Raw genomic sequence first — 55,384 nt, 5'->3', positions numbered from 1 at the left:
AGCAATTTCCTTTAGCGCTTTCACAAAGACCGCGTTTCCATTGCCAATCATCAGCGCCTTGTTTCCGTATTTGCACTGCACGTACCAGCCACCGTCTTGTTCAAAAAACCACGGACGCACTTTGCGCAGCTTGTCCACCAGCACTTTTTCACCCTGCTCATTCTTGACCCATGTCTTGCGCGTCACCTCATGGGTTTCGCCGTTTACCGCAGCATCAGCCGCATTCAACTGTTCTTCAATTGCAGCGACAAGTTTGCGGCGGCGTAGTTGAACTGGATCTTGCCTGCTGGCACGAGTAGCAGTTTTAACTTCAAGTTTTGTCAGATAAGGCATTTGGCATCTCCAGCTTTTTCACGCCATATGGTGCTGCCAAGATGGCATTTAGTCGATCAAATACAGACACTTAAGCTCGAAAACACGAAGTCGAAAGCTTTCACTCTGCGGATGTTCCAACTTTCGCTCGCACACTGCGTTGAACCCCCGTATTGAGTCATATAGGACAAGACATGCACCCTAGTTGTAGTATAGTGAGAACATGCCGCTACGAGTTATTGATCTTTTCTGTGGACCCGGTGGTTTTTCCGCTGGCTTTGAAGCAGCAGGTTTCGAGGTCGTTGCGGCGCTGGACTACGACAAAGATGCTGTAACGACATACAGTGCAAATCACAAAGTAACTGCGCGTCAACAGGACCTTAAAGAATTCAACTACAACACGCTACCTGACGCAGACATTGTAATTGGCGGTCCACCATGCACTCAATTTAGCACCGCAAAGTCTAACAAGACACGCAATGTTCTGGACGGCATATTACTGGTTCAGTCTTTTTTGCGATGCGTCTACGCCAAGAAACCTAAGTATTGGATCATGGAAAATGTGCCAGCGATCCAAAAGTATCTACCGTCTCAAATACCGTTGCGATCGATTGGAATCGATGAAGATGGCGACTTTCCGATACCAACAAGGACCGAACTAATTGCTGCCGACTACGGGGTGCCACAAAAGCGCCGTCGATACCTCATAGGCAACTTTCCGATCCCGCCTGCTACTCACTACGACCCTAACGACAAAAGCCTCTTTTTACCGAATGATGCAATGGAATGGCGGACGATGGGGCAAGTGCTAGAATACCTGCCGGACCCTCTGAACAAACCAAAGGCGGGTGTCGTCATCTGCATCCCCGAGAGCGCGAGCGAATGTCGTGCGAACGTTCGGAGGCGTCAGGCCTGTTTCTAATCGCATGTTCAGGACACCTTCTCATCAAAATAGGCGCATACATGTGCGATTTCCCGTTTCTTGAGATGGACTTAGTTAGCTGGCATTACAGCCGCCAGAACGCTGGATTAAGGGTTGTTAGGCTTGAGGGGATCTTGGCGTCGAGCCGTTTGAATCCACCCTGTTCCTCCGATAGTGCGCCAAGGCCCGCTTGATTTCAGCCCAGCGTGCGCGGTTCGCCTCTATCTGCCGCGCCCGACCTTCGGGTGTCTTTGACCCTGTAGACAAACCGACATGTAGGCAGCAGCCGGCTTTTCCAGTCACCGGCTCATTCATGCACATACCGCCCTTGACCTTGGCTCCGCAAATCTCTGTCTTGGTGTTCATGCCTGATCCCCTCTGGACCTGAGTCCGGTCGATACCTAGGCAGTATGCTATGGGCGGTCTGTTCGGTTTGGCTGGCAACGCGATTATTGCGTCCGACATCCGGGTCAAGGAGAACGTTAGCCTTCTAAGTATTCGGCCAGACGGGCTGGGCGTGTACGCCTTTGACTACAAGGGCGGTCCTTCCGGGCAGGTTGGCTTGATGGCTCAAGAGGTTGAGCAAGTCTATCCTGTGGCCGCGCTCACAATCGGCGACGTGAAACACATCAACTGTTTGACCTCTGAGAATGGTCTCGGCCCGGCCGAAGTAGACATCGGCGGGCGTCAGGTTGGTGCCGATGCCGATATGCGTGCGGCACCAACGCGCCGGTAATCAGTTTGTCGCGGAGGTACCCTTTGGCCTGACCTCATATCCCGACTCCTCGGGCTCATCATCGGACATCTCGGCGGGAAAGCCTGCGGCGCGGATGTCGAGGCCGGTGGCCTCTTCCAGCCGGCGGATGATGTTGGGCGACAGTTCGCGCGACCCGAACCGCTTGATACCATCATTGATGATATCGATCAGCAGCGGGTTGACCTCCAGCGGCACGCCGGCACGGTCGGCCACGTCCTGAAACAGCCCGATATCCTTTTTCACCAGATCCATGGTGAACGAGATGTCGCGCGACCCGTTCAGGATCACCTGACTTTCGGTTTCATGCACGAAGGATGTACCTGACGAGATCGCAATCGCCTCATAGGTCGTGTTCAGGTCCATACCCGCTGCCTTTGCGGTCACCAGCGCCTCGCAGCAGGTCACCAGATTGGCCGTGGCAAGGTAGTTCGTGATCACCTTCAGGACTGAGGCAGAGCCCAACTCGCCAGTATGCAGGATGCGGCGCCCCATCGTCTTGAGAAATGGCGCGATACGCTCGAATGTGGCGCGGTCACAACCCGCAAAGATCGAGATATTGCCGGTGGCCGCGCGGTGACAGCCGCCCGAGACCGGGCAATCCACCGCCGCCCCGCCCCGCTCGCTCACCATCGCGCCAAGGCGTTTGACCTCGGCCTCGTCCGTGGTCGACATCTCCATCCAGATCTTGCCGGGCCGAATCTCGGGCAGCATCTCTTGCATCACCGCATCTGAGGCGGCAGGCGATGGCAGGCAGGTGATGACGGCGTCGCAGTCTCGCATCAACTCTGCCGGGCCTTGGGCGCGTTTGGCCCCGCGTGACACGAACGCACCGACCAGATCGTCGTCCAGATCGTGCACCATCAGATCGACGCCGTTGCGTAACAGCGACCCGGACAGCTTGCCCCCCACATTCCCCAAACCGATGAAACCAACCTTCATGCCGCCTACTCCTCCGCGCGTTTCACTCATGCATGCATGGTGCAACCTGTCGGTCATGCCGCTGCGCGACCTAGGGCGGTCGCTTTTTCACCTTGGGTGCCCGACGCCGCTGGGTAGCGCTTGACAAAACCGCTCTGACTGCCGCATGTCGCTGGCGTTGGTGTCCTCGAAAGAGGATGAAAAGGGAATGTGCCAGTGGGGCGGGAAAGACGCCCGAACCGCCAAGCACAGCCGCCCCCGCGACCGTGACCGGAGAGGCTGCCCAACGCCACTGGCCCAAAAGGCCGGGAAGGCGGGACAGCCACCGGGGCCGACAGGCCTCGACATCCGCAAGCCGGGAGACCTGCCAACACCCGAACTGAAACCGGACGGGGTGTGCCGGTGACGGGTCCATGTCTTGCAGCGTGGCCCGCATGTACCCCGTCCCCCACCACCCGAGGGGGGATGAGACGTGATTGACCAAACACCAGTGGAATTGCTGGTCTGTACCACTTGCCGCCGTGGCCTCGCCGTCGAGGATGACGCCCAGCGCCCCGGCAGGCTGCTCCATGACGCGCTGACCCAGGCTGACCTGCCCGAGGGTGTGCACCTGAAACCGGTGGAATGCCTGTCGAATTGCGATCAGGGCTGTTCCATCGTTTTGCGCGGCGGGCCGTCGCGCTGGACCTTTGTCTATGAGAATCTCAACGAGGCCGACGATGTCGAGGTGATCGTCGACGGCGTCAGCAAATATGCCGCGACCGCTGACGGGCTGGTGCCCTGGCGCGAGCGTCCCGTCCATTTCCGCAAAAACTGCGCAGCCCGCATTCCCCCGATTGGAGCCTGAGAATGAGCACCCTTGAAAAACTCCCCGTCACCGTGATCACCGGCTTTCTGGGCTCGGGCAAGACCACGCTGGTGCGACACCTGATGCAGAACCCGCAGGGCAAGCGTCTGGCTGTGGTTGTCAATGAATTCGGCGATGTCGGCGTCGATGGCGATATTCTGAAATCCTGCGCCATCCCCGATTGCCCGGCGGAGAACATCATGGAACTGGCCAATGGCTGCATCTGCTGCACCGTCGCTGATGATTTCATTCCCACCATCGAGGCGCTGATGGCGCTGGAGCCGCGCCCCGATCACATCCTGATCGAAACCAGCGGTCTGGCCCTGCCGAAACCGCTGCTGAAAGCGTTCGACTGGCCCGATATCCGCTCGAAAATCACCGTCGACGGTGTGATCGCGCTGGCCGATGCCGAGGCCGTGGCCGCTGGCCGCTTTGCCCCGAATGTCGCGGCGGTGGATGCCCAGCGCCTGGCGGACGAGTCGATTGATCACGAAACCCCTCTGTCTGAGGTATTCGAGGATCAGATTTCCTGCGCCGATATCATCCTGCTGACCAAACCCGATCTGGCTGGTCCCGAAGGTGTGGCCAAAGCCAAAGAGATCATCGCGGCTGAGGCCCCGCGCCCTCTGCCCGTGGTCGAAGTGGCCGAGGGCGTTGTGGACGTGCGCGTGGTCCTGGGCCTTGAGGCCGCCGCCGAGGATGACATGGACGCGCGTCCCAGCCATCACGATGGCCATGACGATCACGAGCATGATGACTTCGAAAGCATCATCGTTGAACTGCCCGAACAAACCGATCCGGCAGAGCTGGTCGCCAATATCGAACGACTGGCCGATGAGTTGAATATCTTGCGGGTCAAGGGCTATGCCGCCGTCACGGGCAAGCCGATGCGCCTGCTGGTCCAAGCCGTTGGCGCGCGTGTGCGGCACCAATATGATCGTCCCTGGAAGCCGGAAGAAGCGCGCCGCTCGCGTCTGGTGGTCATCGCCGAGCACGACGACATCAATGAGGGTGCGATCCGCGATATCCTCGCGGGCGTATCCGAGCCTGCCGAGTAAGGACCCCCGATGCACGTCGTCTTCCGCGAAAGCCACGGGTTAGAGGAAACGGAAACCCCGACCGATCTGGGCCAGAGCCCGGCGGATCTGGTGGTTTTGTCTTTCTCCGACAGCGACCTCGGCGCTTTCGCGGCAGGCTGGCATCGCGGTGGCGGACCAGACGGGCGGATGCCGAGCCTGAGGCTTGCCAACCTGACCGCGCTGAAGCATCCCCTTTCGGTCGACACCTATGTGGAACAGACGCTGGAGGGGGCCAAAGGCATCCTGATCCGCCTGATCGGCGGGGTGCCCTACTGGTCCTACGGGCTGCAACAGGTGTTGAGCCTCGCGCAGCGCAAGGGCCTCGCGCTGGCGGTTCTGCCCGCCGATGGGCGCGAGGATACGCGGCTCGATGCCTACTCCACCCTGCCCGTCTCGACCCTGCGGCGGCTGGCGCATCTGTGTGACACTGGCGGCGAGGTGGCCGCGCAGGCGGCACTGGCACAGATGGCGCTGGCAACCGGGCTCTATGCCGGGCCGGTCATGGGCGCCAAGACGATCCCCGAATGTGGCGCATGGTGCCCCGATCGCGGAGTGATCGACCCCGAGACGGGTTTGGGGGCTGACAAACCGCGCATTCTGGTCAGCTTCTACCGCGCGTATCTGACCTCCGCCGACACCGCCCCCATCGCCGCGCTGATCCGAGCCCTCCGCGCGCGCGGGTTCGATGCATTGGGGCTTTTTGCACCTTCGCTAAAAGCGCCCCGCGCGGCGGATTGGCTGTCAGAAAAGGTGGTCGCGCTTGCACCCGCCGCCATCGTCAACGCCACCTCGTTTTCGGGCAAAGGGGCATCCGGCACGTCACCGCTGGATGCTGCCGGGGTTCCCGTGTTTCAGGTCGCGCTATCCACATCCCGCCGCAAGGCGTGGGAGGAGGCCGAACGAGGTCTCTCGCCCGCCGATCTGGCCATGCATGTGGTCTTGCCGGAAGTGGACGGGCGCATCTCGGCGGGCATCGCGTCCTTCAAGGAACCGGGCAAGCGCGACCCGCATTTGGAGTATTCCCGCTTCGCCCACCGGGCCGAGCCGGAGCGGATCGAGGCCATTGTCGACCGCGTTTCGGGCTGGCTGAAGCTCAACAACAAACCGAAATCCGAACAGGCGCCCGCGCTTGTCCTGTCGACCTATCCCGGCAAAGACTGGCAGATGGCCCATGCGGTGGGTCTGGACGCGTTGGCTTCGGCCGAGGCGATGCTGTCCGATCTACAGGGCGAGGGCTATGACACCGCCCCCGCCGCCCCAATTGCTGATACGTTGCTTGACGCGCGGATTTCGTGGTCGTTGGAGGATTACTTGGCAGCTCTCGCCGAATTGCCGGAGCAGCTTCGCGGCGACCTCGACACCGTCTGGGGCAGGCCCGAGGACGATCCCAGCTTTGCCGGTGATGCGTTCCGCTTCACCGCCCTTCGGCGTGGCAAGGCACTGGTTGCCCTGCAACCCGAACGCGGCACGGTTGAAGCGCGAGAGGACGAGTATCACGACCTGTCGCGCACCCCGCGCCATGGCTATGTGGCGTTTTACCTGTGGCTGCGAAAGGCCCTCGGAGCCGATACGCTGATCCATATCGGCGCCCATGGCACGCTGGAATGGCTGCCGGGCAAGTCTGTCGCGCTGTCGGCGCAGTGCTGGCCCGAGGCGCTGATCCGCGATCTGCCGGTGATCTACCCGTTCATCGTCAACGATCCCGGTGAGGCCGCCCAGGCCAAACGCAGGATCGGGGCGATTACACTTGGCCATATTCCGCCCGCACTGAAAGAAAGCGGCACGCCGGACCGGATGGTGCGGCTGGAATCGCTGCTGGACGAATTCTCGAACGCCGACGGGCTGGATCCGAAACGCCGCGACCGGCTGCAGGCAGATATCCGCGACGAGGCGCAGGCGATCGGTCTGGAGAACGATCTTGGCCTGAATCAGGCCACCTGCAGTGCCGAGGCCATCACCCGCATCGACCGCTTCGTCTGCGACATCAAGGAAAGCCAGTTCGGCGACGGGCTGCACATCTTTGGCCGCGCGCCCGAGGTGGCCGGGCCCTTCGACGCCTCCGCATCTGCAATCGCCGAACGCCAGGGGCTGCTGGACGCGCTTGCAGGCAAGCGGATCGATGCTGGCCCCTCCGGCTCGCCTTATCGCGGGCGCGACGATGTGCTGCCCACCGGGCGAAACCTCTACACCACCGACCCGCGTTCGGTGCCGACTCGGGCGGCCTACGCGCAGGGCGTGAAGCTCGCCGAGGAACTGGTGCGGCGGCATTTGCAGGAGGAAGGCGACTATCCCAAGGGGCTGATCGTCGATCTGTGGGGTTCGGCCACCATGCGCACGGCGGGTGAGGAATTTGCCATGGCGCTGCATCTGCTGGGGGTGAAGCCGGTCTGGGACAAGGGCTCGGAGCGGGTCTCAGGTATCGAGGTGCTGCCGATCACCGATTTGGACCGCCCGCGCCTGGACGTGACGCTCAGGGTGTCGGGCCTGTTCCGCGATGTGTTCCCGACGCTGTCGGCGCTTTACGGGCAGGCGATCCGGGCTCTCGGCGCGCGCGATGAAGCCGCCGACTGGAACCCCTATGCCGGGCAGAGCCCCACCGCGCGGGTCTATGGGCCAGCGCCGGGCAGCTATGGGCTGGGCATGGGTCATCTGAGCGAGACCTACACCGATGACGCCCGCAAAGCCGCCGGTGACGCCTGGCTGGACGCCAGCGCCTTTGCATTGGAGGGCGAGCATATTGTCCGCGACGCCGCTGGCATCCGCGACCGCGTGACCCAGGCCGATAGTTTCGTGCACCCGCAGGACCTGGCCGAATCCGATTTGCTGCTGGCCAACGACTATGCCACGCATGAGGGCGGGTTTGCGGCGGCCAAGGCTGTCACCGGCGGCAGCGCCAAGCTCTACCATCTGGACAACACCAACCCGGCCACGCCGCGTGCCCGCACCCTGCCCGAGGAAATCGCGCGCGTGGTGCGTGCCCGCGCCGCCAATCCCGGCTGGATCGCGGGCATGCAGCGTCACGGTTTCCGCGGTGCCGCCGAAATCGCCGCGACGCTGGATCACATGGCCTCTTTTGCGCATCTGTCCGGCAGTGTGGCGCCGCATCTCTTTGACCTCTATCACGATGCCACCTTGGGCGATCCCGACGTGGATGCCTTTCTGCAAGAGGCCAATCCCCAGGCACATCAGGCCATGGCAGACAAGTTCCGAGCGCTTTATGAGGCCGGGCTCTGGGACACCCGCCGCAACTCGATCCGCGCCGGGCTGGAGGCAGGCTCATGACCGCCCCCGTGGTGCAGGGATGGTGCCCCGGTGCCCATCGCCCGATGATGTCCGGCGACGGTCTGGTGGTGCGGGTGCGGCCCCGCCTGGCGCGGTTGAACACCGATCAGGCCCTTGGCCTTTGCGCCGCAGCCGAGCGGTTTGGCAATGGCACCATCGACCTGACCAACCGCGCCAATCTGCAACTGCGCGGCGTGACCGAAACCGATCATCAACCCCTGCTGGAGGAGTTGTCGGCGCTTGGTCTGCTGGATGCCGAACCGGGCATCGAGGTAAAGCGCAACATCCTGGTCTCGCCGCTTTATCAGCAGGACGACCTGACGGCGCGGCTGACGCAGGAACTGATCGACCGTTTGGACCAGTTGCCCGCCCTGCCAGCGAAATTTGGATTTGCCATCGATACCGGTCCCGCGCGTCTGCTGGCACAGGACTCTGCCGATATCCGGGTCGAGCGTGGTCAGGATGGGCTGATCCTGCGGGCTGACGGGGCCGAAACCGGGCGGGCCGTGACCGAGCGCGACGCGATCACCCGGCTGATCGAGCTTGCCTGCTGGTTCTCGCAAAGCGCCACGCAGGAGACGCGACGCATGGCGCGGCTGATCGGCTCAACAGCCTTGCCCATCGACTGGCAAGGCAGTACACCGGGCCCGCTCGGCAAACGCATCGAACCGGGCCAGACCGCTCTGGGTCCGCTCTATGGCGCGCCCTTCGGCCAGCTTCCCGCGCGCGCATTGTCAGACCTGATCAGCACGTCCGGGGCATCGGCGTTGCGCGTCACGCCCTGGCGGCTGTTCCTGCTGGAAGGCGGGGCGGCGCTCGCTCCTGCGGAGTTCGTGACCAGCGGCACCGATCCGCTCATGACAACCGACGCCTGCCCCGGCGCCCCACTCTGCCCGCAAGCGCAAGTGGAAACGCGGGCGCTGGCAAGGGCATTGGCCCCACATACAGGCGGCGCTCTGCATGTCTCGGGATGTGCAAAAGGCTGTGCCCGGATGACCCCGAGCGACCTGACACTGGTAGGCCGCGACGGACGATTTGATCTTGTCAAACAGGGCCGCGCGGGGGATGAGCCCTGCCAGCGCGGTCTAACCGCCCAAGACCTCATGAGTATGGACCTGACCTGATGCCTTATGAATACGAAACCGATGGCGCGGCGATCTACAAACAGAGCTTTGCCACGATCCGGTCCGAGGCCGATCTGGCGCGTTTCGACGCCGATGAGGAGCAGGTGGCCGTCCGTATGATCCACGCCGCCGGGATGGTCGGGCTGGAAGAGTTCGTGCGCTTTTCTCCCGGTTTCGTCACCGCCGCCCGCACCGCGCTGGAAGCGGGCGCGCCGATCCTGTGTGATGCGCGGATGGTCAGCGAAGGCGTGACCCGCTTCCGCCTGCCCGCAGATAACGAGGTGATCTGTACCCTGCATGACGCGCGCGTGCGACCGCTTGCCGCCGAGATGGGCAATACCCGCTCGGCAGCGGCGCTGGAACTGTGGCGACCGCATCTGGCTGGCGCGCTGGTGGCCATCGGCAACGCGCCCACGGCCCTGTTTCACCTGCTGAACATGCTCGAAGACCCCGACTGCCCACGCCCCGCCGCCATCATCGGCTGCCCTGTGGGCTTTGTCGGTGCCGTCGAGAGCAAGGATGCCCTGTGGGAGGCACAGCCGGTCCCCTCCTGTATCGTCAAGGGCCGTCTGGGCGGCTCCGCCATCACCGTGGCCGCCATCAACGCCGTCGCGAGCCGCGCCGAATGAGCGTTGGCACCATATATGGCGTCGGCCTTGGACCCGGTGATCCGGACCTGATGAGCGTCCGGGCCGACCGGCTGCTGCGCGGCGCACAACATGTGGCCTATTTCCGTAAAGCGGGCCGCACCGGGCAGGCGCGCAAAATCGTCAATGGCATGATTCCTGAAACGGCCACTGAATTCCCGATGGAATACCCGGTGACCACGGAAATCGCGGTGACCGATCCGCGTTACAACGCGCTGCTGGCGGATTTCTACGAAGACTGCACTGCGCGGCTAAAGGACCTGTCGGATCAGGGCCAGAACGTGGTTGTCCTCTGCGAGGGTGATCCGTTTTTCTACGGCTCTTTCATGCATCTTTACAGCCGCTTGCGCGGCGAAGCTCCGGTCGAGGTGGTGCCTGCCATCACCGGCATGTCCGGGGCATGGACGGCGACGGGCGATCCCATCACCTGGGGTGATGATGTGCTGACCGTGCTGGTCGGCACCCTTCCCGAGGCGATGCTGGCGGAACGCATGGCGCGGACCGACGCGCTGGTGGTGATGAAGATCGGGCGCAATATCGACAAGGTGAAACGGGCGCTGAAATCCGCCGGGCTTTATGACCGGGCCTGGATTGTCGAATATGCCCAGATGCCCAATCAGACGGTCACCAAGCTCAGCGAGGCCTGTGACGGGATCACCCCCTATTTCTCGATCATCATCGTGCATGGGCAAGGACGGCGGCCATGAGCGGATGGGTCAAGATCGCGGGGCTTGGCCCCGGCGATGCCGCCCTGGTCACGCCCGAGGTCAGCGGTGCCTTGGCCGAGGCCACCGATGTAGTGGGCTACATTCCTTACGTCGCGCGGGTGGCCAAGCGCGCGGGGCTGACTCTGCATGCCTCGGATAACAGGGTTGAGATCGACCGCTCGCAACACGCCTTGCAGATGGCCGCCGAAGGCAAGCGCGTTGTCGTGGTGTCCTCCGGCGATCCCGGTGTGTTTGCGATGGCCTCTGCCGTGTTCGAGGCGGTGGAAAACGGCCCCGCCGCCTGGCGCGATCTGGAGGTCTCGGTGCTGCCTGGCATCACCGCCATGCTGGCCGCCTCGGCCCGTGCGGGCGCGCCGCTGGGGCATGATTTCTGCACCATCAATCTCAGCGACAATCTCAAGCCCTGGGGCCTGATCGAAAAGCGTCTGCGCCTCGCCGCGCAGGCGGATTTTGCAATGGCCTTCTACAACCCGCGCTCGAAATCCCGCCCGGAAGGGTTTGTAAAGACGCTGGAAATCCTGCGCGAGGAGTGTGAACCCGAGCGGCTGATCCTCTTTGCGCGCGCGGTTTCGACCCCGGATGAAGCGCTGAACATCGCAACCCTGGCCGAGGCGACACCCGAGATGGCCGATATGCGCACTATGGTTATTGTCGGTTCCTCGCGCACCAAGATCATCGAAAGGCAAGGCCCGCCAATCCTTTACACGCCAAGGTTCACCCCGGAATGAGCGAGCCAGTCCAGAACCTGATCCGGCGTGGCGCATTCCTCGCGCGCAGGCAGAACGGGTCGGTCGATCATCAGGGCCGGCAGGCCAAGCTCTCGCGCCGCATCGATCTTGGCGCGCGCGCCGCTGCCGCCAGCGTTTTTGGACACCACCAGCTGGATCTCGTGCTGGGTCATCAGCGCGATGTCATCCTCCAGCGAGAAGGGACCGCGCGCGACCACCACATCCGCATCGGGCAGCGGGATATGTTGCGGCTCATCCACCAGCCGCAGCAGATAGCGGTGCTGGGGTTGGGCGGCGAACTCATCGAGATGCAGGCGTCCAACCGCAAGGAAGACCCGTTTGGCGGGTCCCGCGAGTGCGCCGACCGCGCCAGCGATATCCGCGACGTGCTGCCATCTGTCACCGGCGCGCGCCTGCCAGGGCGGGCGCACCAGCGCCGCCAGAGCGGTACCGGTCTGCGCGCAGGCAGCAACCGCGTTGCGGCTCATCTGGGCGGCAAAGGGATGGGTGGCGTCGATCACATGGGTCACGGCCTTGTCGCGGATATAAGCGCTCAGGCCCTCGACACCTCCAAAGCCGCCGATCCGGGTTGGCAGGGGCTGCGGGCGCGGCGTCTCCACTCGACCCGCATAAGAATAGGTCGCGTTCAAGCCCCGCGCGACAAGCGCGCGGGCCAGCGCATTGGCCTCGGTTGTGCCGCCCAGGATCAGAATGTTGGGGTTCGCGGGGTGCGGCATGGCTGAGCATCCGTGGCTGACCGTCATCGGTTTGGGCGAAGATGGACCGGATGGCCTGCCCCCCGCAAGCCGCCAAATTCTCGACAGCGCCGAGGTGGTGATGGGCCCGCCCCGCCACCTGTCCCTGGTCCCCGAAAGCGCGGCGGAACGGGTGGAATGGCCGGTGCCGTTTTCGGACGGTTTGCCACTGCTCGAAAATCTGCGGGGCAAGCGCGTTGTGGTGCTGGCCTCGGGCGATCCGTTCTGGTTCGGCGCGGGAAGCGTGATCGCGCGGCACTTCGAGCCGAGCGAATGGACCGCCCTGCCCGGACAATCGAGCCTCTCGCTGGCAGCCGCCCGCCTCGCCTGGCCGCTGGAACAGGTGCTGACGCTGGGTCTGCATGCCGCCCCGCTCACCCGCTTGCGCCCGCACCTGTCGCCGGGTGTGCGGATGCTGGTCCTGATGCGGGATGGCGCAGCGGTTCAGACCCTTGCAGATTGGCTAAGCGAGATGGGGTTCGGCGACAGTCACCTCCATGTGCTGGAGGCGCTTGGTGGGCCGCGAGAACGCCATCGCTCGACAACGGCTGAAGCCCTGTCTTTTGACGACGTCCAGCACCCGGTTTGCGTTGGCCTTGAGATACGCGGTGATGGCGGCACTCTCCCCAAAGCGAGCGGGCTGCCGGATGAGGTCTTTGAAAGCGACGGGCAGATCACCAAACGCCCGATCCGGGCACTTACCCTGTCGGCGCTGGCTCCGAAACCGGGGGAACATCTGTGGGATATCGGCGGCGGCAGTGGGTCGATCGGGATCGAATGGCTGCTGAGCCATGACAGCCTGACCGCAACCACGATCGAGCCCCGCGCGGAGAGAGCAGAGCGCATCCGCCGCAACGCTGACGCTCTGGGGGTCGACCGGTTGAATGTGGTGCAGGGCGAAGCGCCAGGGGCGCTGGCCGGATTACCCATGCCCGATATCGTCTTTATCGGCGGTGGGCTGAGCAAGGCCTTGCTGGAATGGCTCAAAGCCTATCTGCCAAGCGGCACACGGCTGGTCGCCAATGCGGTGACGCTGGAAAGCGAGGCGCTGCTGGCCCTTTGGCACGAAAAGCTGGGCGGCGACCTGCTGCGGATCGAATTGGCGCAGGCAGGTCCCCTCGGGCCGCGCCGGGGCTGGAAAGCAGCCTATCCGGTGGTGCAATGGAGTGTGACACTATGATCGTGGCCGGGTTCGGATTTGCCTCTGTCGCGACAGCGGAAAGCCTGCATGATGTCTATCGACGCGCAGCGCGAGATCACTTTGTCACCGCGCTGGCCACGGCCGACGACAAGGCGGCGCACCCTGCCCTGAGAACTTTGGCCGCGGAATTGCATGTACCCGTTCTGCGCGTTGAGGCCGCCGTCTTGAGCGCGGCCAGAACACTCACCCAGTCCCAACGCAGCGCGACCGAACGCGGCACCGGCAGCGTGGCCGAGGCCGCAGCACTTGCCGCTGCCGGGCCGGATGCGCGCCTGATCGCCCCCAGATATATCTCGACCGACCGCCTCGCCACCTGCGCGGTCGCCATCGGAGGACAGACATGACCGTTCATTTCATCGGCGCCGGACCGGGCGCCGCAGACCTGCTGACCCTGCGCGGGCGCGATATCATCGCCGCCTGCCCGGTCTGCCTTTATGCCGGTTCACTGGTGCCGGAAGAGATTCTGGGCCATTGCCCCGAGGGCGCAAAGATCATCAACACCGCGCCGATGGATCTGGATCAGATCATGGGCGAGATCGCCACCGCCCATGCCGAGGGCAAGGATGTGGCGCGATTGCATTCCGGGGACTTGTCGGTCTGGTCTGCCATGGGTGAACAGATCAGGCGGCTGAAAGAGATGGGCATTCCCGTCAGCGTCACTCCCGGTGTACCATCCTTTGCTGCCGCCGCCGCTGCTTTGGGAACCGAGCTGACGCTGCCCGGCCTGGCGCAATCGGTGGTGCTGACCCGCACGCCGGGGCGCGCCTCGTCCATGCCCGAGGGCGAGACGCTGGAAAACTTCGCCCGCACCGGGGCGACGCTGGCCATTCACCTGTCGATCGGCAATCTCGACACGGTGATAGCGGATCTGACCCCCGCTTATGGCGCGGATTGCCCGGTGGCGGTGGTCTACCGCGCTAGCTGGCCCGATGAGCGGATCATCCGCGCCACGCTGGGTACCCTCAAGGCGGCGCTGGACGACAGTATCTCACGCACCGCGCTCATTCTGGTCGGCCCGGCTTTGGCAGGCGAAGGCTTTGACGAAAGCTGCCTTTACTCCAAGACCTATGACCGCCGCTACCGACCGCAAAGCGCCGAAAGCCCGTGGTCCAGCTGGAGCCACGGGGATGACTGAGGCGATGACAAACCCTCCCGGCCTGCTGATCTCGGCGCCCTCATCGGGGACCGGCAAGACCACGGTGATGCTGGGACTGCTCAGGGCGCTGGCCGAAGACGGTCTGGCAGTGCAGCCGTTCAAGAGCGGGCCGGATTATATCGACCCGGCCTTTCATCTGGCGGCGGCGAAACGCGCGTCTTTAAACCTCGATACATGGGCAATGGACGAGACGCTGCTGGGCGGCATCGCGGCGCAGGTGGCGGGGGCCGACATAGTGGTGGCCGAAGGCTCCATGGGGTTGTTCGACGGGGTGGCAAAGCCCGGAGAGACCGGCCACGGCACCAGCGCCGAGACCGCGTTGCGTATGGGCTGGCCGGTTGTGCTGGTGCTGGATGTGGGCGGTCAGGCGCAATCGGCGGCGGCCACGGCGCTGGGATTTCGGATGTATAACCCGGACCTGCCCTTTGCCGGTGTGATCCTGAACCGCTGCGCCAGCCCGCGCCACGAACGTCTGACGCGGCTGGGCATGGAGCGCGCGGGCCTGCCGGTTCTGGGCGTGCTGCCGCGCCGGGGCGACCTGACGCTGCCCGAACGGCATCTGGGTCTGATCCAGGCAGTGGAGCATCCCGACCTGGAAAGCGCCATCGCGGGCTATGCGGCGTTTTTGCGCGAACATGTCGATCTGGAGGCGATCAAGGGGGCCGCGTCTTCCTCAAGCCCCAAGGGGCCATCGTCAGCCGCGCTGCCGCGTCCTCCGGCGCAACGGATCGCCTTGGCCCGCGATGCTGCGTTTTCCTTCACCTACCCGCATCTGCTGGAAGGATGGCGTGCGGCAGGGGCGGAGATTCTGCCATTCTCGCCGTTGGGTGACGAGGCCCCGGCAACAGATGCCGATCTGGTCTGGTTGCCCGGCGGCTACCCGGAACTGCATGCGGGCAGGCTTGCGGGGGCGCAGATCTATCTGACCGGCCTGCGCAGACATGCCGAAACCAAACCGGTACACGGCGAGTGCGGGGGCTACATGGCATTGGGTGAGGCGCTGATCGACAAGGAGGGCAACCGACACGAGATGGCGGGGTTGCTCGGGCTGGTGACCTCTTATGAGAAGCGCAAGTTCAATCTTGGCTACCGCAAGGCCACTCTGACCGCGCCAATGCCCGGTTTTGAAGCCGGAGCCGTCTTACGCGGGCATGAGTTCCACTATTCCTCGATTGTCGAACAGCCCGATGCGCCGCTGGCCCGCGTGGTCGATGCCGAAGGTGTGGAAGGCCCGCAAACCGGGTCGCTGCGCGGCAATGTGACGGGCACATTCTTTCACCTGATCGCCGAGGCGCGCTCATGAGCGGGTTTGTGTCTTTTGTCGGTTCCGGCCCCGGTGACCCCGAGCTGCTGACCCTCAAGGCGGTGGACCGGCTGCAACAGGCCGACGCGGTTCTGTTCGACGACCTAAGCAGCGGCCCGATCCTGAGCCATGCGCGCGAGGAGGCCGATCTGGTGGGGGTGGGCAAGCGGGCCGGTCGCCCCTCGCCCAAACAGGACCATGTGAGCCGCCTGCTGGTGGAGTATGCGCAGACCGGCGCCCGCGTCGTGCGACTGAAATCCGGCGATGGCGGCATGTTCGGACGCTTGGAGGAAGAGCTGGTGGCCCTGCGCGAGGCCGGGATCGGATACGAAATCATCCCCGGCATTCCATCCGCCTGCGCGGCAGCGGCAGCGGCGGGCATCCCGTTGACCCGGCGTTTGACCGCCCGGCGGGTCCAATTCGTCACCGGCCATGATGTGAGCGGCAAGCTGCCCGAAGATCTGAATCTATCCGCACTGGCCGACCCGATGGCCACCACGGTGATTTTCATGGGCAAGCGTACCTTTCCGCTACTGGTCGAAGCGCTGCACGCGAACGGCCTGCCACTGGACACGCCTGCATTGCTGGCTGAATCCGTCTCGACCCCGGATCAGGCGCTGCATCGGACGACGATGGGGGCGTTATCGGAAAAACTCGCCGCTGAAATCGGCACCGCGCCAGCGTTAATCCTTTATGGGCCGCTCGCCGACGAATGAATGCCGCTTTTGGGGTTGACGCAATTGGGGCTGGCAAGACAAGAGTGCGGTTACGGTGCTCGGGCCGCAAGGCCCGGGGAAAAGGGAATGGGGTGCAAATCCCCGACTGCCCCCGCAACTGTAATCGGGAAGCAAGCGTGGCAATCGCCACTGGCATATCGCCGGGAAGGCCCTCGCTTGTGACGATCCGTGAGTCAGGAAACCTGCCGTGATTGGAAACAGCCGGACAACCGGCACGCGTATCCGCCGGGGATGGCGGGAAGGAGACAGTAAATGCATATCGAACCGGGCGTCGTGCATGGCGCAAAAATGATTTTCGCCTACGGTACAGCAGCCGCTGCCGCTGGGTATTCTCTGAAACTGATCGCAGACGATCTGAAAGAACGCGCCGCGACCTCGTTCATTGCGCGCTCCATCGCCGCCACGCTGAGCGTCTTTATCTTCTTCGAGGTGCTGCCGCATTTCCCGGTCGGTATCTCTGAGGTCCACTTCATTCTGGGCACCACATTGCTGCTGATTCTGGGCGTCGCGCCCGCTGCGGTTGGTCTGGCCGCTGGCCTGGCCATTCAGGGCCTGCTCTTCGCGCCTAGCGACGTGCCGATGTATTTCGTGAACATTACCACATTGCTGGTGCCGCTCTTTGGTATCCATGCGCTGGCCAAGCGCGCGCTGCCGAAGAACGTCGCCTATGTCGATCTGGGCTACACGGATGTTCTGAAGCTCTCGGCAGCCTATCAGGGCGGCGTGATCGCCTGGGTCGCCTTCTGGGCCTTCTACGGTCAGGGATTCGGCGCCGAGAACATGGCCGCCGTTGGCAGCTTTGGTCTGGCCTATATGCTGGTCGTGCTGATCGAGCCGGTCTTTGACCTTGCGGTTCTGGCCGGTGCCAAGTCGCTGAAGGGTATGAAGGGTTCCGGCCTGGTGACCCCGCGCCTCTATCACGCGGCCTGATCCAATCTAATCTGCAAAGGATGGCTCCGGCTCGACACAGGCCGGAGCCATTGTCTGTTATGCAAGAGCTTTTCCTGATCGGCATCGGCACTGGCAACCCGGATCACGTGACCCGCGAGGGCGCGCGCGCGATCTGTGACGCGGATCTGATCCTGATCCCGCGCAAAGGAAGCGGCAAAGAGGATCTGGCTGGGCTGCGCGAGCAGATCATCAATGATCTAAGCGCCACACCGCCGCCGCTGGCCCATTTCGACATCCCCAAACGTCGGGCGGATGACGGTTATCTGCAAGGGGTCGAGGAATGGCATGACGCCATCGCGCGGCGCTGGCAGGAGGCCATCGCGCGCCACAAGGACGCAAAGCGCGTCGCTCTGCTGATCTGGGGGGATCCCTCGCTCTATGACAGTTCGCTGCGCATCGCGGATCGGCTGGACCCGAAACCGGCAATCCGGGTCATTCCCGGCATCACCGCCATTCAGGCGCTGACCGCCGCCCACGCAATCCCGATCAACGAGTTGGGCGCGCCCTATATCGTCACAACCGGACGCCGCATCCGCGACGAGGGTTGGCCCGATCCGGTCACCTCTGTCGCCGTCATGCTGGACGGTGAATGCTCGTTTCAATCACTCGATCCCGACCGCTATGACATCTGGTGGGGCGCGTTTGTCGGGATGCAGGAACAGATTCTGATCCATGGCCCGCTGCATGAGGTGTCCCGGCAGATCATCGACACCCGCGCCGCAGCCCGCGCCGAGCATAGCTGGATCATGGATATCTATCTGCTGCGCAAGCGCACGGGCTGAGCCGGAGGTCCGATCCACGGAATTGTGATTCCGCCCGCCCCCGTAACATGGCATCAAGGCGAGACAGATCGGGAGAATGCCATGCTCAGAATCGCTTGTCTTGTTGTCGCGCTGGGGGCAGCCACCATAGCTCATGCAAAAGATATGGCTGCGCGCGAGGGATGGGCGGTGCTGCCGACCGGCAAATCCTACGACCAGCTTGTCGATGATGTAAAAGCTGCGGTGAAAGAGAACGGGCTGATCGTCGTGACCCAGGCCGGGCCAACCAAGGCGGCAGCGTCGCGCGGCATCACCATACCCGGAAATCGCGTCATTGGGGTCTTCAATAACGATTTTGCGGTGCGCGTCCTGAACACCTCGACCGCGGCGATGATCGAAGCGCCGATCCGGCTCTATGTGACCGAAAATGCGGACGGGACGGCCACGCTGTCCTACAAAACACCGTCCTTTGTCTTTGCTCCCTATGCAGAGGGTGGCAGCGAATTGCAGGCCATCGGACAAGAGCTGGATGGCCGCTTTGACACCATCGCCAAGTCTGCTGCGACGTCACAGTGACGTGATTCCACTTGCCTCCGGGCGCGCAACGCGCAATCTCCGCTCAAAGTTTGTTCGGAGACCCCTCGATGCAGAACCAGACCATTCGCGCCGCTGACCTTCTGGCCCGCAGGCTTTACGAGGCGGGATGCCGCCACGCGTTTGGGATGCCGGGGGGCGAAGTGCTGACGCTGGTCGATGCGCTGGAAAAGGCCGGGATCACCTTCCATCTGGCCAAGCACGAGAATGCGGCGGGCTTCATGGGCGAGGCGGTACATCACCGAGACGGCGCGCCTGCCATCCTGCTTGCCACACTGGGGCCAGGCGCGATGAATGGGATCAACGTGGTCGCCAACGCGCAGCAGGACCGGGTGCCGATGATCGTGCTGACCGGCTGCGTCGATGCCGATGAGGCGCTGACCTACACTCATCAGGTGATGGACCACCAGGAGGTGTTCCGCCCGATCACCAAGGGCACGTTCCGGATGACCGCCAAAGGCGCCGATACCGTGGCCGACAAGGCGGTGTCGCTGGCAATGCAACAGCGCTGCGGCCCGGTCCATATCGACGTGCCGATCTCGGTCGCTGATGCGCAGGTCACCCCCTCGCGCCTGCGCCGCCTTGCGCCCGCAGCCCCGGTTGCTCCCTGCGGCACCGAGGTGGAACAGGCGCGCAAATGGCTGACGAGCAGCGAGCGGCCCATCGCGATCATCGGGCTGGATGTGCTTTATGACGGGTCTGCCTGCGTGACCCGTGCCTTTCTGGAACATTTCGGCATTCCCTTCGTGACCAGCTACAAGGCCAAGGGCGTGATCCCCGAAGACCATCCGCTTTGCCTGGGCGGCGCGGGCCTGTCGCCGCTGGCCGACAGCCATCTTGTGCCCTTGGTGCAAGGTGCGGATCTGGTGCTTTGCATCGGCTATGACCCGATCGAGATGCGCCCCGGCTGGCGCGAGATCTGGGACCCGGCCACGCAGAATGTCATTGATATCGCGGCGGTGCCCAACGATCACTATATGCATCAGGCCGGGGTGAACCTCGTAGCCGACACCGCCGCCACGCTGGAGGTCCTTGCCAAGGGCATCCCGGCACGCCCGACATGGCCCGGGAATGAACCCGATGCGGCCCGACACGCGCTGGCTGCGGCCTTCCCCGCCGATGACGAATGGGGACCGGCAGCTGTGATTGCCGAGACCTGCGCCACCTTGCCGGACACGACGCTGGCCACCGCCGATAGCGGGGCGCATCGCATCCTGCTCAGCCAGATGTGGGGCTGCTGCGAACCGCGCGGGCTGATCCAGTCCTCGGCGCTGTGCACGATGGGTTGCGCGGTGCCCATGGCGATCGGGTTGAAACTCGCCGAACCGGACCGACACGTGATCAGCTTTTCCGGCGATGCTGGCTTTCTGATGGTGGCCGGAGAGCTTTCGACCGCCGCAGAACTCGGCGGCAACCCGATTTTTCTGGTCTTCGTGGATGCCAGCCTCGCTTTGATCGAGTTGAAACAGCGGGGGCGGCAGATGACAAACCGGGGCGTGGATTTCGGACACCATGATTTCGCAGCCATCGGGCGCGCCTTTGGCGGCAACGGCCATACCGTGCGCAACCGCGCGGAACTGCGCGCCGCGCTTGAGGCGGCGCAAAACGCCGACCGCTTCACCGTGATCGCAGCCGAGATTGAGCGCGAGGGTTATGATGGCCGTATCTGAAGGCGCATTGAGCGGGGTCAAGGTTCTGGACCTCAGCCGCATTCTGGCCGGGCCAACCTGCACGCAGCTGCTGGGTGATCTGGGGGCCAGCGTGCTCAAGATCGAAAACCCCGCAACGGGCGGAGATGATACGCGGCAATGGGGCCCGCCCTATGCCAAGGATGCCGATGGCAATCCCAGCGATCTCAGCGCTTATTTCATGGCCGCCAACCGCAACAAGAAATCTGTGGCCGTTGATATCACCACCTCCGAAGGGCAGACCACCATCAGGCGGCTGGCGGCTGAGGCCGATATCCTGATCGAGAATTTCAAACCCGGCGGGCTGGCAAAATACGGACTGGATTATGCCACGCTCTCGCCTGAACTGCCGGGGCTTGTCTATTGTTCCATATCGGGTTTCGGACAGACCGGCCCCAACGCCTCGAAGCCGGGTTATGACCTGATGGCACAGGGCTATGGCGGCATCATGTCGCTGACCGGCGATCCCGAGGGCCGCCCGATGAAAGTGGGCGTCGGCATCGCGGATGTGATGTGCGGTATGTACGCCACCGTGGGTATTCTGGCCGCCCTGCGCCACAAGGAGCGCACCGGCGAGGGCCAGCAGATCGACATCGCGCTGGTGGATTCGCAGATCGCCTGGCTGATCAACGAAGGCGTGAACTATCTGACCACGGGTGAAGCGCCCCAAAGGCGCGGCAACGGGCACCCCAATATCGTGCCCTACGAGGTGTATGAAACCGCTGACGGCCACGTGATTCTGGCGGTCGGCAACGATTCCCAGTTCCGACGCTTCTGCGCCTTCATCGACCATCCCGAGCTGCCCGAAGATCCGCGATTCGCTACCAACCCCCAACGTCTGGAGCATCGCGACTCACTGAACGCCGTTCTCCGGCCTGCGCTGCGCCAGCACAGCAGCGCCGAGGTGATCGCGGGGCTGGAGGCGGTCAAGGTTCCGGTCGGTCCGGTGCAGACGCTTGATCAGGTCTTTGCCACCGATCAGGTGGCGGCCCGCGACATGCGTCTGACATTGCCAGCCGGGCCTGGCCCCGTTGATCTGATTGGCAATCCGCTGAAACTGTCCCGCACCCCGGTCACTTATCGCCGCGCGCCGCCGGTCTTCGATGCCGATACCAATCAAGTGTTACGCAGCGACACACCCTTCGACGATTGAAACACATTGCCTGTTTTGGCGGCGTTCGGCTGAAACATGCCGCCTTATCGGCGGATTTTTTCGCGTTTTTGGCACACGTCGTTTCACCAATTCGCGAGCAAGGTCGATACTGTTACAGGCGATGAATAGAGTTTGCTAAGGCAATGGTAGCCTTACGAAAAATTACACAGTGGACCCCGGCATGAAACAAGACGTTTTTGGACAGATGAACAGCCTGACACGCGCGGACAGCGCCGAGGCATGGGATGGCGTTCTTCTGGGCTTCCTGGCGCATGCGGCGGTCACCCCCGAGCATCTGGGCAAGGTCTTGACGCTGGAGCCCGATTTTGCGCTCGGTCATGCGGTCAAGGGGATGTTCCTGTCGCTGCTGGGACGCCGCGAACTGATGGCAACCGCCGCCGAGGCGCTGACCCTTGCCGAAGATGCCGCGCGGCATGGCTCAATCACTTTGCGCGAGCAGAAATATGTCGAGGCGCTGCGGCTGTGGCTGAACCGCAACCAGATCGAAGCCGTGCAGACCTTCGAGGCAGTGCTGCGCGATCATCCTGACGATACGCTCGCGATGAAACTCAGCCATGCGTGCCGCTTTGTGCTAGGCGATTCCGAAGGCATGCGCCGCTCGATCGAACGGGTGATGCCCGCCTATGCCCCCGACCATGCCGGGCGTGGGTACCTGCTGGGCTGCCACGCGTTTTCGCTGGAAGAAACCGGCGCTTATGAAAAGGCCGAGATCGCAGGTCGCCAGGCGCTGTGGATGGTATCCGACGATGCCTGGGGTCTACACGCTGTGGCGCATGTGCATGACATGACGGGCAATGCCAAGACCGGGCTGGAATGGCTGTCGGGCCGCGAGTCCGCCTGGGCGCATTGCAACAATTTCCGCTATCATGTGTGGTGGCACAAGGCGCTGATGCATCTCGACCTGGGGCAAGTGGATCGGGTGATGGAGTTGTATGATGCCGAGATCCGCAAGGACCGTACCGACGATTACCGCGATATCTCGAATGCGACTTCGCTCTTGATGCGACTGGAGTTGGAGGGCGTCAATGTCGGCAATCGCTGGGATGAACTGGCCGATCTGAGCGCCACACGGACCGAGGATGGCTGCCTGATCTTTGCCGATCTGCACTATTTGCTTGCCCTGACCGGCACCGAGCGCGGCGACGCCAGCGCGCGCATGCTGGCACGCATTCACGCCGACGCGCAGCGCAGCGACTGCGATGTTTCGCGCCGCATGGCCGATCCGGGTGTTGCGGCGGCCAACGGGCTTTGTGCCTTTGGCGAGGGCCGCTATGGCGAAGCCTTCGATAACCTGTTGACAGCCCGCGACAAAATGCACCTCGCAGGTGGTTCACATGCCCAGCGGGATGTGTTTGAACGCCTCACCATCGATTCCGGTCTGCGCGCCGGGCGACTGGACGCTGTTGAACATATCCTCGACGACCGGCAGGCCAAGCGCGCGGGTGGCGAAGACAATTATGCCCTGGCGCGTCGCGCATTGATCGCGGCTGGTCGGGGTGGCGCGGACGCGCAAAGCGTGCCCGCCGAATAACGACCTGGAAGGATCCAAAGAGTATGGCGACGATTTCGCCCGCTTCCGATTTTGCGATGGTTCAGGACCGTGCGGAAACACCCGCGCGTACCCGCGACCCGAGGCTGGACTTCTATCGCGGGATCGCGATGTTCATCATCCTCATCGCCCATATTCCCGGCGACCCTTGGGCCAGATGGATTCCGGCTCGATTCGGATTCTCCGACGCCACCGAGATCTTTGTCTTCTGCTCGGGCATGGCCTCGGCCATCGCCTTTGGCGGGGCCTTCCTGCGCAAGGGCTGGTGGATGGGCACCGCGCGGGTGGCATTTCGCATCTGGCAAGTCTACTGGGCGCATATCGCTCTGTTCTTCTTCGTGGCGATGTCGATGGCCGCGCTGGATAATTCCGGAGCGTTTGAAAAGAGTTACATCAATTCCCTGAACCTGCAGCACTTCTTCAGGGACCCGACCTCGCAGCTGGTGGGGCTATTCACCCTTACCTATGTCCCGAACTATTTCGACATCCTGCCCATGTATCTGGTGGTGCTGGCGATGATGCCGCTCTTCATGGCACTGCACCGGATCAGCTTCTGGGCCGCCGCGCTGACCTCGGTCAGCATCTGGGCCGTCGCACAGACCGGTGTGCTGGCCCTGCCCGCCGAGCCCTGGTCGGACCGGCAATGGTTCTTCAACCCGTTCGGCTGGCAACTCTTGTTCTTCACAGGCTTTGCCTTCATGCGCGGCTGGATTCCGGCCCCGCCCGTCTCGAAGGTGCTGATCTGGATCAGCGCGCTGTTTCTGGTTCTGTCCGCACCGTTCGGGTCCTGGAAAGTGTTCCTGTGGGTTGATGCCTGGAACGGCCAGGTCGGGGATGCAATCCGTGAGGTCTGGCCGCTGACAAAGGAATTCCGCGACAAGACCGATTTCGGCCTGTTCCGCTACATGCATTTCCTTGCGCTGGCCTATCTGGGCTGGGTCGTCGCAGGCGACAAGGGCCACCGACTGGTCGCAACCGGAACCGGAGCGCTGGCACAGGTCTGGCGGGTGATGCTGACCTGGATCACCAAGGTCGGCCAGCAATCGCTTGCCGTCTTTGTGTTCTCGATGGCGGCAGCCCGCCTGATCGGCGTGTTTCTGGATCAGGCTGGGCGAGATTTTGCCAGCGTGACGGCTGCTAACCTCGTTGGTTTTGCAATGTTAATCGGAGTGGCCTATCTCGCCGCCTGGTTCAAATCGCAACCCTGGAAGTCCAAGTCATGACCCTGACCCGCCGTACCTTTCTGACCACGACCTCGGCTTTTGCTCTGGCGCCCGCTACGGGCTTTGCGAGCGGCTCGGGCGTGCCTTTTGACCGGTCCGTGGTGATTGCCCAGGCCCGTGAACTGGCCAGCCGTCCCTATGCGATGCGCGACGCGGTTCCGCAGCCGTGGCAGGACCTGACCTATGAGCAATATCGCTCGATCCGGTTTAGTCTGGACCGCAGCATGTGGCGTGACACTCCAACGCCCTTCAATGTCGATTTCTTCGCACCCGGCCTCTATTTCCCGCGCTCGGTCCAGATCCTGTCGGTCGAGGATGGGACGGCGACGCCGGTTGGTTTCGATCTGTCGATGTTCAACAAATCCGAAGACGTACCAAAGCTGCCGTCAGATGAGACGCTGGGCTTTTCCGGTTTCCGCCTGCGCACAGAGATGCACCGTCCCGGCCTGACCGATGAATTCTGCGTGTTTCAGGGCGCCAGCTATTTCCGCGCCATCGGTCTGGACGAGGCCTATGGCCTGTCTGCCCGTGGGTTGGCGCTGAAGACCGGCGAGCCGGATGGCGAGGAGTTTCCCGAATTCATCCGCTTCTGGCTGGAACGCCCCGCACCCGGACAGCAGAACATGATCGTGCATGCGCTGATGGACAGCCCCAGCGTGACCGGTGCCTATCGCTTTGACATCACCCCGGGCGAGGATTGCGTGATGGAGGTTGAGGCCACGCTCTTTGGTCGCGAAGAGCTGGACCATGTGGGTATCGGCCCGCTGACCTCGATGTTCCTGTTCGATCAAACCAATCACACCCGGTTTGACGATTTCCGCCCCGCCGTGCATGACAGCGACGGGCTGATGATCGAAAACGGTGCGGGTGAGGTGATCTGGCGGCCTCTGGCTAACCCGACCCGGCTGCAGATTTCATCCTTTGTAGACCGCAATCCGCGTGGCTTCGGGCTGATGCAGCGCTCACGCACCTTCTCGGATTTCGCCGATCTTGAGGCCAATTACCACCGCCGCCCCGGCCTGTGGGTCGAACCCAAGGGAGAATGGGGCAAAGGCACGGTGACTTTGGTCGAGATCCCGGCGGATCAGGAAATCTACGACAATATCGTGGCCTACTGGCGCCCCGCGACGCCCTATGCAGCGGGTGAGCAGGTGGATATCGCCTATCGCCTGACATGGGGAGAAGAGCCCAACCGCACCGCCCTGCCCCGGGTGATCAACACCGCGATGGGCGATAACACCTTTGGCGAGGGCCGTCTGGCGGTGATCGACTTCGAAGACACGCCATTGCTGGACGACATCGAACAGATCGACGTTGTCACCTATTCGCCCCATGCCGAGGTCACCGACGGTGTGCTGCAGCGCAATCCCGACACCGGTGGGTTGCGACTGGCCTTCGGGTTCGAGCCCGGCGACCGCGACCATGTGGAACTGCGCGCGCATTTGCGCCGCGATGGCCAGCCTGCCTCCGAGGTCTGGCTCTACCGGTGGACCACATGACGCAGGACCTGCATATCATGCCGCCCCGGGCCGAACTGGAGATGCCGGTTCAGGATTTCGGTGCGCGCTTTCGCGACGCCGATGCCCCGCGCGGGGCGACGCGGGCGGATGCTGCTTGGCTGTGGCGCTTTCTTGCCTTCACACCGGCGCTGGCAGCCACTCTGGGGCTGGTCTGGGTGATGCAGGACTGGTTCGCGGATGAGGGCGTCTCGCTGGTCGAAGGCATCTTGCTGGGCCTGATCTCGTTCAATTTCTTCTGGATCACCTTCACGGTCAGCACCGTGCTGCTTGGGCTGGTCTCGCTGTCGCGCCGGGTGCCGCAGCGGGTGCGCCAACGCCCGCAGCCCTTACGCGTGGCGTTGCTGATGCCGGTCTATAACGAGGTGCCGTGGTATGTGCTGGGCAATGCCCGCACCATGCTGGAGGAGCTCAAGGCGCGCGGCGGTGCGCATCACTATGCCATGTTCATCCTGTCCGATACCCGCGATGACGCCATCGCCGCGCAGGAACAGGCCAGTATCGAAGCGCTGCGCACCACGCTGGCCCCCGATCTGGAGCTGTATTACCGCCGTCGCGTGCAGAATACCGACCGCAAGGTGGGCAATATCTCAGACTGGATCAGCAACTGGGGGGCCGATTGGGACGCCATGCTGGTGCTGGATGCTGACAGCCTGATGACCGGGCGCGCCATCGTGCGCCTGACGGATGCGTTGGCGCGCGATCCCTCTGCCGGGCTGGTGCAGAGCTTCCCTCAGCTAATCGGCGCGCAATCGGTCTTTGCCCGCGTGCAGCAGTTCGCAAATGGCGTCTATGGCGCGGCCTTTGCCGAAGGGCTGGCACGCTGGTGTGGCGAGGAAGGCAACTATTGGGGCCATAACGCGATCATCCGCACGCAGGCCTTCGCCAATTGCGCAGGCCTGCCACGCCTGCGCTCGCTGACGGGTCGCGAGCAACTGATCATGAGCCACGACTTTGTCGAAGCGGGCCTCTTGCGTCGCGCGGGCTGGAGCGTGCGGTTCCTGCCGCGCATCCGTGGGTCTTACGAGGAAACGCCCCCGACGTTGATCGACCACGTGCAGCGAGACCGGCGCTGGTGTCAGGGCAATCTGCAACACCTGAACCTGTTGGGCTCGAAAGGCTTCCGCTCGATCTCGCGCTTTCACATGTTCCATGGCGCGATCGGCTATCTTCTGTCACCGATCTGGTTCGCCCTGCTGGTGATGTGGGCGCTGATCGGGCGCGGCGAGGATGCCTCCGTTCTGCATTATTTCAGCCCCGACAACCCGATGTTCCCGCAATGGCCCGAAATGACCGAAGCGCGCCACGCGCTGATCATCGTGCTGATGTACGCGATGCTGCTGGCCCCGAAACTGCTGGGCGCAGCCGCGCTGCCGTTGACAGGCGCGCGGTATCGCGAGTTCGGCGGCGGCGGGCGGTTCAGCCTATCCTTCCTGTCCGAGATTTGCCTGTCGATCCTGTATGCCCCGATCCTGATGGTGCAACAGATGATCGCGGTGTTCCGCAGCCTGTTGGGCCTGCAAAAGGGCTGGTCACCGCAGGCCCGCGACGGCGGCAGCTATGACTTGCGCACACTGCTGATCTGCCACGCGCTGGAAACCGTGAGCGGGCTGACGCTGACAGCAGGCATTCTGGCGGGCATGGTTTCGGCCTGGCTGATCCCCATCGCGCTGAGCCTGACGCTGGCGGTGCCACTGTCCGCGCTAAGCGGCGTCAGCGCCGGCGCGGCACGGCGTCTGCTAGGCATGCGCGAGGATTTCCGCGAACCGGCCATCACCCGCACTGCACGCACCTATCGCAGCGAGTTGAAGTCGCTGCTGGACGGCAAGGGCGCGGCGACCCCAGCGGAATGACCCGTCGCTTTAAACGGCTGCCGGGATGACAAGGCTTCCGGGTACCGGAAACCTCTAAAGTTTCCGGTCCGATTTCATTGACTGAAGTCGTGCGCTCCTACGTGGGAACCCATCACGGTCCCTTCGCATCTGCTCAGAATTTTGGGCTGCTCTTTGCAAAGAATGCAGGGCGCAGAGACCGGAACGAGGCATGCTTGCTCATGATTCAACGCGCACTTCGCAGACCAAAGCCCCGCGCCTGGAGCCTCTCAGCTTCCGGGCAGCCCCTCGGCCCAATCGACGATCATGTCGGCCCAGCCCTGCGGGATCTGATGCCCGCCCGGAAACAGCGCAAATTCCAGTGCGCTTCCGTCTGCACAGCGGGTCCATTTGCGGCGCATGAACTGTCCAGACTTGGAAAACCCGTCAGGCCGGTTGTCGACGCACTCATTTGCCTCGCGCCAGATTTCCAGCCCAGCAAAGATATCGCCCTGCCGGAACCGGCCACCGCCCAGCTCGCGGCCCTCAAGCGGGACCACATTGTCGGTCCAGCCATGGGTGTGAAATAGGCGAATCGGTCCGGCGCATGCCTTGGGATGCGGTCGCCAGAACCCGCCTGCAACCGACGCATAGGCCGCAAACGCATCCGGAGTGTCGCAAGCAAGATAATAGACCATGAAACCGCCGCCCGAGAATCCGGACAGGATGGTCCGGTCAGGATCGATCCCGAACCGCGCACTTGCATCGGCGCGCACATCCTGCAGGAAACCCAGCTCATTGCGCCCCTCCCAGCCGGGATAGAACACCCAGGATCGAGGGCCATCGCCGTTGCGCGGCTCGCCCGTGGGCGCGATCACCGCATAGCCGCGCGCCTTGAACGCCTCGACCATGCCGCGCATTTTCAGCACGCCCTGACCGGACCCGCCATACCCATGCAGGAAGATCACCGCAGGCATGCTTTCTTTCGGCGTGTCGGGCAGTTCGATATGATAGATACCGGTGCCGATTTCACAGGCGTCCTCAAGCTCGCCGCACCCGGCCAGAGCGCCCTGCCCCATCCACGATAGCGCAAGGCACAGTCCTATTGCACGGATCATCCACTACTCTCCTCAAACGTCACAACAGGCAGACCGGCATCGAGCCAGCCGGTCGCAGAGCGTGATCCCAGCATGCCGCCAGGCACATCTATGATGTTGGTATAGCCCGCTTCGGTCAGGCGCAGGCTCATATTGGCCGAGCGCACGCCACGCGCGCAGATCAACGCAATCGGCTGGTCGGTATCGGTCCCGGCCACCTCCTGAAGGGCCGCGACGAAGTCCTTGCGCCGCATGTCGATTGGATGCGCGTCCGCGCCAATCCCGGTGCGCGCCCATTCATCCGGGCGGCGGATATCGATCAGCACGATCTCACCCGCCGCCGCCTTGTCGCGCGCCTCGCCCACCGTCAGCTTGCCGCCTGCATAGGCGGGCGGGATCAAGCGGTATTCCCGAATGGCAAACCCTGCGGCCACAGCCAGCGTCCCGCCAACAAGAATCCGCCTACGCGTCAAAAGCCCGCTGTTTCGAGGTTCCGTCATGGCACCCATCTCATTCATTTTGCTTGCCACTACGTAGCATATTCGGCGCGGAATGCCCGCGCTTTGACACCCCCAACCTGATCAAGATCGCGTCAACCACGCTGCGCTCAGGCCAAATCGTCGCAAGTTTCATCGCAACTGATTGCCCCTAGGACACATTTGAAAACTTGCAATAACTGGACAGGTTGGAAATTATCCGTAATCAGCGCGTTGATTGATTTTCATCCCAAGACCGGAGAGCAGCTGGTGTCCCTATTTCTGATCGTGGCCCTTCCTTTTCTAGGAGCAGTGTTTCCGGCCCTGCTGATCCGTGCGGGCAGAAATGCCTGCGCCTGGTCCGCCGGGGTCACAACGCTGCTGGCTTTTGTCGGTCTGATGATCAACCTGCCCGCCGTGCTGCGCGGCGAGGCAGTCACCGCCCGGCTGGAGTGGATGCCCTGGCTTGGGCTGAACGCAAATTTCTTTTTGGATGGGCTGGGCTTTCTCTTTGCCGGGCTGATCCTCGGGATCGGGTTGCTGATCATCCTTTACGCGCGGTTCTACCTGTCGCGTGAGGATCCAATGGGGCAGTTCTATACCTATCTGCTGCTGTTCCAGGGCGCGATGGTGGGAATCGTTCTGTCTGACAACATCCTGCTTTTGCTGGTTTTCTGGGAGCTGACCTCGCTCAGTTCCTTCCTACTCATAGGCTATTGGAAACACCTGCCAGAGGGGCGACAAGGTGCCCGGATGGCGCTGGCGGTCACCGGTTCCGGCGGGCTGGCGATGATCGCGGGCATGCTGATCCTGGGCCATATCGTGGGCAGCTATGACCTGAGCGTCATTCTGCAAAACAAGGACCTGATCCAGAGCTCACCGCTTTATCTGCCCGCGCTGATCCTGATCCTTCTGGGCTGTTTCACCAAATCGGCGCAGTTTCCGTTCCATTTCTGGCTGCCCCATGCCATGGCCGCGCCCACCCCGGTCTCGGCCTATCTGCACTCGGCCACGATGGTGAAGGCGGGGCTGTTTCTGATGGCGCGGATGTGGCCGGTGCTGTCAGGCACACCGGAATGGTTCTATATCGTGGCCACGACCGGGCTGATCACCATGGTGCTGGGCGCGGTCATCGCGCTCTTCAAGGATGACCTGAAAGCGCTCTTGGCCTTTTCGACGGTCAGCCATCTGGGCCTGATCACCATGCTTTTGGGCTTTGGCACCGAGATCGCGGCCATTGCCGCAATCTTCCACATCATCAACCACGCGACTTTTAAGGCGGCGCTCTTCATGAGCGCGGGCATTGTCGATCACGAGACCGGCACACGGGACATCAAGCGGCTGGGTGGATTGCGGCACCTGATGCCGGTCACCTTTACCATCGCACTTATCGCCAGCCTGTCGATGGCGGGCATTCCGCCGCTGAACGGATTCCTGTCGAAAGAGATGATGCTGGAAGAGACTTTGCACACCGTCTGGGGCCAGTCGCATCTGCTGATGCCGGGCCTGGCGCTGCTGGCGGCGCTGTTCTCGGCGGCCTACTCCTTCCGCTTCATCGCGCATGTCTTCCTGGGTCCCAAGCGGAGCGACTATCCCGCCCATCCCCATGACCCGCCGGTGGGCCTGTGGCTGGCGCCGGCTTTTCTGGTCGTTCTGGTGGTCACGATCGGGCTGAACGCACAAGCAATGGTCGGCCCTCTGGTCAAGGTCGCCGCCTCGGCGGTAACCGGCGGAGAGCTGCCATATTTCAAGCTGAAGCTCTGGCACGGGTTCAACACCGCGCTTCTGATGTCGACCATTGCCACCATTGGCGGTCTGGTCCTGCTTGTCATGCATGGGGGGCTGGAACGGGTCTGGAACGCGATGCCGCGCCCCGAGGCCAAGACCATTTTCGACGCCGTGATCCGCGCGCTGACGCGCCTGAGCCGCTTGATCACCGACACGCTGCATAACGGCGCGATCTCGCGCTATGCGATGATTTTTGTCGTCTTCACGCTGGCGATCGCTGCTTATGCCTACTTCACCGGCACAATGGAGATGCCGACCCGTGACGTGCAGGACGCGCCGCTCTTGCCAATCGTGGCGTGGTTCTGCCTGATTGCGGCCACGGCGATGCTGACCTTCCTGCATCGCAACCGGCAGCTTGCGCTGGTACTGATCGGAGTGGTCGGACTGATCGTGTCGCTGTCCTTCAACTTCCTATCGGCACCGGACCTGGCGATGACGCAAATCTCGGTCGAAGTGGTGTCGATCATCCTGCTGCTGCTGTGCCTGAACTTCCTGCCCAAGACCACACCGGTGGACAGCAGCCTGACGATCCGGGTGCGCGACGCGGTGATCGCGGGCGTGGCGGGTGTGGGCACAGCCGCGCTGATCTACGCGGTGATGATCCGCGATTTCTCGTTCCCGACAATTTCCGAGTTTCATCTGGCCAATTCCTATAAGGGCGGCGGCGGCACCAATGTGGTCAACGTGATCCTGGTGGATTTCCGGGGCTTTGATACCTTTGGCGAGATCATCGTGCTGGGCATCGCGGCGCTGGTGATCTTTGCCCTGACCGAGGCAGTGCTGGCCTCGAATGTGCGCGCCTATCTGCTGAACCGCAAACCGGAATGGCCACAATCGGGGGATGCGCATCCGCTGATGATGGTGGTTGCAACGCGGGTGATGATGCCGATCGCATTGATGGTGGCGACCTATATCTTCTTCCGCGGTCACAACCTGCCGGGCGGTGGCTTTATCGCCGGGCTGGTCGCGGCGATTGCCTTTGTGATGCAATATATGGCCAGCGGCTTCACCTGGGCGGCCGAGCGCCAGCGCATTTTCTATCACGGCATCATCGGCAGCGGCGTACTGATTGCGGCTGCCACCGGCATGGGGGCGTGGTTCAACGGGCTGCCCTTCCTGACCAGCGCCTTTGGCTATGTAAAGATCGGCCCGCTGGAAGAGTTCGAACTGGCCACCGCCGCGCTCTTTGATCTGGGTGTGTTCCTGGCGGTGCTGGGCGCGGTGATGCTGGCGCTGGAAAGCCTGTCCCGCTTTGCCTGGCAACCGGGGATGGTGACCGAGCACGCGATGGACATCAATCCCAAACGCGACGATCCACCCGACCCGAAATCAGACCAACCCACCTCAGAAGGAGAGACATAACATGGAACTCCTTCTTGCCACAGCGGTGGGTGTCCTGACGGCATCCGGTATCTATCTGATCATGCGCAAGCGTACCTTTCCGGTGATCCTGGGCCTGTCGCAACTGACTTATGCGGTGAATGTGTTTCTCTTTGCCAGCGGGCGGCTGGCAATAAACCAGCCTCCGATCCTGAACAAATATGCCGAGGTCCCCTATACCGACCCCCTGCCGCAGGCGCTGGTGCTGACGGCCATCGTGATCTCGTTCGGGATGACCGCGGTGATCGTGATGCTGGCGCTCAGCGCCTACCTGTCCTCCCGGAACGACCGGATCGACCTGACCGAAGAGCCGGGAGACGACGCATGAACCACCTGATCATTGCGCCCGTCGTTCTTCCGGCGATTCTGGCCCCTTTCATCATCATGGTCATTCGCCACCATCTGGACCTGCAGCGGGTGTTTTCGGTGGCCGCCACCGTTCTGCTGCTAGGCATTTCCTTTGCCCTGATGGGCCAGACGTTGGGTGGTGAGATCCAGACATATGAGCTGGGCGACTGGCCCGCGCCCTTTGGTATCGTGCTGGTGCTGGACCGACTATCGGCGCTGATGGTGCTGCTGACCTCGGTGCTGGCCCTGCCGATCGTGCTTTACGCCATCGGCTCGGGCTGGGACGCGCGCGGCAAGCATTTCCACGCGCTGTTTCATTTCCAGCTCATGGGCGTGATCGGCGCGTTCCTGACCGGCGATGCCTTTAACCTGTTCGTATTCTTCGAAGTACTGCTGATCGCGTCCTATGGCCTGATGACCCATGCGGGCGGCACACGCCGGTTGCGCGCGGGTGTGCAATACGTGGTCTATAACCTGCTCGGCTCTACCCTGTTCCTCTTTGCGCTCGGCACGCTTTATGCCGTGACCGGGACCCTGAACATGGCCGATCTGGCGGTGCGCGTGGCCGAGATGCCGCCTGACGACACCGCGCTGCTGCGGGTCGGCGCGGTGCTGCTGCTGTTGGTCTTTGCGGTCAAGGCGGCCCTTCTGCCGCTGCATTTCTGGCTGCCGCTCAGCTATGCCAACGCACCGCTGCCGATTGCCGCCCTCTTTGCGATCATGACCAAGGTGGGCGCCTATTCGATCCTGCGCATGTATACGCTGGTGTTTGGACCAGAGGTGGCCGTGACCCAGGGGCTTGTCGGAGAGTGGCTGCTGCCTGCCGCCATGCTGACGCTCGCCGCTGGCGCCATCGGCATTCTGGGATCACGCGATATCGGGCGGCTGGTGGCCTTTGCCGCGATCAGTTCCATGGGCACGTTGCTGATTGCGGTGGGGCTCTTTACACCTGAATCCACGACTGCGGCGCTCTACTACATGGTGCATTCGACCTTTGCGACCGCGCTGATGTTCCTGGTGGCCGACATGGTGATGGAACGACGCGGCCCGGACATCGTCCCTCGCACGCCGATGCCGCAAGCCGGGATCATCGCCAGCCTGTTCTTTGTGGGTGCCATCGCGCTGGCCGGGATGCCGCCCCTGTCAGGCTTCATCGGCAAGCTGCTGGTGCTTCAGGTTTCCTGGCCCGCACCCGAGCGCGTGGCGATCTGGGCAATCATCCTGATCGGGTCTTTCGTTACCATTGTGGGTCTGGCTCGCGCCGGGTCGCTGATCTTCTGGAAAAGCCATGCGGTTGTGCCACAAGCCGAGGACGACGGGCAGGCTGAGATCGACACTGCCCCGGAACCCTCTCCGGGTCTATCCTTTGCCGCCACATTCGCGCTATTGACCGGGTTGATCGCGCTGACGATCTTTGCCGGTCCGGCCACCGAGTTTGCAGGCGAAACCGCAGAGCAACTGTTCAACCCGGACCGCTATATCGACGCGGTCCTGAAAGGAGCGGAGCAATGAGACTGCTGCGTCGCATTTTTCCGCACCCTCATCTGACCCTGCTGCTGACGCTGGTCTGGCAGCTTCTGGTCAATGGCATCTCGCTCAATTCGCTGCTGTTCGGGCTCTTTCTGGGCATCGTGATCCCCGTCGTGACCATGCCCTATTGGCCCAACCGCCCCAAGCTGCGCAATATCCCGATGGTGATCGAATACATCCTCGTTGTGCTCTATGACATCGTCATCGCCAATATCGCCGTGGCGCGGATCGTGCTGTTCAAGCCTGACGCTGCGCGCAACCCGGCATGGGTCCGCATCCCGCTCGAATTGCGTTCGCCCGAGGCAATCGCCGTATTGGCGGGCACTATCACGATGACCCCCGGCACGCTCAGCGCGGACCTGTCGGCCAAGGGGCACAGCCTGCTGGTGCATTGCCTGGATACCGATGACCCCGAAGCGGTGCGCGACGAGATCAAGCAACGCTATGAACGGCGCCTGAAGGAGATTTTCGAATGATCACATATGCCATCTACTTCGCCTTCGCCTGTTTCGGTGTCGCGCTGATGATGAATCTCTGGCGCATCCTGACCTCGGACGGCGTTGGCGTGCGGGTTCTGGCACTGGACACGATGGTGATCAACACCATCGCCCTGCTCATCCTCTACGGTGTCAGCATCTCGTCCGAGATCTTTTTCGAGGCGGCGATGATCATCGCCATGCTCGGGTTCGTTTCAACCGTTGCCTATGCGCGCTTCATGCTGCGCGGCAATATCATCGAGTGAGGCTGGCATGGCATTTGCAGGCGAGCTCCTGATTTCCTTCTTCCTGATCGTGTCGGGCATTTTCGGTTTTGTCGGCTCGTTCGGCTTGCTGAAGCTCAGCGATCCGATGTCGCGCATGCACGCACCCACCAAAGCCACGACCTTGGGCGTGGGCGGCGTGCTGATCGCGTCGATCCTGCACTCGATCTTCATCGAACATCACCTGTCGTTGCACGAGTTGCTGATCACGCTGTTTTTATTCATCACGGCACCGGTCAGCGCGCATTTCATTGCGAAATGGCATATCCATCGTCATGAGACGCCCGAGTCGCTGCCCGATGCGGGTGATGACGGTGTCTGGGCGACCCACGATATCGAAGAAGATGAGGACGCGGCGGACATGCCGCGATGATCTGACAAGATGCACGCATCTCCCCTGCCGCTGACCCGCGATCTGGTTCTGATCGGGGGCGGTCACACGCATGCGCTGGTCCTGCGCAAATGGGGGATGGCCCCCTTGGCCGGGGCACGGGTCACTGTCATCAATCCCGGCCCGACCGCGCCTTATTCAGGCATGTTGCCCGGCTTTGTCGCCGGGCATTATGATCGGGACGATCTGGACATCGATCTGGTGCGGCTGTCCCGCTTTGCCGGGGCGCGCGTGATCATTGGCAAGGTCGAGGGACTCGACCCTCAGCGCCGCGAAATCCATGTGCCGGGGCGGCCGCCCATTGCCTATGATGTGGCCTCCATCAATGTGGGCATCACCTCGGACATGCCTGCGCTGCCGGGCTTTGCTGATCACGCGATCCCTGCCAAACCGCTTGGCCCGTTCGCGCAGAGCTGGGCCGATTATCTGGCCCGACCGGGACCGGCTCGCGTGGCCGTGATCGGCGGTGGCGTTGCCGGTGCCGAACTGGCCATGGCGATGGCGCATGCGCTGCGCCATCGTGGGCGCGATGCCACGGTCAGCATCATCGACAGCGCCACAGCGCTTTCCGCGCTTGGCGATCGCGCTGCACAGCGGCTACGGCAGGCCTTGGCGGGTCTTGATGTGCAACTGATCGAACAGGCCGAAATCGCCTCGCTGCATTCGGATCATTTGCTCTTCTCCGATGGCACAAAGCTTGAGGCTGATTTCATCACAGGAGCCGCTGGCGCGCGCGCCTATGGCTGGATGGCGCAGACAGGGCTGAATCTGGACGATGGCTTTGTCACGGTGAACGACTATCTGCAAAGCAGCGACCCGGCGGTGTTTGCCGCAGGCGATTGCGCCCATCTCAGCCACGATCCGCGCCCCAAGGCCGGCGTTTATGCGGTGCGCGAGGCGCCCGTGCTCTACCAGAACCTGCGCGCGGCACTTGGGGCCGGGCAGATGCGCCGGTATCAGCCGCAGAACGATTATCTGAAACTGATTTCGCTGGGCGCGCGCTCCGCGTTGGGAGAGCGGTTCGGCAAGGTGCTGAGCGGGCCTCTCATGTGGCGCTGGAAGGATCACATCGACCAGAGCTTCATGAACCGGTTCCGGGAGCTTCCCAAGATGAAGGCACCCGTTCTGCCTCGCCATCATGCCGACGGGATGGATGAGGCGCTTGGCGGCAAACCGCTTTGCGGTGGCTGCGGTGCCAAGGTAGGACGGCTTGCCCTGCGTGACAGCTTGCCCGCCCCGCAGGATCGCTCCGACATCACGCCCCTGCCCGGTGATGACGCCGCCTTGCTCCATACGGGAGTCACCCGGCAGGTCCTGACAACCGATCACCTGCGGGGCATTACCCTGGACCCGGTCCTGATGGCGCGGATTGCGGCCCATCATGCGCTGGGGGATATCTGGGCGATGGGCGGCACGCCACAAGCCGCAACCGCAACCCTGATCCTGCCCCGCCTGTCGAATGAATTGCAGCGCCGCACCGTGGCCGAGATCATGCAGACCGCTCAGGAAGTGTTGCGCGAAGCCGGGGCCGAGATTGTCGGCGGCCACACCTCGATGGGGGATGAGATGACCATCGGCTTCACCCTGACCGGCCTGTGCGAGCGCGACCCGATCACGCTGGCGGGCGGGCAGCCCGGCGATGCCCTGATCCTGACCAAACCCATCGGCAGCGGCGTGATCCTTGCCGCTGAGATGGCCGGAGAGGCTCGTGGAGAACACGTCTCTGAGGCCTATCGCCTGATGCAACAATCGCAGCAACGCGCATCGGAGATTCTGCGCGAGGCACATGCCATGACCGATGTGACCGGTTTCGGATTGGCCGGACATCTCAGCGGTATGTGCGAGATGTCGGGCACCGGTGCCACGCTTGACCTGCAGGCGGTGCCAACCATGCCGGGCGCCGAGTCATTGGCCAGCAATGGCACCCGCTCGACCCTGTTCATCGACAACCGAGCGCTGACCCCTGAATTGCCAGAGGGCGGCAAAGCCGCCCTGCTCTATGATCCGCAAACCGCCGGTGGCTTGCTCGCCGCCATCGCACCCGAAATCGCCGAGGACGTCCTCTCCCGTTTGCAAAGCGCGGACTATGACGCGGCGCTTATCGGTTATCTGACAGAGCGGCTGGGCCTAAGGCTGATGAAGTGATTGATCAACCATTCGATGCGCGCGGCAGCCTTATCAAGTCCAGTCTCGTCTAACCGCTCCATTCGAACCAGTGCCACCGGCGCCTTACTCGACTTGAAATAGGCTGGATCATAATGCTCCGTGATCAGAGCACGCGTCAGCTCATATTTCTGGCCCGCAAGACTTAGTGCCGCCCAGTTATCAACGGTATCATGCCCTCGGATACGCCGGAGCATGTCCAAGCGCGACATTAGCTGATCATGGTTTGAGAGAACATCGTCGTAAGCCTGCACCAAGTATTCGCAACGCGCTTCAAGTGGTGCGATGATCTTAATCCGCCGGGCTAGTTTCATGGCGTTCCAAAGTGCCGGAGGCAGGATGCGTGCGCCTACTTTGCTGGATTCCGCCTCGACTACCGTGGGTTCGCGCGGATCCAGTGCGCATAATGCTCGGGCGAGCGCCCCTTCGAACGCCTTTTGGCTGGGCTGTCCGCCAGGCCGTGCGCCCAGAAGCGAGCCGCGGTGATTGGCCAGCGCTTCGAGGTCCAGCACCTGAACACCGTTTGCTTGAAGCACACGCAAGAGTTCAGTCTTGGCACTACCTGTTTCACCATCAAGCAAAACCAGACGATGAGGCAGCGGTTCGTCATAGAGGTACCGCTTCACCAGCCGCCGATAGCTGCGATAGCCACCCGAAACCATCTGCGCCCGCCAGCCGATCTGCTGCAGCATCCAGGCAAACGAGCCCGACCGTTGCCCGCCTCGCCAGCAATAGACCAGAGGCCGCCAGCCGCCCTCGTGATGGCGGAGGTGATGTTCGATGTGATTGGCCGCATTGCGGAACACCAGAGCTGCGCCGAGTTTGCGCGCCAGAAACGGGCTTTCCTGCACATATATCGTGCCCACCCTCGCGCGTTCCTCATTGTCAAGGACCGGCAGATTGATGGCGCCGGGAATGTGATCTTCGGCAAATTCCGCCGGGCTGCGCACGTCGATCACAGTGTCGAAACCATGCGCATGAACATCGGCGAGCGTTGAAAATTCGAGTGCCATACAAGGGCTTTAGCGCGCCTGCCATCGGATAGAAAGTCCATGCGGTCCAATAGGTCGCCAAGCCGCGCTCCGGCATTGTTTCCCGGAACGGGCAAAGCTTCGCCGCGTGATCTAGCCCTCGGTGGCTATCGAAATGGAGACGGACGCTCCAACGCTTATGGTGACGGTCGCGCTGATGACCAGCGAGGCCATGGAGATGCAGACCGGCGTTGATCCGCCCTGAGCCTCCAGCAGGTCCAGATCAGTGATCTCGTCCTGAACCGGGGCTGCCGGGATTTGCAGATATTTGACCCGATCGGTATCGCGCACCACTTTGATCTCGACGCCTTCGGGAACCGCCCCGATATAGTCCACTAGAGCGGCTTTGGGGTCGTCCTCCAGCAGCGCGAGGAACGCCTGCATTCGGAATTAACCTTTGTTAACAGCGCCCAAGAAGTGGGCTGCGAACCGGCCAGAAGCAAAAAAAACCGCGGCGCACCGGCCGGATAGACATGGGCGGCGCGCATTTCCATCACAATGCTTCTTTGATCGAGTGTTAGCCTTTGGCCATAATATCACCCGGCAATCAGCACTCCACCGGGTTAGGCCACCGGCATGACCAGTTCTGCCCCACTGGCCCGGTTCGAGTTCACCGCCCGAGCGACCCGGTGGTAGCTCAGCACCTCATCAGCGCCCGGTCGCATCAGGCGCGCCGCGCCATGGCCCGCCTCACCCAACCAGAGCGGCCAGTCATCCGGTTCAAGGATCAGCGGCATCCGGTGATGTATCTCTGCCATGTGCCGGTTTGCTGGCGTGGTGACAATGGCACAAGTGGCCTGCTGATCCGCCTCCGGCCCCCAGTCCTGCCAGATACCCGCAAACGCAATCGCACCTTCATCGCGGCGCTGGATATACCAGGGCAGACGCGCGCCTTCCGCCGTCTTGGTCCATTCATAGAAGCCGGTTGCGATCAGGATGCAGCGCCGTGCCCGGCAGGCCTCGCGGAAGGCGGGCTTTTCGGCGATGGTCTCAGCGCGCGCATTGATCAGCAGCGGCCCGGCGCTTTCAGTCTTGTACCACTTGGGCAGAAACCCCCAGCGCATCGGCAGCAACTGCCGCCCGGCATCACCCGAACGTACGACATGCACCTGATTGGTGGGGCAGACGTTGAAATTCGGGACGGGCGGCAGCGCGTTCGATGTCAGCGCCGTAAAAAGCCGCGCCATCTCGTCAATCTGCGCGTTCACCACAAACCGCCCGCACATCGTCCCTGCCTCCATCGCTGCTGCGACCGAGACATATCAAACCCGGCGTGATTCGCCCGCGCCGAATACACTAAGCAGGCTTGCGGAGGTCGGCGAGGTCAGGCCGCTTCCGGCATCGGGTTGACCCTCTGCCAGACATCAAGCGTCTCGATCCGGTCCATCCAGCGGGCGATGTTGCCATAGCGTTGCAATGGATAATGACAGGCCTCGCGATAACACACAATGGCCGAAACCGAGATATCGGCAGCGGTCATCTCGGGCCCTGAAAGCCAGTCTTGTTTCGAAAGATGGCCGTCCAGCACCTGCGCGAATGGCTCAAGATTGGCGGCGGCGGCGTCCAGATCCACATCGGTGTTGCCGAAGAGATGGTGCGAGATGAACGGGCTGCAGACCGGGGTCCAGTGGCAGGATTCCCAGAATTGCCATCGCATGATGTCATAACGCTGGTTCGATTTCGGCCAGAGAGATGTGTCCACCTCAGCGCAGAGCCGGTTCACGATCGCATTCGATTCCCAAAGCGTACTGCCATCGTCCAGTTCCAGAACCGGCACCCGGCCATTGGGGTTGAGCACAAGAAACTCCGCGCCTTTCTGCGCGCCCGAGGGCAGATCGACCTGTTCAATGTCGGTTCCAAGATCAAGATAGGCATCCACAAACAACACCTTCCGGCTGTTGGGTGAGGGCGAGAATACATGCAGTTTCATCAGAGGACCTCCATGGCTGGCAATCTCTCTATTTTACACAAATGTTAAATAAAGAAAAGTCCGTCTATGCAATCCGCAGGCGCACCCCGTCCGGGCGGACGAAATACGCCACTGCCTATCCGATCTCTTGAGGAGGAATTAGGTTTGGAGCCTTGGTGGCTAGCCGCGCCGCGCGAATTGCGCGGCGCGGCGGGTGTTTACTTTTGTTTGATACGGCCGTCCGTGTACGGCTGGTAAGGCGAGTTCGCCGCCAGATATTCTGCCGTCACATCCGCCAGATCAGGGCCGAAATCATAAGCATTCTTGTCGTCGCCCGAGAAGACCTTATAGCCGTCGCCGCCATTGCGGACGTAGTTGTTGGTCACGACCAGATAGGTTTGCGCCGGATCAATCGGCGTGAAACCATCGGCGCCAGCCACCATCACTTCGGTGATCCGCCCTTCGTTGGGCGCCGCCGACGGGTCCCATGTGAAACTCAGGCCCGCCACTTGTGGGAACCGGCCCTTGACCTCTTCCACCTGACTGACGCCGTTTTCCAGCGCATCAATGACACCCTGGCCGCTTATCTCGAAGGTCGACAGGGTGTTCTGGAAGGGCAGCACGGTCAGCACCTCGCCCATCGTCACCTCGCCGGGATCGATCGAAGCGCGCAGACCGCCGGCATTGGCGATGGCAATGGTCACGCCCTGATCGGCGACCCGATCCAGCATCGCATCGGCCACAAGATTGCCCATGGCACATTCCTGCACCCGGCAGACATCACGGTTTCCTTCAACCGAATCGGCGGTGCTGGCAACAACCCGTTGCTTCATCTCTTCAATCGGTGCGCCCATCTCCGCGACGCGCGCCGCGATGTCGGCATCAGGCTCCACCGACGCATCCAGAAGGATCGGTTCGCCTTCAGCCGAAATCAGATTGCCATCGTCATCGAAGGTCAGGGTGATCTCGCCCAGGTATTTCGAATAGGCATAGGCCTGCACCACCGGCACATCGCCCACCATCGCCGGATACGCACCTGCTGCATCCTCGTCCTGATTGGACAGCAACGTGTGAGAATGCCCCCCGACCACCAGATCAAGCCCCGGAACCTTTTCCGCTATCTCAAGGTCCTTCGCCAGTCCGACATGGGTCAGCGCGATGACGATGTCGACGCCTTCATCCTGCAATGCAGCGACATCCGCCGACAGGCTGTCGATCTCATCCTGAAAAACGACGTCCTTGCCGGGGCTGGAGGTATCCACCGTATCGGTCGCAAGCGCGGACACGATGCCGATTTTCTGACCCCCGATATCGAGCACGACGTGGTTTCCAACCTTGTCTTTCAACTCCGCAGAAGATGACAGATCGAGATTGCCGGAGATCACCGGAAAGCTCACCGCATCGATGAAGGTGGCAAGTCCCTCGGGACCGTCGTCAAATTCATGGTTGCCGACCGCCATCACGTCATAGCCAATCGCCTCCATGAACTCGGCCTCTGCGGCACCCTTGTAGGTGGTGTAGAAAAGCGAGCCCTGAAAGGGGTCGCCGGCATCCAACAGCAATACGTTCTCGCCGGCAAGCGCATCGCGACGTGCATCCACCATGGATTTGATCCGGGCCACGCCGCCAAAGCACTCGCCCGCGCTCTCATCTTCGGCATCGCAGGTGGAATCGTATTTGTTGATGGATTCAATGCGGCTGTGAATGTCGTTGGTGTGCAGGATGGTCAGCTTGTAGTCGGCAGAGGCAATCCCCGCTGTCAGGCCGAGCACGGCAACCGATGTCAGAAAGCGCGTCAGCATCGTTATACTCCCAGTTGTTGATTGGCATGGATGGTGCGCCGGACCGCGACCGGAGTCAAAGGGGAGATAGCGGGAAAATGCCGCTTGATTCCCCGTCACACGCACGGCATCACCGCAGCCATGCTGATCTACAAGATTTTCCGCGCGGATGAATGGTCCGCCTTGCAAGACGCTGGTGAAACCGCCGGTGCGCCCATCGATCTGGCCGATGGCTATGTGCATTTCTCGACTGCCGCTCAGGCGCGCGAAACGGCGGCAAAGCACTTTGCGGGCGAAACAGGCCTGGTCCTGCTGGCTTGCGATGACGATGCCATGGGCGATGACCTGAAATGGGAGGTGTCGCGGGGGAACGCTCTCTTTCCACATCTCTATCGCGCGCTCAGAATGTCCGATGTGATCTGGTGCGAGCCGCTGCCCCTGACCGAGGCAGGCCACAGCTTTCCCGAGCGCATGACATGACCCGCTTTATCGACCCCGAGCGCGCCCAGTTCGAGGCCTTCAAGGCGCTCGACCGAGATCAGCCGATCGAGATGCTGAACCTCGTGCAGTTCCGCGGCAGCGCAACCTATCCCGCAGGGCATGATCTGGCAGAAGCGGGCCTGAGCGGGGCAAAGGCTTATGCGCGATATGGCGCAGAGACCGCGCCGATCCTGTCACGGGTGGGCGGCGCGATTGTCTGGCGCGGCGGGTTTGAATCCGTGCTGATCGGCCCCGAGGACGAACGCTGGGACGCGATCTTTATCGTGCGCTACCCCACCGCCAACGCCTTTCTGCAAATGGTGAGCGATCCCGATTACCAGCGCGCGGTGATCCACCGACAGGCTGCGGTTGAAACCTCGCGCCTGATCCGTTGCGCGCCCAATGGCAGCGGGGCGGCCTTCGGATGAGCGTGATCGAGAAACTGGGGCTGGCCGCCCTGCACCGGCTCGACCCCGAAACCGCGCATGGGCTGTCGATCAAGGCGCTGAAATTGGGACTTGGGGCCGCGCCCGGCCCGGTGACCTCGCCCCGTCTGCACACGCAGCTTGCCGGTCTCGACCTGCCGAACCCGGTAGGGCTGGCCGCAGGTTATGACAAGAATGCCGAAGTGCTCGGCCCGCTCTCGCGCGCCGGTTTCGGCTTTGTCGAGGTGGGCGCTGCAACGCCGCGCCCGCAGCAGGGCAATCCCAAACCGCGCCTGTTCCGCCTGACCGAACATCACGCCGCGATCAACCGCTTTGGCTTCAACAATGAAGGCATGGAGCCTATCGAGCGCCGCCTGTCACAGCGCCCGCGCGACGCGGTGATCGGCCTTAATCTCGGCGCCAACAAGGACAGCAGCGACCGGCCCGCCGATTTTGCGACCGTGCTGTCCCATTGCGGCCCGCATCTGGACTTCGCGACGGTCAATGTCTCCTCCCCCAACACCGAGAAACTGCGCGATCTGCAGGGCAAGGCCGCCTTGTCGGCGCTGCTGACCGGTGTGCTGGCCGCGCGGGATGGCCTGTCGCGACACATCCCGGTCTTTCTCAAGATCGCGCCGGACCTGACCGAGGATGAGATTCGCGATGTGGCCGAGGTTGCGCTTGAGACCGGCATTGACGCAATCATCGCCACCAACACCACCCTTTCACGCGACGACGTGCATGAGCGGCACCGCGATGTTGCAGGCGGGTTGTCCGGCAAACCGCTGTTTGAACGCGCGACCCGCGTGCTGGCCCGGCTCAGCATGGCGACCGAGGGCCGCGTGCCGCTGATCGGTGTGGGCGGCATATCCTCGGCGGATGAGGCCTATGCCAAGATTCGCGCGGGGGCCTCGGCCGTGCAACTTTACACCGCGCTGGTCTATCACGGGCTGTCGCTGGTGCAGGAGATCGCGCAGGGACTGGACCAGCGCCTGCAGCGCGACGGGTTTGCAAATGTATCTGAGGCGGTCGGAACCGGGAGGGACGAATGGCTGACATAGAATATTGGCACAATCCCAGATGCTCAAAATCCCGCGCAGGGCTGGCCCTGCTGGAGGAGCACGGCGCATCGCTGAGGGTTCGGAAGTATCTCGATGACGCGCCCAGTCTGGATGAGTTGCGGCAGGTGCAACAGGCGCTTGGAACCCCGCCGGTCATCACCATGATGCGGACCGGCGAGGCGCGGTTCAAAGAACTGGGTCTGTCCAAGCAGGACCCCGACGAGGTGCTTCTGGCCGCCATGGCAGAGAACCCGATCCTGATCGAACGGCCTTTGGCCATGTGCGGCGACCGCGCGGTCATCGGTCGCCCGACTGAGGCGCTGCTTGACCTGCTTTAGGCGCTGACCTGCGCCTCCAACCTTGGATAGCGCAGGCCCAGCGTCACGCCGCGCATGATGTTGAGCACCATCAGCGCCGCCCAGAGCCCGTGATTGCCCAGCAGCGGCACCAGTGCCAGCAGCGCCGCCACATAGACCGCGACCGAGACCAGCATCGCGTTGCGCATCTCGCGGGTCCATGTGGCGCCAATGTAGATACCATCGAACATCCAGCTTGCGACACCGATCACCGGGGCAAGCGCTGCCCACCAGAGATATTCGCGCCCCGCCGCCCGCACCTCGGGCGATGTGGCCATCAGATCGATCAGCGATGGCCCGGCCAGCCAGAAGAACAGCGCCAGCAAGACCGACCCGGCGACGCCCCATTGCGAGGCGATGATGGCAGAGCGGCGCAGGTCCTGGCGCGACTTGGCGCCAACCGCCCCGCCCACCAGCGCCTCGGCTGAAAAGGCAAAACCATCCAGCGCAAAGGCGGTAATTTCCAGGAATTGCAGCAGCACCTGATTGGCCGCCAGCGTCACATCGCCCAGATCAGCGCCAACAAACAGGAAGGTGGTGAACGACCCTGTCAGCAGCACCGAACGCACCATGATATCTGCGTTTACCTGCATCATCCGCCGCAATCGCACGGGATCGAAAACCCGCGCCCAGTCCCGCCATTGATCCCCCGCAAACGCCTCGCGGCACAGCCACAGGCCCAGCGCGATCCCGGTCCATTCCGCGATCAGCGTGGCGATGGCGACCCCTTCGACCCCCCAGCCAAGGCCCAGCACGAACCACAGATCCAACACGATATTGAGCCCGTTCATCCAGAGCTGCAGCACGAACACGCCGCGCGTCCGCTCGACCGCGATCAGCCAGCCGGTCACCGCATATAGCGCAATGGTCGCAGGCGCGCCCCAGATGCGGATCGACAAGTATTGCCGGGCCAGAGATTCGACCTCGGCGCTTGCCGGGGCGAGACCAAACGCGCCCCAGAAGATCGCGGCCTGCGCCAGAATGAAGACCAGCCCGGCCGCCCCGCCCAGCATCACGCCGCGCATCAGTAACGCGCCGGTTTCAGCACTGTCCCCTGCCCCGCGCGCCTGCGCCGCCAGACCCGTCGTGCCCATCCGCAGGAAGCCGAAAATCCAGTAGATCGTCGCCAGGATCACCGCACCGATTCCCACCGCACCGATCGGTGCGGCCTGTCCCATCTGCCCGACGACGCCGGTATCAACGGCGCCCAGAATGGGCACGGTCGCATTGGACAGAACGATGGGCACCGCGATGGACAGCACCCGGCGGTGGGTGATCGGCGCGCGCGGGTCGCTCACGGCGCGGCCTCGCCCCCCTTGGGCTGGGGCATCAGGAAATGCCCGGATCCCTGCGCGAAGGGTTTGGCGTGCGAATCCTGCCACGCCTCGACCCGCACCGTGGCGTAGCGGCGACCGGCCCGCCCGACCCAAGCGCGCGCATAGGCATCGCGCGGCAGGCCCGTGCGCAGATAGTCGACGGTGAAGTCGATGGTTTTGGGAAAGCCGGGAATATTCTCCAGCGTCAGGTCCTCGATTTTCATGTGCCCGTCCTCGACCAGCGGCAGAAAATGCTGCCACGCCAAGGTCATGATCGCGGTGTTTTCCAGGAAGGCCGAGATCACGCCGCCATGCAAAGCGGGCAGAAAAGGATTGCCAATGAGCTTTTCATCATAATTCAGCACTCCGGTCAGCTCGTCCCCCCGACGTTCAGCGGTAATACCCAGGAATTGCGCATAGGGAATGCCATCAACCAGCGCCATAAACGCCGCATCGCGACGCTGTTTCACCACATGCATCGGTTCAGGGCGCGCGCGGGCCATCAGAGCCCCTCGACCGTGAAGGCACCGGTCGCGGTGGCGACAGGGTTGTCCACATCCTCATCGGTCGCCACGGCCCGGACAAAGGCCACATTGCGGGTGATGTGATAGCAGGTCGCCTTGGCGGTGATCGTCTGGCCGGGATTGGCGCCGCGCATATAGTCGATACGCAAATCGATCGTGGCCGTCCCGCTCGGGCCATCAGGGTGGCACATGACCGCGGCGCCGCAACAAGTGTCCATCTGTGCCGAAACCGCGCCACCATGCACAACCCCGTTTCGCGGGTCGCCCACCAGCTCCGGCTTGTAGGGCATCGTTATCTCAGCCTGCCCCTGGCCAATATGAACCAGTTCCAGTCCCAGCGCCTGCGCATGCGGGATCGCCTCGATGAACTGTTTCGCGAGTTTGGCGCTCTGAACCAATTGTGTCCCCAATCTGATTGTCATCCCTTTATGATGTGGCTGATCGCAAAAGAGCAAGTCCAACTGTTGCGCAGAAACAAACGACGCAATAGGTTGCGATTCAGGGAGAATATCGATGACCGAGACGCGTCTGTCATTCAAGGAAATGTGTGCCAAGTTCGATGTGACGCCACGCACTTTACGATATTACGAATATATCGAACTCCTGCAGCCTGATCGCGAGGGGCGATCCAGATATTACAGGCCCCGCGAAGTGGCGCGCATGGAACTGATCATGCGCGGGCGGCGTTGCGGATTTGCCCTGGAAGACATTCGTCAGTGGCTGCTGATCTACGAAGACAAGGGCGACCAGGTGCAGATGGCGACTTTTGTCGAGATGGCCGACCGACAGCTGGGCGAGCTTCGCAAACAGAGCCAGCAACTGCATGACGCCATGGACGAGTTGATACGCCTGCGGGATCAAACGGCCAATCTGCTGGAGTAAATGCTCTGATCGGCCTGCATTGATCAGAGGCAATACCACAGATCAATGCAGCCCTTGCCGCAAATTGAAAAACGAGAATCGGCCCCAGATCACACCGGATTCGAGTTTACGCATTGATTTTATTTTGGAAATTTTGCGGGTGGAGCATGCTCCGTTTCGGGTCACCCAACTTGATCCGACGTCAGCATTTTAAGTGACGTAGCGTTTCGCTTACGTAAACGTAAAGCTGGTGTTGTATTGCGCCCGCAGGCTACGCACCTCGGGGATGCACAGTTTGTTTAGTTTGAGAGTCTGAGACGATGCAAGAAGACACGATGACAATTCGCGAGATGTGTGATGCCTATCAGGTCACGCCTCGTACCTTGCGTTTCTACGAAGCCAAGGAGTTGCTGTTTCCGATCCGGGATGGCCAGAAGCGCCTGTTCACCAAGCGCGACCGCGCGCGGCTGAAACTCATCCTGCGGGGCAAGCGATTCGGCTTCAGCCTTGAGCAGATCCGCCAGTTGCTGGACCTTTATCACATTGGCGACCAGCAACACACTCAGATGCGCCGCACTTATGAAATCGCACATGACCGCCTCGCCGACATGGAAGCGCAGCGCGAAGAACTGACCCAGGCCATCGACGACCTGAAAGCCCAGTTGAAATGGGGCGAAAAAATACTCGTCTCCATGGAAGAAACAAAAAAAGCCGCCGAATGATCTCAGCACCCTGAAGATTGTCGCCCAGTCCAAAAGGAAGCCCCTCATGCCAATCTACAACGCGCCCACCAAAGACGCCCAGTTCGTGCTCCATGATGTGCTGAACGTCTCGACCTCGGACATTCCGGGCTACAATGAGCTGGAGGCCGATTTTACCGGCGCCGTCCTGGAAGAGGCTGGCAAGATCGCCAGCAACGTGCTGCACCCGCTGAACGTGGTTGGCGACAAGGAAGGCTGTCGTCTGGAAAACGGGATTGTCTACACGCCCAAAGGTTTCAAGGGCGCGTTCGAGCAGATGAAAGAGGGCGGCTGGACCGGTCTGGACATGCCTGAGGAATATGGCGGACAGAACATGCCCTATGTTCTGGCCACCGCTGTGGGTGAGATGTTCTCGGCCACCAACCAGGCCTTCACCATGTATCAGGGTCTGACCCATGGCGCGGCATCGGCGATTCTGGCGCATGGTAGCGACGAGCAGAAAAACACCTATCTGCCCAACATGGTTAGCTGTGAATGGACCGGCACCATGAACCTGACCGAACCGCATTGCGGCACCGATCTGGGCCTGATGCGCACCAAGGCGGAACCGCAGGCGGATGGCAGCTACAAGATTTCCGGCCAGAAGATTTTCATCTCTGCCGGCGAACATGACATGGCTGACAACATCATCCACCTGGTGCTGGCCAAGATCGTGGGCGGCCCTGAAGGGATCAAGGGCGTATCGCTCTTCATCGTTCCCAAATTCATGGTGAACGAGGATGGCAGCCTGGGTGAACGCAACGGCGTCGCCGTGGGCAATATCGAAGAGAAAATGGGCATTCATGGCAACTCAACCTGCGTGATGAATTATGACGGGGCGACCGGCTACCTTCTGGGCGAAGAGCACAAAGGCATGCGCGCCATGTTCACCATGATGAACGAGGCCCGTCTGGGCGTGGGCATGCAGGGACTTAGCCAGGCCGAGGCCGCCTATCAGAACGCCGTGGAATACGCCAAGGACCGCCTGCAGGGCCGCGACGTGACCGGCGCGAAAAACCCTGACGGTCCGGCCGATCCGCTGATCGTGCACCCCGATATCCGCCGCAGCCTGCTGGATCAGAAAAGCTTTGCCGAAGGCGGGCGCGCGTTCATCCTGTGGGGCGCGACAATGCTCGACAAGGCGCACCGCCAAGGTGACAAGGACGCCGATGGCCTGATCTCGTTGCTGACCCCGGTCATCAAGGGCTTCCTGACCGACGAAGGCTACGACATGACCGTGAAGGCCCAGCAGGTCTATGGCGGTCATGGTTACATCGAGGAATGGGGCATGTCGCAATATACCCGCGACGCCCGGATCGCGATGATCTACGAAGGCGCGAACGGCGTTCAGGCTCTGGATCTGGTGGGCCGCAAACTGGCCTCCGATGGCGGCAAGCACGTCATGGCCTTTTTTGAGATCGTCAAATCCTTCTGCATGGAAAACGGCGGTCAGGACGAAGACTTTGACCGCGACTTCATCGAACCGCTCAAGGCGGCCTCCAAGGATCTGCAATCGGCGGGCATGTTCTTCATGCAGAACGCCGCCAAGAACCCGAACGAGGCGCTGGCTGGCAGCAACGACTTCATGCACATGTTTGGTCATGTCTGCCTGGGTCTGATGTGGGCGCAGATGGCGCTGGCGGCGCGCAACGCGCTGGCCGGTGGGGCCTCGGACAAGGCTTTCTTCGAGGCCAAGCTGATCACCGGCCGCTATTACATGGCACGCCGCCTGCCCGCCACGGGCATGCACCTTGCACGCATCCAGTCGGGTGCCGCACCGGTGATGACACTGGACGCGGATCAGTTCTGATCCCAGATTGGCTCCGGGCCACCCGGCCCGGAGCCCTTCAACCCAGAGGATCAAGATGCCGAAACGTTTCCGCCTGACCCGCCGCTTCCCTGTCGCCATGACCGAGGACGGCTATCGCAGATTGAAGAAATTCGCCGCCGAGGCGGGGCTGGATGAAGGCGAGGCATTGTCGTTCCTCTTCGAGAACTTCAACAGCGTCATAAATGACGAAAACCTGACCCACAGACTGCGTCTGTTCAATGCGGAACTGGAGGACCGAAAACGATGATCGACCCGGCAATCGGCTGAACACAAACCAGCACGCCGGAACTCGATGAGCCTTCCGACAAGGTTGAAGACCCGGACCTCGCGCGGCGCACATATTCGCGACTGACGTACCGGCACACTTCATCTTTCTCGGAATACTCAATAACAGCGGGAAGCAAAGATTTCAGGGAGGGCTGAGAACATGACAATGAAACTTCACTGCTTCGGAGAAAGCGGGAATTCATATAAGGCAGCGCTGGCGCTGGAACTTTCGGGGCTCGACTGGGAGCCGGTCTTTGTCGATTTCTTCAACGGTCAGACCAGAACCCCCAAATACCGCGCCGAAGTCAACGAGATGGGCGAAGCTCCGGTTCTGATCGACGGCGATTTCCGCACCAGCCAGTCCGGCGCGATACAGGCTTATGTCAGCGAAAAATCCGGCAAGTTCGGCGGCAAGACAGAGGCCGAGACATATGACATCCTGCGCTGGGTGCTGTGGGACAATCACAAGCTCAGCTCGGTGGCTGGCCTGACCCGGTTCCTGATGAACTTCCTGCCCGAAGACAGCCGCCCCGCCGAGGTGATCGCGTTCAACCAGGGTCGCCTCAAGGCCGCTTACGCGACGCTGAACACCCATCTGGAAAACCGCGACTGGATCGTTGGCGATGGGCTCACAAATGCCGATATCAGCTGCTGCGGCTATCTCTATTACCCGGAACCTTTCGGGTTTGACCGGGCCGATTGGCCCCATATCGACGCCTGGCTTACGCGGATCAGTGAAACGCGTGGCTGGAAACACCCCTATGATCTGATGCCCGGCAAACCGTCGGACCGAGCTTGAGGAGAGCAACATGACCGAAGCATACATCTACGATGCGCTGCGGACCCCCAGGGGGAAGGGACGCAAGGATGGCAGCCTGCATGAGGTGACATCCGTACGCCTCAGCGCCGAGACGCTGAATGCCGTGAAAGAACGCAACGGCCTGGAAGGCCATGCCGTCGAAGACGTGATCTGGGGCAATGTGACCCAGGTGATGGAACAGGGCGGCTGCCTGGCACGGACCGCCGTGCTGGCCTCTGATCTCGACGAGTCGATCCCCGGTCTTGCCATCAACCGCTTCTGCGCCAGCGGGATGGAGGCGGTCAATCTGGCTGCCAACCAGGTCAAGGGCGGTGCGGGCGATGCCTATATCGCCGGTGGTGTCGAAATGATGGGTCGTGTGCCGATGGGCAGCGACGGGGCGGCCATCGCGGTTGATCCCTCGGTCGCGATGGACACCTATTTCGTGCCGCAGGGTATCTCGGCCGACCTGATCGCCACCGAATACGGTTTCACCCGTGATCAGGCCGATGCGCTCGCCATGGAATCGCAGCGCCGCGCCGCACAGGCCTGGGAGGAAAACCGGTTCTCGAAATCGGTCATCGCCGTCAAAGATCAGAACGGTCTCCCGATCCTGGAGCATGACGAATACATGCGCCCCGGTACCGACATGCAGTCGCTGGGCGGCCTGAATCCCGCCTTCCAGATGATGGGCGAACAGATGCCCGGCTTCGACAAGGTCGCGCTGATGAAATACCCCCATCTTGAGCGCATCAACCACATCCACCATGCGGGCAACAGCTCTGGCATCGTGGATGGGGCGGCGGCTGTTCTGATCGGCAACAAGGAATTTGGCGAGAAATACGGCCTGAAGCCGCGCGCGCGCATCAAGGGCACCGCCAAGATCGGCACCGAACCCACAATGATGCTGACCGGCCCGGTTCCGGTGACCCAGAAGATCCTGGCAGACAATGGCATGAACATCAGCGATATCGACCTGTTCGAGGTGAACGAAGCCTTCGCCAGCGTCGTGCTGCGGTTCCAGCAGGCCTTTGACGTCGATCCCGAACTGGTCAACGTCAATGGCGGCTCGATCGCGATGGGTCACCCGTTGGGCGCGACCGGCGCGATCATCATCGGCACGTTGCTGGACGAGATGGAGCGCTCCGACAAGGAAACCGGTCTAGCCACGCTCTGCATCGCGTCCGGCATGGGCGCGGCGACGGTGATCGAGCGCGTCTGATGCCCAAGCTGGACCTGACACAGATCGAATGGCAAACGGGCTCGGGCTATCCCGGCAAGCTCGCGCGCAATGGCGAGGGCCGCAGCAGCCAAAGGCTTGGCGATGCGGGTGGCCTGACCCAATATGGTGTCAATCTGGTCCGGCTGGAGCCTGGCGCAGCGTCCTCCCTGCGCCATTACCATATGGAACAGGACGAGTTCGTGATGGTGACCGAAGGGGTTTGCACGCTGATCGACGACATGGGCAAACATGCCATGTTGCCCGGCGATTGCGCCACCTTCCCCGCCGGGGATGCCAACGGGCATCACCTTGTAAACACATCGGATGCCCCTGCCGCCTTTCTGGTGGTGGGCACCCGGACCCCGACAGAAACCGGCTATTACAGCGATATCGACATGATGGTGAAGATTGACCAGAACGGGACCAGCTTCACCCGCAAAGATGGCAGCCCCCTGACGGCTGACCAGATCGGAGATGAGACATGACCGATTTTAAATATGAAGTGGACGCAGACGGCGTCGCGATTATCACCTGGGACGCCGTGGGCAAAAGCATGAACGTGCTGACCCGCGAAGCCTTTGGATTGGTCGAGGGCTATATCGATCAGGCCCTGGCGGATGACGCGGTGAAAGGCATCGTGATCACCAGCGCCAAGAAGGACTTTGCTGGTGGCATGGACCTGAACACGCTGGCCACCATTCGCGAAGAAGCGGGCGATGAACCGGCCAAGGCGCTGTTCGACTTCACCATGAACGGCCACCGCGTGCTGCGCAAACTGGAACGCGCGGGCATGGAGCCCAAGACCAACAAGGGCGGCAAGCCGGTGGCCTGCGCCATCAACGGCACCTGCGCCGGTATCGGCACCGAAATCGCGCTCGCCTGTCACCACCGCGTGATGACAGACAACCCGAAGTCGAAGATCGGTCTGCCTGAGATTCTGGTTGGCATCTTCCCCGGTGGCGGCGGTACGATCCGTTATTCGCGTATGGTTGGCGCAATGGCGGCCTCGCCAGTTCTGCTGGAAGGCAAGATGCTGGACCCGGCCAAGGCCAAAGGGGCCAAACTGGTCGATGACGTCTCCGCCGATCCGGTCGCCGCTGCTCGCGACTGGGTGCTGAACGCCACAAATGCGGACATCATCAAACCCTGGGACGCCAAGGGCTACAAGATGCCGGGCGGTGCGCCCTACAACCCTGCCGGTTTCCCGACCTTTGTCGGTGCCTCCGCCATGGTCAACGGCAAGACGCAAGGCGCCTTCCCGGCTGCCAAGGCGCTGCTTTCCGCGATCTATGAAGGCGCACTGGTCGATTTCGACACCGCGCTCAAGATCGAGGCGCGCTGGTTCACCAATGTGCTGATGAACCCGTCCTCCTCGGCGATGATCCGCAGCCTGTTCCTGAACAAGCAGGCGCTGGAAAAAGGCGCTGTGCGTCCTCAGGGAATTGAGGACCAGTCGGTCAAGAAACTGGGTGTTCTGGGCGCTGGCATGATGGGTGCGGGCATCGCACTGGTCTCGGCACAGGCGGGTATCGAAGTGGTCCTGATCGACCGCGATCAGGAAGCCGCGGACAAGGGCAAGGCCTATACCGCAAGCTATCTGGACAAGGGCATGAAGCGCGGCAAGGTCACGGCAGATAAGAAAGAGGCGATGCTGTCACTGATCACGGCGACGCCCGATCTGGCCGCGCTGGAGGGCTGCGACCTGATCATCGAAGCCGTCTTCGAAGACCCCGCCGTCAAGGCCGAGATGACCAAGAAGGTCGAGGCTGTGATCCCCGAAGACTGCATCTTCGCCTCCAATACCTCGACCCTGCCGATCACTGATCTGGCCCAGGCCTCGTCGCGTCGCGAGCAGTTCATCGGCATCCACTTCTTCTCGCCGGTTGAAAAGATGCTGCTGGTCGAGATCATCAAAGGCAAGGAAACCAGGGATCGCGCGGTTGCCAAGGCGCTGGACTATGTGCGCCAGATCCGCAAAACGCCGATCGTGGTCAACGATGCTCGCTTCTTCTATGCCAACCGCTGCATCATTCCTTACATCAACGAAGGTCTGCGGATGATCACCGAAGGCGTCTCGCCTGCCCTGATCGACAACGCTGCGCGGCAGCTGGGCTTCCCGGTTGGGCCGATCCAGCTGAACGACGAGACCTCGATTGATCTGGGGGCCAAGATCGCGCGCGCGACCAAGGCGGCGATGGGGAATGCCTATCCTGCCAGCCCGGCGGATGACCTGATCTTCTGGCTGGAGGAAGAAGGCCGTCTGGGCCGCAAGGCAAATGCCGGCTTCTTTGACTATGACGAGAAGGGCAAGCGCGTCGGCTACTGGAACGGTCTGGCCGAGAAATATCCGCTGGCCGAGGATCAGCCCGACCTGACCGAAGTGCAGGAACGCCTGATGTTCGCACAGGTTCTGGAAGCGGTGCGCGCGCTGGAAGAGAACGTTCTGATGGACATCCGCGAAGGGGATGTGGGCGCGGTTCTGGCCTGGGGCTTTGCGCCCTGGTCCGGCGGCCCGCTGAGCTGGCTCGACATTATCGGCACGCCCTATGCTGCCGAGCGCTGCGACCAGCTTGCCGCCACCTATGGCGATCGGTTTGCCTGCCCGCAGCTGCTGCGTGACATGGCCGCCAAAGGCCAAAGCTTCTACGGGCGGTTCGACCCCGAAGCAAAAGCGGCCTGATCCACACTATCCCAGAAAAGAAAACCGGCGCCCCGTAATTGGGCGCCGGTTTTTGTGTCTGGAGACCGAGGGGGGTGAGCTCCAAACATCCCGTTAAGACGAGACCTTAGGCTGAGAGCGCCGCGAAAGCACTTTGCGGGGTGCCGGAGAACGATGCCATAGCCCCGCCCTCGTCATGATCCCCACCCAGCAGCCGCGCGACCAGCTCGCGCGCGCCGGCGCCGCTCAGCACCGGGTAAAGCGCGTTCTGCCCCCCGGTATCGAACAAGGGCTGTTGCGGGTGCGGACAATAGACCAGCAGATCGCCTTCCAGATAAATCGCCTCATCCCTGTCGAAGGCCAGCGTCGTGACCTGCAACAGCGGGCCGGGTGCGGCAGGTTCGATACCCCGCAGGCCCAACAGC

At 62.3% G+C, this 55,384-nt stretch carries 57 protein-coding genes and 2 riboswitches (2 of these 59 running past the window's edge); of the genes, 42 read left to right on the top strand and 15 right to left on the bottom strand.

What is annotated here, in order from left to right; all coding sequences use genetic code 11:
* Positions 1 to 333: the 5' portion of a hypothetical protein gene (locus AB1E34_RS15765; RefSeq protein ID WP_372573297.1), read on the bottom strand. 90 nt of this gene lie to the left of the window's left edge; the window shows 333 of its 423 coding nt (coding positions 1-333); it begins with the start codon at positions 331 to 333; the stop codon falls past the left edge of the window.
* 202 nt (positions 334 to 535) lie between these two features.
* On the opposite strand from AB1E34_RS15765, the gene AB1E34_RS15760 reads away from it, so the two are divergent.
* Entirely contained in the window at positions 536 to 1,234 is a 699-nt protein-coding gene (locus AB1E34_RS15760; RefSeq protein WP_372573296.1) for a DNA cytosine methyltransferase, read from the top strand.
* 117 nt (positions 1,235 to 1,351) lie between these two features.
* Here AB1E34_RS15760 and AB1E34_RS15755 read toward each other — a convergent pair whose 3' ends face one another.
* Complete coding sequence (locus tag AB1E34_RS15755) at positions 1,352 to 1,600, bottom strand: HGGxSTG domain-containing protein (RefSeq protein ID WP_372573295.1); 249 nt, start codon at positions 1,598 to 1,600, stop codon at positions 1,352 to 1,354.
* A 49-nt stretch (positions 1,601 to 1,649) separates the two neighbouring features.
* Between AB1E34_RS15755 and AB1E34_RS15750 the strand changes: the two genes are divergently transcribed.
* Complete coding sequence (locus tag AB1E34_RS15750; RefSeq protein WP_372573294.1) at positions 1,650 to 1,970, top strand: tail fiber domain-containing protein; 321 nt, start codon at positions 1,650 to 1,652, stop codon at positions 1,968 to 1,970.
* Here the strand turns inward: AB1E34_RS15750 and AB1E34_RS15745 are convergent, their stop codons facing one another.
* Positions 1,971 to 2,930 (bottom strand): NAD(P)-dependent oxidoreductase, encoded by a 960-nt coding sequence (locus AB1E34_RS15745; protein ID WP_372573293.1) that lies wholly within the window; start codon positions 2,928 to 2,930, stop codon positions 1,971 to 1,973. It lies immediately after the preceding gene.
* 141 nt (positions 2,931 to 3,071) lie between these two features.
* Positions 3,072 to 3,295, top strand: a riboswitch (cobalamin riboswitch).
* Between the two features lie 86 nt (positions 3,296 to 3,381).
* Between AB1E34_RS15745 and AB1E34_RS15740 the strand changes: the two genes are divergently transcribed.
* The 7 genes from AB1E34_RS15740 to cobJ are packed head-to-tail and all read left to right on the top strand — an operon-like array spanning position 3,382 to position 11,344.
* A complete protein-coding gene (locus tag AB1E34_RS15740; RefSeq protein WP_372573292.1) occupies positions 3,382 to 3,756 on the top strand; it encodes a DUF1636 family protein in 375 nt (124 codons plus the stop codon).
* Positions 3,757 to 3,758: 2 nt separating this feature from the next.
* A complete protein-coding gene (gene cobW / locus AB1E34_RS15735) occupies positions 3,759 to 4,814 on the top strand; it encodes a cobalamin biosynthesis protein CobW (protein ID WP_372573291.1) in 1,056 nt (351 codons plus the stop codon).
* Between the two features lie 9 nt (positions 4,815 to 4,823).
* A complete protein-coding gene (cobN, locus tag AB1E34_RS15730; protein WP_372573290.1) occupies positions 4,824 to 8,117 on the top strand; it encodes a cobaltochelatase subunit CobN in 3,294 nt (1,097 codons plus the stop codon).
* The gene (locus tag AB1E34_RS15725; protein ID WP_372573289.1) at positions 8,114 to 9,241 is read left to right on the top strand and encodes a ferredoxin-like domain-containing protein; all 1,128 of its coding nucleotides are present in this window, start codon (positions 8,114 to 8,116) and stop codon (positions 9,239 to 9,241) included. Before cobN ends, AB1E34_RS15725 begins: the two co-directional genes overlap by 4 nt.
* Positions 9,241 to 9,870, top strand: coding sequence for a precorrin-8X methylmutase (locus tag AB1E34_RS15720; RefSeq protein WP_372573288.1), 630 nt, complete (start codon positions 9,241 to 9,243; stop codon positions 9,868 to 9,870). The genes AB1E34_RS15725 and AB1E34_RS15720 overlap by 1 nt, the downstream gene beginning before the upstream one ends.
* Positions 9,867 to 10,595 (top strand): precorrin-2 C(20)-methyltransferase, encoded by a 729-nt coding sequence (locus AB1E34_RS15715; protein WP_372573287.1) that lies wholly within the window; start codon positions 9,867 to 9,869, stop codon positions 10,593 to 10,595. Before AB1E34_RS15720 ends, AB1E34_RS15715 begins: the two co-directional genes overlap by 4 nt.
* Positions 10,592 to 11,344 (top strand): precorrin-3B C(17)-methyltransferase, encoded by a 753-nt coding sequence (cobJ, locus tag AB1E34_RS15710; RefSeq protein WP_372573286.1) that lies wholly within the window; start codon positions 10,592 to 10,594, stop codon positions 11,342 to 11,344. Before AB1E34_RS15715 ends, cobJ begins: the two co-directional genes overlap by 4 nt.
* Here the strand turns inward: cobJ and AB1E34_RS15705 are convergent.
* Complete coding sequence (locus tag AB1E34_RS15705) at positions 11,317 to 12,081, bottom strand: cobalt-precorrin-6A reductase (RefSeq protein ID WP_372573285.1); 765 nt, start codon at positions 12,079 to 12,081, stop codon at positions 11,317 to 11,319. The two genes, cobJ and AB1E34_RS15705, sit on opposite strands and share 28 nt — an antisense overlap.
* On the opposite strand from AB1E34_RS15705, the gene cbiE reads away from it, so the two are divergent.
* The 14 genes from cbiE (at position 12,080) to mdoH (ending at position 27,806) form a co-directional block, all read left to right on the top strand.
* The gene (gene cbiE, locus AB1E34_RS15700; RefSeq protein WP_372573284.1) at positions 12,080 to 13,279 is read left to right on the top strand and encodes a precorrin-6y C5,15-methyltransferase (decarboxylating) subunit CbiE; all 1,200 of its coding nucleotides are present in this window, start codon (positions 12,080 to 12,082) and stop codon (positions 13,277 to 13,279) included. The two genes, AB1E34_RS15705 and cbiE, sit on opposite strands and share 2 nt — an antisense overlap.
* A complete protein-coding gene (locus tag AB1E34_RS15695) occupies positions 13,261 to 13,644 on the top strand; it encodes a cobalamin biosynthesis protein (protein WP_372573283.1) in 384 nt (127 codons plus the stop codon). The genes cbiE and AB1E34_RS15695 overlap by 19 nt, the downstream gene beginning before the upstream one ends.
* Entirely contained in the window at positions 13,641 to 14,435 is a 795-nt protein-coding gene (gene cobM / locus AB1E34_RS15690; RefSeq protein ID WP_372573282.1) for a precorrin-4 C(11)-methyltransferase, read from the top strand. The genes AB1E34_RS15695 and cobM overlap by 4 nt, the downstream gene beginning before the upstream one ends.
* Complete coding sequence (locus tag AB1E34_RS15685) at positions 14,428 to 15,759, top strand: cobyrinic acid a,c-diamide synthase CobB (protein ID WP_372573281.1); 1,332 nt, start codon at positions 14,428 to 14,430, stop codon at positions 15,757 to 15,759. The genes cobM and AB1E34_RS15685 overlap by 8 nt, the downstream gene beginning before the upstream one ends.
* Entirely contained in the window at positions 15,756 to 16,475 is a 720-nt protein-coding gene (gene cobA, locus AB1E34_RS15680) for a uroporphyrinogen-III C-methyltransferase (protein WP_372573280.1), read from the top strand. Before AB1E34_RS15685 ends, cobA begins: the two co-directional genes overlap by 4 nt.
* A gap of 36 nt (positions 16,476 to 16,511) precedes the next feature.
* Positions 16,512 to 16,700, top strand: a riboswitch (cobalamin riboswitch).
* A 48-nt stretch (positions 16,701 to 16,748) separates the two neighbouring features.
* Complete coding sequence (locus AB1E34_RS15675) at positions 16,749 to 17,426, top strand: energy-coupling factor ABC transporter permease (RefSeq protein ID WP_372573279.1); 678 nt, start codon at positions 16,749 to 16,751, stop codon at positions 17,424 to 17,426.
* A 59-nt stretch (positions 17,427 to 17,485) separates the two neighbouring features.
* Positions 17,486 to 18,229, top strand: a complete 744-nt coding sequence (gene cobF, locus AB1E34_RS15670) for a precorrin-6A synthase (deacetylating) (RefSeq protein ID WP_372573278.1) — start codon at positions 17,486 to 17,488, stop codon at positions 18,227 to 18,229.
* An 81-nt stretch (positions 18,230 to 18,310) separates the two neighbouring features.
* Positions 18,311 to 18,784, top strand: coding sequence for a DUF302 domain-containing protein (locus tag AB1E34_RS15665; protein ID WP_372573277.1), 474 nt, complete (start codon positions 18,311 to 18,313; stop codon positions 18,782 to 18,784).
* A 68-nt stretch (positions 18,785 to 18,852) separates the two neighbouring features.
* A complete protein-coding gene (locus tag AB1E34_RS15660; RefSeq protein ID WP_372573276.1) occupies positions 18,853 to 20,472 on the top strand; it encodes a thiamine pyrophosphate-binding protein in 1,620 nt (539 codons plus the stop codon).
* On the top strand, positions 20,459 to 21,643 hold the full coding sequence (locus AB1E34_RS15655) for a CaiB/BaiF CoA transferase family protein (protein ID WP_372573275.1): 1,185 nt from the start codon (positions 20,459 to 20,461) through the stop codon (positions 21,641 to 21,643). Before AB1E34_RS15660 ends, AB1E34_RS15655 begins: the two co-directional genes overlap by 14 nt.
* 181 nt (positions 21,644 to 21,824) lie before the next feature.
* Positions 21,825 to 23,195, top strand: coding sequence for a tetratricopeptide repeat protein (locus AB1E34_RS15650; RefSeq protein ID WP_372573274.1), 1,371 nt, complete (start codon positions 21,825 to 21,827; stop codon positions 23,193 to 23,195).
* A gap of 23 nt (positions 23,196 to 23,218) precedes the next feature.
* Positions 23,219 to 24,436, top strand: a complete 1,218-nt coding sequence (locus AB1E34_RS15645) for an OpgC family protein (RefSeq protein WP_372573273.1) — start codon at positions 23,219 to 23,221, stop codon at positions 24,434 to 24,436.
* The gene (locus AB1E34_RS15640; protein ID WP_372573272.1) at positions 24,433 to 25,935 is read left to right on the top strand and encodes an OpgD/OpgG family glucan biosynthesis protein; all 1,503 of its coding nucleotides are present in this window, start codon (positions 24,433 to 24,435) and stop codon (positions 25,933 to 25,935) included. The genes AB1E34_RS15645 and AB1E34_RS15640 overlap by 4 nt, the downstream gene beginning before the upstream one ends.
* Positions 25,932 to 27,806 (top strand): glucans biosynthesis glucosyltransferase MdoH, encoded by a 1,875-nt coding sequence (mdoH, locus tag AB1E34_RS15635; RefSeq protein ID WP_372573271.1) that lies wholly within the window; start codon positions 25,932 to 25,934, stop codon positions 27,804 to 27,806. The genes AB1E34_RS15640 and mdoH overlap by 4 nt, the downstream gene beginning before the upstream one ends.
* Before the next feature lie 248 nt (positions 27,807 to 28,054).
* On the opposite strand, the gene AB1E34_RS15630 is transcribed toward mdoH, so the two are convergent.
* On the bottom strand, positions 28,055 to 28,882 hold the full coding sequence (locus AB1E34_RS15630) for a CE1 family esterase (protein ID WP_372573270.1): 828 nt from the start codon (positions 28,880 to 28,882) through the stop codon (positions 28,055 to 28,057).
* On the bottom strand, positions 28,879 to 29,361 hold the full coding sequence (locus tag AB1E34_RS15625; RefSeq protein ID WP_372573269.1) for a rhodanese-like domain-containing protein: 483 nt from the start codon (positions 29,359 to 29,361) through the stop codon (positions 28,879 to 28,881). Before AB1E34_RS15625 ends, AB1E34_RS15630 begins: the two co-directional genes overlap by 4 nt.
* Positions 29,362 to 29,607: 246 nt before the next feature.
* Here AB1E34_RS15625 and AB1E34_RS15620 point away from each other — a divergent pair, with 246 nt between their 5' ends.
* From AB1E34_RS15620 to AB1E34_RS15590, 7 genes are read left to right on the top strand one after another with little or no spacing between them, the layout of a single operon-like run.
* Positions 29,608 to 32,487, top strand: a complete 2,880-nt coding sequence (locus tag AB1E34_RS15620; RefSeq protein WP_372573268.1) for a monovalent cation/H+ antiporter subunit A — start codon at positions 29,608 to 29,610, stop codon at positions 32,485 to 32,487.
* Position 32,488: 1 nt separating this feature from the next.
* Positions 32,489 to 32,833, top strand: coding sequence for a Na+/H+ antiporter subunit C (locus tag AB1E34_RS15615; protein ID WP_372573267.1), 345 nt, complete (start codon positions 32,489 to 32,491; stop codon positions 32,831 to 32,833).
* On the top strand, positions 32,830 to 34,365 hold the full coding sequence (locus AB1E34_RS15610; protein WP_372573266.1) for a monovalent cation/H+ antiporter subunit D: 1,536 nt from the start codon (positions 32,830 to 32,832) through the stop codon (positions 34,363 to 34,365). The genes AB1E34_RS15615 and AB1E34_RS15610 overlap by 4 nt, the downstream gene beginning before the upstream one ends.
* Positions 34,362 to 34,859, top strand: a complete 498-nt coding sequence (locus AB1E34_RS15605) for a Na+/H+ antiporter subunit E (protein ID WP_372573265.1) — start codon at positions 34,362 to 34,364, stop codon at positions 34,857 to 34,859. The genes AB1E34_RS15610 and AB1E34_RS15605 overlap by 4 nt, the downstream gene beginning before the upstream one ends.
* Positions 34,856 to 35,125: a K+/H+ antiporter subunit F gene (locus AB1E34_RS15600; protein ID WP_372573264.1), complete on the top strand. Its 270-nt coding sequence runs from the start codon at positions 34,856 to 34,858 to the stop codon at positions 35,123 to 35,125. Before AB1E34_RS15605 ends, AB1E34_RS15600 begins: the two co-directional genes overlap by 4 nt.
* Positions 35,126 to 35,132: 7 nt before the next feature.
* Complete coding sequence (locus AB1E34_RS15595; RefSeq protein ID WP_372573263.1) at positions 35,133 to 35,516, top strand: Na+/H+ antiporter subunit G; 384 nt, start codon at positions 35,133 to 35,135, stop codon at positions 35,514 to 35,516.
* Between the two features lie 9 nt (positions 35,517 to 35,525).
* Entirely contained in the window at positions 35,526 to 37,679 is a 2,154-nt protein-coding gene (locus AB1E34_RS15590) for a slr1591 family oxidoreductase (protein WP_372573262.1), read from the top strand.
* Here AB1E34_RS15590 and mnmH read toward each other — a convergent pair.
* The 5 genes from mnmH to AB1E34_RS15565 all read right to left on the bottom strand — a co-directional run bounded on the left by mnmH (position 37,640) and on the right by AB1E34_RS15565 (position 42,439).
* On the bottom strand, positions 37,640 to 38,710 hold the full coding sequence (gene mnmH / locus AB1E34_RS15585; protein WP_372573261.1) for a tRNA 2-selenouridine(34) synthase MnmH: 1,071 nt from the start codon (positions 38,708 to 38,710) through the stop codon (positions 37,640 to 37,642). The two genes, AB1E34_RS15590 and mnmH, sit on opposite strands and share 40 nt — an antisense overlap.
* A gap of 111 nt (positions 38,711 to 38,821) precedes the next feature.
* Positions 38,822 to 39,112, bottom strand: a complete 291-nt coding sequence (locus AB1E34_RS15580; RefSeq protein ID WP_372573260.1) for a hypothetical protein — start codon at positions 39,110 to 39,112, stop codon at positions 38,822 to 38,824.
* A 179-nt stretch (positions 39,113 to 39,291) separates the two neighbouring features.
* Positions 39,292 to 39,954, bottom strand: a complete 663-nt coding sequence (locus AB1E34_RS15575; protein ID WP_372573259.1) for an SOS response-associated peptidase — start codon at positions 39,952 to 39,954, stop codon at positions 39,292 to 39,294.
* A 98-nt stretch (positions 39,955 to 40,052) separates the two neighbouring features.
* Positions 40,053 to 40,658 (bottom strand): glutathione S-transferase family protein, encoded by a 606-nt coding sequence (locus AB1E34_RS15570; protein WP_372573258.1) that lies wholly within the window; start codon positions 40,656 to 40,658, stop codon positions 40,053 to 40,055.
* Between the two features lie 197 nt (positions 40,659 to 40,855).
* Positions 40,856 to 42,439 carry a bifunctional metallophosphatase/5'-nucleotidase gene (locus AB1E34_RS15565; RefSeq protein WP_372573257.1) on the bottom strand — a complete coding sequence of 528 codons (1,584 nt, stop codon included), beginning with the start codon at positions 42,437 to 42,439 and terminating at the stop codon, positions 40,856 to 40,858.
* 120 nt (positions 42,440 to 42,559) lie between these two features.
* Here AB1E34_RS15565 and AB1E34_RS15560 point away from each other — a divergent pair, with 120 nt between their 5' ends.
* From AB1E34_RS15560 to arsC, 4 genes are read left to right on the top strand one after another with little or no spacing between them, the layout of a single operon-like run.
* Positions 42,560 to 42,898: a DUF952 domain-containing protein gene (locus tag AB1E34_RS15560; RefSeq protein WP_372573323.1), complete on the top strand. Its 339-nt coding sequence runs from the start codon at positions 42,560 to 42,562 to the stop codon at positions 42,896 to 42,898.
* A complete protein-coding gene (locus AB1E34_RS15555) occupies positions 42,895 to 43,326 on the top strand; it encodes a DUF1330 domain-containing protein (RefSeq protein ID WP_372573256.1) in 432 nt (143 codons plus the stop codon). Before AB1E34_RS15560 ends, AB1E34_RS15555 begins: the two co-directional genes overlap by 4 nt.
* Entirely contained in the window at positions 43,323 to 44,384 is a 1,062-nt protein-coding gene (locus AB1E34_RS15550) for a quinone-dependent dihydroorotate dehydrogenase (RefSeq protein ID WP_372573255.1), read from the top strand. Before AB1E34_RS15555 ends, AB1E34_RS15550 begins: the two co-directional genes overlap by 4 nt.
* Positions 44,372 to 44,722: an arsenate reductase (glutaredoxin) gene (arsC, locus tag AB1E34_RS15545; protein WP_372573254.1), complete on the top strand. Its 351-nt coding sequence runs from the start codon at positions 44,372 to 44,374 to the stop codon at positions 44,720 to 44,722. Before AB1E34_RS15550 ends, arsC begins: the two co-directional genes overlap by 13 nt.
* On the opposite strand, the gene AB1E34_RS15540 is transcribed toward arsC, so the two are convergent.
* From AB1E34_RS15540 to AB1E34_RS15530, 3 genes are read right to left on the bottom strand one after another with little or no spacing between them, the layout of a single operon-like run.
* Positions 44,719 to 46,038 (bottom strand): MATE family efflux transporter, encoded by a 1,320-nt coding sequence (locus tag AB1E34_RS15540; protein ID WP_372573253.1) that lies wholly within the window; start codon positions 46,036 to 46,038, stop codon positions 44,719 to 44,721. The genes arsC and AB1E34_RS15540 overlap by 4 nt on opposite strands.
* Positions 46,035 to 46,559, bottom strand: coding sequence for a PaaI family thioesterase (locus tag AB1E34_RS15535; protein ID WP_372573252.1), 525 nt, complete (start codon positions 46,557 to 46,559; stop codon positions 46,035 to 46,037). The genes AB1E34_RS15540 and AB1E34_RS15535 overlap by 4 nt, the downstream gene beginning before the upstream one ends.
* Positions 46,559 to 47,002, bottom strand: a complete 444-nt coding sequence (locus tag AB1E34_RS15530; protein WP_372573251.1) for a PaaI family thioesterase — start codon at positions 47,000 to 47,002, stop codon at positions 46,559 to 46,561. The genes AB1E34_RS15535 and AB1E34_RS15530 overlap by 1 nt, the downstream gene beginning before the upstream one ends.
* A 91-nt stretch (positions 47,003 to 47,093) precedes the next feature.
* Between AB1E34_RS15530 and AB1E34_RS15525 the strand changes: the two genes are divergently transcribed.
* The 8 genes from AB1E34_RS15525 (at position 47,094) to AB1E34_RS15490 (ending at position 54,980) form a co-directional block, all read left to right on the top strand.
* Positions 47,094 to 47,462: a MerR family DNA-binding protein gene (locus AB1E34_RS15525; RefSeq protein WP_372573250.1), complete on the top strand. Its 369-nt coding sequence runs from the start codon at positions 47,094 to 47,096 to the stop codon at positions 47,460 to 47,462.
* A gap of 299 nt (positions 47,463 to 47,761) precedes the next feature.
* Positions 47,762 to 48,163, top strand: coding sequence for a MerR family transcriptional regulator (locus tag AB1E34_RS15520; RefSeq protein ID WP_372573249.1), 402 nt, complete (start codon positions 47,762 to 47,764; stop codon positions 48,161 to 48,163).
* Between the two features lie 46 nt (positions 48,164 to 48,209).
* On the top strand, positions 48,210 to 49,991 hold the full coding sequence (locus tag AB1E34_RS15515) for an acyl-CoA dehydrogenase C-terminal domain-containing protein (protein ID WP_372573248.1): 1,782 nt from the start codon (positions 48,210 to 48,212) through the stop codon (positions 49,989 to 49,991).
* Between the two features lie 55 nt (positions 49,992 to 50,046).
* Positions 50,047 to 50,259, top strand: coding sequence for a hypothetical protein (locus AB1E34_RS15510; RefSeq protein WP_372573247.1), 213 nt, complete (start codon positions 50,047 to 50,049; stop codon positions 50,257 to 50,259).
* A gap of 180 nt (positions 50,260 to 50,439) precedes the next feature.
* The gene (locus AB1E34_RS15505) at positions 50,440 to 51,078 is read left to right on the top strand and encodes a glutathione S-transferase family protein (RefSeq protein WP_372573246.1); all 639 of its coding nucleotides are present in this window, start codon (positions 50,440 to 50,442) and stop codon (positions 51,076 to 51,078) included.
* A gap of 10 nt (positions 51,079 to 51,088) precedes the next feature.
* The gene (locus AB1E34_RS15500; protein WP_372573245.1) at positions 51,089 to 52,300 is read left to right on the top strand and encodes an acetyl-CoA C-acetyltransferase; all 1,212 of its coding nucleotides are present in this window, start codon (positions 51,089 to 51,091) and stop codon (positions 52,298 to 52,300) included.
* The gene (locus AB1E34_RS15495) at positions 52,300 to 52,785 is read left to right on the top strand and encodes a cupin domain-containing protein (RefSeq protein ID WP_372573244.1); all 486 of its coding nucleotides are present in this window, start codon (positions 52,300 to 52,302) and stop codon (positions 52,783 to 52,785) included. The genes AB1E34_RS15500 and AB1E34_RS15495 overlap by 1 nt, the downstream gene beginning before the upstream one ends.
* The gene (locus AB1E34_RS15490; RefSeq protein ID WP_372573243.1) at positions 52,782 to 54,980 is read left to right on the top strand and encodes a 3-hydroxyacyl-CoA dehydrogenase NAD-binding domain-containing protein; all 2,199 of its coding nucleotides are present in this window, start codon (positions 52,782 to 52,784) and stop codon (positions 54,978 to 54,980) included. The genes AB1E34_RS15495 and AB1E34_RS15490 overlap by 4 nt, the downstream gene beginning before the upstream one ends.
* A gap of 106 nt (positions 54,981 to 55,086) precedes the next feature.
* Here AB1E34_RS15490 and AB1E34_RS15485 read toward each other — a convergent pair whose 3' ends face one another.
* A protein-coding gene (locus AB1E34_RS15485; RefSeq protein WP_372573242.1) for a Hint domain-containing protein crosses the window boundary here: on the bottom strand, positions 55,087 to 55,384 show its 3' end. 380 nt of this gene lie beyond the right edge of the window; 298 of the gene's 678 nt are visible here — the last part of the coding sequence; the start codon falls outside the window, past its right edge; it ends in the stop codon at positions 55,087 to 55,089.

The sequence above is a fragment of the Ruegeria jejuensis genome (assembly GCF_041537905.1).
Classification (GTDB): Bacteria; Pseudomonadota; Alphaproteobacteria; order Rhodobacterales; family Rhodobacteraceae; genus Ruegeria_C.
This window is presented reverse-complemented; position numbering and strand designations above follow the sequence as displayed.

Excerpts from the sequence above, each read along its gene's own strand:
- AB1E34_RS15595 (WP_372573263.1), top strand. The coding sequence starts at position 35,133 with ATGGCATTTGCAGGCGAGCTCCTGATTTCCTTCTTCCTGATCGTGTCG.
- AB1E34_RS15510 (WP_372573247.1), top strand. The coding sequence starts at position 50,047 with ATGCCGAAACGTTTCCGCCTGACCCGCCGCTTCCCTGTCGCCATGACC.
- AB1E34_RS15725 (WP_372573289.1), top strand. The coding sequence starts at position 8,114 with ATGACCGCCCCCGTGGTGCAGGGATGGTGCCCCGGTGCCCATCGCCCG.
- AB1E34_RS15615 (WP_372573267.1), top strand. The coding sequence starts at position 32,489 with ATGGAACTCCTTCTTGCCACAGCGGTGGGTGTCCTGACGGCATCCGGT.
- AB1E34_RS15490 (WP_372573243.1), top strand. The coding sequence starts at position 52,782 with ATGACCGATTTTAAATATGAAGTGGACGCAGACGGCGTCGCGATTATC.
- AB1E34_RS15515 (WP_372573248.1), top strand. The coding sequence starts at position 48,210 with ATGCCAATCTACAACGCGCCCACCAAAGACGCCCAGTTCGTGCTCCAT.
- cobN (WP_372573290.1), top strand. The coding sequence starts at position 4,824 with ATGCACGTCGTCTTCCGCGAAAGCCACGGGTTAGAGGAAACGGAAACC.
- AB1E34_RS15610 (WP_372573266.1), top strand. The coding sequence starts at position 32,830 with ATGAACCACCTGATCATTGCGCCCGTCGTTCTTCCGGCGATTCTGGCC.
- AB1E34_RS15650 (WP_372573274.1), top strand. The coding sequence starts at position 21,825 with ATGAAACAAGACGTTTTTGGACAGATGAACAGCCTGACACGCGCGGAC.
- cobW (WP_372573291.1), top strand. The coding sequence starts at position 3,759 with ATGAGCACCCTTGAAAAACTCCCCGTCACCGTGATCACCGGCTTTCTG.
- AB1E34_RS15750 (WP_372573294.1), top strand. The coding sequence starts at position 1,650 with ATGGGCGGTCTGTTCGGTTTGGCTGGCAACGCGATTATTGCGTCCGAC.
- AB1E34_RS15715 (WP_372573287.1), top strand. The coding sequence starts at position 9,867 with ATGAGCGTTGGCACCATATATGGCGTCGGCCTTGGACCCGGTGATCCG.
- AB1E34_RS15745 (WP_372573293.1), bottom strand. The coding sequence starts at position 2,930 with ATGAAGGTTGGTTTCATCGGTTTGGGGAATGTGGGGGGCAAGCTGTCC.
- cobJ (WP_372573286.1), top strand. The coding sequence starts at position 10,592 with ATGAGCGGATGGGTCAAGATCGCGGGGCTTGGCCCCGGCGATGCCGCC.
- AB1E34_RS15675 (WP_372573279.1), top strand. The coding sequence starts at position 16,749 with ATGCATATCGAACCGGGCGTCGTGCATGGCGCAAAAATGATTTTCGCC.
- AB1E34_RS15600 (WP_372573264.1), top strand. The coding sequence starts at position 34,856 with ATGATCACATATGCCATCTACTTCGCCTTCGCCTGTTTCGGTGTCGCG.
- AB1E34_RS15590 (WP_372573262.1), top strand. The coding sequence starts at position 35,526 with ATGCACGCATCTCCCCTGCCGCTGACCCGCGATCTGGTTCTGATCGGG.
- AB1E34_RS15755 (WP_372573295.1), bottom strand. The coding sequence starts at position 1,600 with ATGAACACCAAGACAGAGATTTGCGGAGCCAAGGTCAAGGGCGGTATG.
- AB1E34_RS15695 (WP_372573283.1), top strand. The coding sequence starts at position 13,261 with ATGGAGTGTGACACTATGATCGTGGCCGGGTTCGGATTTGCCTCTGTC.
- AB1E34_RS15570 (WP_372573258.1), bottom strand. The coding sequence starts at position 40,658 with ATGAAACTGCATGTATTCTCGCCCTCACCCAACAGCCGGAAGGTGTTG.
- AB1E34_RS15525 (WP_372573250.1), top strand. The coding sequence starts at position 47,094 with ATGACCGAGACGCGTCTGTCATTCAAGGAAATGTGTGCCAAGTTCGAT.
- AB1E34_RS15505 (WP_372573246.1), top strand. The coding sequence starts at position 50,440 with ATGACAATGAAACTTCACTGCTTCGGAGAAAGCGGGAATTCATATAAG.
- AB1E34_RS15500 (WP_372573245.1), top strand. The coding sequence starts at position 51,089 with ATGACCGAAGCATACATCTACGATGCGCTGCGGACCCCCAGGGGGAAG.
- AB1E34_RS15580 (WP_372573260.1), bottom strand. The coding sequence starts at position 39,112 with ATGCAGGCGTTCCTCGCGCTGCTGGAGGACGACCCCAAAGCCGCTCTA.
- AB1E34_RS15705 (WP_372573285.1), bottom strand. The coding sequence starts at position 12,081 with ATGCCGCACCCCGCGAACCCCAACATTCTGATCCTGGGCGGCACAACC.
- AB1E34_RS15665 (WP_372573277.1), top strand. The coding sequence starts at position 18,311 with ATGCTCAGAATCGCTTGTCTTGTTGTCGCGCTGGGGGCAGCCACCATA.
- AB1E34_RS15640 (WP_372573272.1), top strand. The coding sequence starts at position 24,433 with ATGACCCTGACCCGCCGTACCTTTCTGACCACGACCTCGGCTTTTGCT.
- cobA (WP_372573280.1), top strand. The coding sequence starts at position 15,756 with ATGAGCGGGTTTGTGTCTTTTGTCGGTTCCGGCCCCGGTGACCCCGAG.
- AB1E34_RS15630 (WP_372573270.1), bottom strand. The coding sequence starts at position 28,882 with ATGATCCGTGCAATAGGACTGTGCCTTGCGCTATCGTGGATGGGGCAG.
- AB1E34_RS15520 (WP_372573249.1), top strand. The coding sequence starts at position 47,762 with ATGCAAGAAGACACGATGACAATTCGCGAGATGTGTGATGCCTATCAG.
- AB1E34_RS15720 (WP_372573288.1), top strand. The coding sequence starts at position 9,241 with ATGCCTTATGAATACGAAACCGATGGCGCGGCGATCTACAAACAGAGC.
- cobF (WP_372573278.1), top strand. The coding sequence starts at position 17,486 with ATGCAAGAGCTTTTCCTGATCGGCATCGGCACTGGCAACCCGGATCAC.
- AB1E34_RS15535 (WP_372573252.1), bottom strand. The coding sequence starts at position 46,559 with ATGGCCCGCGCGCGCCCTGAACCGATGCATGTGGTGAAACAGCGTCGC.
- AB1E34_RS15660 (WP_372573276.1), top strand. The coding sequence starts at position 18,853 with ATGCAGAACCAGACCATTCGCGCCGCTGACCTTCTGGCCCGCAGGCTT.
- arsC (WP_372573254.1), top strand. The coding sequence starts at position 44,372 with ATGGCTGACATAGAATATTGGCACAATCCCAGATGCTCAAAATCCCGC.
- AB1E34_RS15645 (WP_372573273.1), top strand. The coding sequence starts at position 23,219 with ATGGCGACGATTTCGCCCGCTTCCGATTTTGCGATGGTTCAGGACCGT.
- AB1E34_RS15575 (WP_372573259.1), bottom strand. The coding sequence starts at position 39,954 with ATGTGCGGGCGGTTTGTGGTGAACGCGCAGATTGACGAGATGGCGCGG.
- AB1E34_RS15760 (WP_372573296.1), top strand. The coding sequence starts at position 536 with ATGCCGCTACGAGTTATTGATCTTTTCTGTGGACCCGGTGGTTTTTCC.
- cobM (WP_372573282.1), top strand. The coding sequence starts at position 13,641 with ATGACCGTTCATTTCATCGGCGCCGGACCGGGCGCCGCAGACCTGCTG.
- AB1E34_RS15685 (WP_372573281.1), top strand. The coding sequence starts at position 14,428 with ATGACTGAGGCGATGACAAACCCTCCCGGCCTGCTGATCTCGGCGCCC.
- mdoH (WP_372573271.1), top strand. The coding sequence starts at position 25,932 with ATGACGCAGGACCTGCATATCATGCCGCCCCGGGCCGAACTGGAGATG.
- AB1E34_RS15530 (WP_372573251.1), bottom strand. The coding sequence starts at position 47,002 with ATGACAATCAGATTGGGGACACAATTGGTTCAGAGCGCCAAACTCGCG.
- mnmH (WP_372573261.1), bottom strand. The coding sequence starts at position 38,710 with ATGGCACTCGAATTTTCAACGCTCGCCGATGTTCATGCGCATGGTTTC.
- cbiE (WP_372573284.1), top strand. The coding sequence starts at position 12,080 with ATGGCTGAGCATCCGTGGCTGACCGTCATCGGTTTGGGCGAAGATGGA.
- AB1E34_RS15565 (WP_372573257.1), bottom strand. The coding sequence starts at position 42,439 with ATGCTGACGCGCTTTCTGACATCGGTTGCCGTGCTCGGCCTGACAGCG.
- AB1E34_RS15605 (WP_372573265.1), top strand. The coding sequence starts at position 34,362 with ATGAGACTGCTGCGTCGCATTTTTCCGCACCCTCATCTGACCCTGCTG.
- AB1E34_RS15655 (WP_372573275.1), top strand. The coding sequence starts at position 20,459 with ATGGCCGTATCTGAAGGCGCATTGAGCGGGGTCAAGGTTCTGGACCTC.
- AB1E34_RS15625 (WP_372573269.1), bottom strand. The coding sequence starts at position 29,361 with ATGACGGAACCTCGAAACAGCGGGCTTTTGACGCGTAGGCGGATTCTT.
- AB1E34_RS15555 (WP_372573256.1), top strand. The coding sequence starts at position 42,895 with ATGACCCGCTTTATCGACCCCGAGCGCGCCCAGTTCGAGGCCTTCAAG.
- AB1E34_RS15495 (WP_372573244.1), top strand. The coding sequence starts at position 52,300 with ATGCCCAAGCTGGACCTGACACAGATCGAATGGCAAACGGGCTCGGGC.
- AB1E34_RS15550 (WP_372573255.1), top strand. The coding sequence starts at position 43,323 with ATGAGCGTGATCGAGAAACTGGGGCTGGCCGCCCTGCACCGGCTCGAC.
- AB1E34_RS15560 (WP_372573323.1), top strand. The coding sequence starts at position 42,560 with ATGCTGATCTACAAGATTTTCCGCGCGGATGAATGGTCCGCCTTGCAA.